General features: G+C 67.1%; 45 protein-coding genes and 3 tRNA genes (1 of these 48 running past the window's edge). 9 read left to right on the forward strand and 39 right to left on the reverse strand.

Annotated elements, in window-relative coordinates; translation table 11 throughout:
• Positions 1-1,043, reverse strand: the 5' portion of a protein-coding gene (gene glmS, locus IXW21_RS12605) for a glutamine--fructose-6-phosphate transaminase (isomerizing) (protein ID WP_194764604.1). The gene continues 805 nt to the left of window position 1, outside the view; the window shows 1,043 of its 1,848 coding nt (coding positions 1-1,043); its start codon is at positions 1,041-1,043; its stop codon lies off the left edge, out of view.
• A gap of 53 nt (positions 1,044-1,096) precedes the next feature.
• Positions 1,097-2,041, reverse strand: a complete 945-nt coding sequence (gene coaA, locus IXW21_RS12610) for a type I pantothenate kinase (RefSeq protein ID WP_194764605.1) — start codon at positions 2,039-2,041, stop codon at positions 1,097-1,099.
• Positions 2,042-2,077: 36 nt separating this feature from the next.
• Between coaA and IXW21_RS12615 the strand changes: the two genes are divergently transcribed.
• Positions 2,078-3,016, forward strand: a complete 939-nt coding sequence (locus tag IXW21_RS12615; protein WP_194764606.1) for a Ppx/GppA phosphatase family protein — start codon at positions 2,078-2,080, stop codon at positions 3,014-3,016.
• Between the two features lie 129 nt (positions 3,017-3,145).
• Here IXW21_RS12615 and glmM read toward each other — a convergent pair whose 3' ends face one another.
• From glmM to IXW21_RS12660, 9 genes are all read right to left on the reverse strand, one after another.
• Positions 3,146-4,504: a phosphoglucosamine mutase gene (gene glmM, locus IXW21_RS12620; protein WP_194764607.1), complete on the reverse strand. Its 1,359-nt coding sequence runs from the start codon at positions 4,502-4,504 to the stop codon at positions 3,146-3,148.
• Positions 4,505-4,518: 14 nt separating this feature from the next.
• Positions 4,519-5,004 carry a 30S ribosomal protein S9 gene (gene rpsI / locus IXW21_RS12625; RefSeq protein WP_194764608.1) on the reverse strand — a complete coding sequence of 162 codons (486 nt, stop codon included), beginning with the start codon at positions 5,002-5,004 and terminating at the stop codon, positions 4,519-4,521.
• A 27-nt stretch (positions 5,005-5,031) separates the two neighbouring features.
• Entirely contained in the window at positions 5,032-5,478 is a 447-nt protein-coding gene (gene rplM, locus IXW21_RS12630) for a 50S ribosomal protein L13 (RefSeq protein WP_167946044.1), read from the reverse strand.
• 177 nt (positions 5,479-5,655) lie between these two features.
• Positions 5,656-6,324: an endonuclease/exonuclease/phosphatase family protein gene (locus IXW21_RS12635; RefSeq protein WP_194764609.1), complete on the reverse strand. Its 669-nt coding sequence runs from the start codon at positions 6,322-6,324 to the stop codon at positions 5,656-5,658.
• Positions 6,325-6,436: 112 nt separating this feature from the next.
• Complete coding sequence (locus IXW21_RS12640) at positions 6,437-7,330, reverse strand: hypothetical protein (RefSeq protein WP_194764610.1); 894 nt, start codon at positions 7,328-7,330, stop codon at positions 6,437-6,439.
• Positions 7,331-7,343: 13 nt separating this feature from the next.
• Positions 7,344-8,609, reverse strand: a complete 1,266-nt coding sequence (locus IXW21_RS12645; RefSeq protein WP_194764611.1) for a hypothetical protein — start codon at positions 8,607-8,609, stop codon at positions 7,344-7,346.
• On the reverse strand, positions 8,606-9,454 hold the full coding sequence (gene truA / locus IXW21_RS12650; protein ID WP_194764612.1) for a tRNA pseudouridine(38-40) synthase TruA: 849 nt from the start codon (positions 9,452-9,454) through the stop codon (positions 8,606-8,608). The genes IXW21_RS12645 and truA overlap by 4 nt, the downstream gene beginning before the upstream one ends.
• Before the next feature lie 41 nt (positions 9,455-9,495).
• On the reverse strand, positions 9,496-11,037 hold the full coding sequence (locus IXW21_RS12655; RefSeq protein WP_194764613.1) for an APC family permease: 1,542 nt from the start codon (positions 11,035-11,037) through the stop codon (positions 9,496-9,498).
• A gap of 100 nt (positions 11,038-11,137) precedes the next feature.
• Positions 11,138-11,503, reverse strand: coding sequence for a winged helix-turn-helix transcriptional regulator (locus IXW21_RS12660; protein WP_194764614.1), 366 nt, complete (start codon positions 11,501-11,503; stop codon positions 11,138-11,140).
• A 94-nt stretch (positions 11,504-11,597) separates the two neighbouring features.
• Between IXW21_RS12660 and IXW21_RS12665 the strand changes: the two genes are divergently transcribed.
• The gene (locus tag IXW21_RS12665) at positions 11,598-12,443 is read left to right on the forward strand and encodes an SDR family oxidoreductase (protein ID WP_194764615.1); all 846 of its coding nucleotides are present in this window, start codon (positions 11,598-11,600) and stop codon (positions 12,441-12,443) included.
• 71 nt (positions 12,444-12,514) lie between these two features.
• Here IXW21_RS12665 and IXW21_RS12670 read toward each other — a convergent pair whose 3' ends face one another.
• From IXW21_RS12670 to IXW21_RS12680, 3 genes are read right to left on the reverse strand one after another with little or no spacing between them, the layout of a single operon-like run.
• The gene (locus IXW21_RS12670; protein ID WP_194764616.1) at positions 12,515-12,859 is read right to left on the reverse strand and encodes a hypothetical protein; all 345 of its coding nucleotides are present in this window, start codon (positions 12,857-12,859) and stop codon (positions 12,515-12,517) included.
• The gene (locus tag IXW21_RS12675; protein ID WP_194764617.1) at positions 12,856-13,479 is read right to left on the reverse strand and encodes an Asp23/Gls24 family envelope stress response protein; all 624 of its coding nucleotides are present in this window, start codon (positions 13,477-13,479) and stop codon (positions 12,856-12,858) included. Before IXW21_RS12675 ends, IXW21_RS12670 begins: the two co-directional genes overlap by 4 nt.
• Positions 13,476-14,042: an RNA polymerase sigma factor gene (locus IXW21_RS12680; protein WP_194764618.1), complete on the reverse strand. Its 567-nt coding sequence runs from the start codon at positions 14,040-14,042 to the stop codon at positions 13,476-13,478. The genes IXW21_RS12675 and IXW21_RS12680 overlap by 4 nt, the downstream gene beginning before the upstream one ends.
• A 564-nt stretch (positions 14,043-14,606) precedes the next feature.
• Between IXW21_RS12680 and IXW21_RS12685 the strand changes: the two genes are divergently transcribed.
• A complete protein-coding gene (locus tag IXW21_RS12685; protein ID WP_194764619.1) occupies positions 14,607-15,230 on the forward strand; it encodes a TetR/AcrR family transcriptional regulator in 624 nt (207 codons plus the stop codon).
• Positions 15,231-16,916 (forward strand): MDR family MFS transporter, encoded by a 1,686-nt coding sequence (locus tag IXW21_RS12690; protein ID WP_228528496.1) that lies wholly within the window; start codon positions 15,231-15,233, stop codon positions 16,914-16,916. It begins immediately after the preceding gene.
• Positions 16,917-16,974: 58 nt separating this feature from the next.
• On the opposite strand, the gene IXW21_RS12695 is transcribed toward IXW21_RS12690, so the two are convergent.
• From IXW21_RS12695 to IXW21_RS12730, 9 genes are all read right to left on the reverse strand, one after another.
• On the reverse strand, positions 16,975-17,148 hold the full coding sequence (locus tag IXW21_RS12695) for a hypothetical protein (protein WP_194764620.1): 174 nt from the start codon (positions 17,146-17,148) through the stop codon (positions 16,975-16,977).
• Between the two features lie 156 nt (positions 17,149-17,304).
• A tRNA-Met gene (locus tag IXW21_RS12700) sits at positions 17,305-17,378 on the reverse strand.
• 34 nt (positions 17,379-17,412) lie between these two features.
• A tRNA-Thr gene (locus tag IXW21_RS12705) sits at positions 17,413-17,484 on the reverse strand.
• 68 nt (positions 17,485-17,552) lie between these two features.
• Positions 17,553-18,866, reverse strand: a complete 1,314-nt coding sequence (locus IXW21_RS12710; protein ID WP_194764621.1) for a peptidoglycan DD-metalloendopeptidase family protein — start codon at positions 18,864-18,866, stop codon at positions 17,553-17,555.
• Positions 18,867-18,988: 122 nt separating this feature from the next.
• Positions 18,989-19,783 carry an inositol monophosphatase family protein gene (locus IXW21_RS18270; RefSeq protein ID WP_323742242.1) on the reverse strand — a complete coding sequence of 265 codons (795 nt, stop codon included), beginning with the start codon at positions 19,781-19,783 and terminating at the stop codon, positions 18,989-18,991.
• Entirely contained in the window at positions 19,780-20,766 is a 987-nt protein-coding gene (locus IXW21_RS18275) for a hypothetical protein (RefSeq protein WP_228528497.1), read from the reverse strand. Before IXW21_RS18275 ends, IXW21_RS18270 begins: the two co-directional genes overlap by 4 nt.
• A gap of 133 nt (positions 20,767-20,899) precedes the next feature.
• A complete protein-coding gene (locus tag IXW21_RS12720; protein WP_194764622.1) occupies positions 20,900-21,697 on the reverse strand; it encodes an enoyl-CoA hydratase/isomerase family protein in 798 nt (265 codons plus the stop codon).
• Positions 21,698-21,733: 36 nt separating this feature from the next.
• Positions 21,734-22,234 carry an FBP domain-containing protein gene (locus tag IXW21_RS12725; RefSeq protein ID WP_194764623.1) on the reverse strand — a complete coding sequence of 167 codons (501 nt, stop codon included), beginning with the start codon at positions 22,232-22,234 and terminating at the stop codon, positions 21,734-21,736.
• Between the two features lie 9 nt (positions 22,235-22,243).
• A complete protein-coding gene (locus IXW21_RS12730) occupies positions 22,244-22,951 on the reverse strand; it encodes a FadR/GntR family transcriptional regulator (protein ID WP_194764624.1) in 708 nt (235 codons plus the stop codon).
• A 136-nt stretch (positions 22,952-23,087) separates the two neighbouring features.
• On the opposite strand from IXW21_RS12730, the gene IXW21_RS12735 reads away from it, so the two are divergent.
• The 3 genes from IXW21_RS12735 to IXW21_RS12745 are packed head-to-tail and all read left to right on the forward strand — an operon-like array spanning position 23,088 to position 25,486.
• Positions 23,088-24,497, forward strand: coding sequence for a GntP family permease (locus IXW21_RS12735; RefSeq protein ID WP_194764625.1), 1,410 nt, complete (start codon positions 23,088-23,090; stop codon positions 24,495-24,497).
• A gap of 10 nt (positions 24,498-24,507) precedes the next feature.
• Positions 24,508-25,023, forward strand: a complete 516-nt coding sequence (locus IXW21_RS12740; RefSeq protein ID WP_194764626.1) for a gluconokinase — start codon at positions 24,508-24,510, stop codon at positions 25,021-25,023.
• 31 nt (positions 25,024-25,054) lie between these two features.
• Entirely contained in the window at positions 25,055-25,486 is a 432-nt protein-coding gene (locus tag IXW21_RS12745) for a hypothetical protein (RefSeq protein WP_194764627.1), read from the forward strand.
• A 13-nt stretch (positions 25,487-25,499) separates the two neighbouring features.
• On the opposite strand, the gene IXW21_RS12750 is transcribed toward IXW21_RS12745, so the two are convergent.
• The 5 genes from IXW21_RS12750 to IXW21_RS12770 form a co-directional block, all read right to left on the reverse strand.
• A complete protein-coding gene (locus tag IXW21_RS12750) occupies positions 25,500-25,883 on the reverse strand; it encodes a hypothetical protein (RefSeq protein WP_194764628.1) in 384 nt (127 codons plus the stop codon).
• Between the two features lie 139 nt (positions 25,884-26,022).
• Positions 26,023-26,886: an FHA domain-containing protein gene (locus IXW21_RS12755; protein WP_194764629.1), complete on the reverse strand. Its 864-nt coding sequence runs from the start codon at positions 26,884-26,886 to the stop codon at positions 26,023-26,025.
• A gap of 15 nt (positions 26,887-26,901) precedes the next feature.
• Complete coding sequence (locus IXW21_RS12760) at positions 26,902-27,168, reverse strand: hypothetical protein (protein ID WP_194764630.1); 267 nt, start codon at positions 27,166-27,168, stop codon at positions 26,902-26,904.
• Positions 27,169-27,329: 161 nt separating this feature from the next.
• A tRNA-Tyr gene (locus tag IXW21_RS12765) sits at positions 27,330-27,411 on the reverse strand.
• A gap of 86 nt (positions 27,412-27,497) precedes the next feature.
• Positions 27,498-28,430, reverse strand: coding sequence for a PfkB family carbohydrate kinase (locus IXW21_RS12770; protein ID WP_323742243.1), 933 nt, complete (start codon positions 28,428-28,430; stop codon positions 27,498-27,500).
• Between the two features lie 84 nt (positions 28,431-28,514).
• Here IXW21_RS12770 and IXW21_RS12775 point away from each other — a divergent pair, with 84 nt between their 5' ends.
• Entirely contained in the window at positions 28,515-29,102 is a 588-nt protein-coding gene (locus IXW21_RS12775; RefSeq protein WP_194764632.1) for a hypothetical protein, read from the forward strand.
• A 79-nt stretch (positions 29,103-29,181) separates the two neighbouring features.
• Here IXW21_RS12775 and rpoC read toward each other — a convergent pair whose 3' ends face one another.
• From rpoC to IXW21_RS12805, 6 genes are all read right to left on the reverse strand, one after another.
• A complete protein-coding gene (gene rpoC / locus IXW21_RS12780) occupies positions 29,182-33,057 on the reverse strand; it encodes a DNA-directed RNA polymerase subunit beta' (protein WP_194764633.1) in 3,876 nt (1,291 codons plus the stop codon).
• An 86-nt stretch (positions 33,058-33,143) separates the two neighbouring features.
• On the reverse strand, positions 33,144-36,644 hold the full coding sequence (locus IXW21_RS12785; protein WP_194764634.1) for a DNA-directed RNA polymerase subunit beta: 3,501 nt from the start codon (positions 36,642-36,644) through the stop codon (positions 33,144-33,146).
• A gap of 220 nt (positions 36,645-36,864) precedes the next feature.
• Positions 36,865-38,580 (reverse strand): ABC transporter ATP-binding protein, encoded by a 1,716-nt coding sequence (locus tag IXW21_RS12790; protein ID WP_228528498.1) that lies wholly within the window; start codon positions 38,578-38,580, stop codon positions 36,865-36,867.
• Complete coding sequence (locus tag IXW21_RS12795) at positions 38,577-39,542, reverse strand: ABC transporter permease (protein ID WP_194764635.1); 966 nt, start codon at positions 39,540-39,542, stop codon at positions 38,577-38,579. Before IXW21_RS12795 ends, IXW21_RS12790 begins: the two co-directional genes overlap by 4 nt.
• A 34-nt stretch (positions 39,543-39,576) precedes the next feature.
• The gene (locus tag IXW21_RS12800) at positions 39,577-40,581 is read right to left on the reverse strand and encodes an ABC transporter permease (RefSeq protein WP_194764636.1); all 1,005 of its coding nucleotides are present in this window, start codon (positions 40,579-40,581) and stop codon (positions 39,577-39,579) included.
• 84 nt (positions 40,582-40,665) lie between these two features.
• On the reverse strand, positions 40,666-42,339 hold the full coding sequence (locus IXW21_RS12805) for an ABC transporter substrate-binding protein (RefSeq protein ID WP_194764637.1): 1,674 nt from the start codon (positions 42,337-42,339) through the stop codon (positions 40,666-40,668).
• Between the two features lie 165 nt (positions 42,340-42,504).
• Here IXW21_RS12805 and IXW21_RS12810 point away from each other — a divergent pair, with 165 nt between their 5' ends.
• Entirely contained in the window at positions 42,505-43,425 is a 921-nt protein-coding gene (locus IXW21_RS12810) for a sugar kinase (RefSeq protein WP_194764638.1), read from the forward strand.
• 63 nt (positions 43,426-43,488) lie between these two features.
• On the opposite strand, the gene IXW21_RS12815 is transcribed toward IXW21_RS12810, so the two are convergent.
• From IXW21_RS12815 to IXW21_RS12840, 5 genes are all read right to left on the reverse strand, one after another.
• Positions 43,489-44,361 (reverse strand): MurR/RpiR family transcriptional regulator, encoded by an 873-nt coding sequence (locus IXW21_RS12815; RefSeq protein WP_194764639.1) that lies wholly within the window; start codon positions 44,359-44,361, stop codon positions 43,489-43,491.
• 14 nt (positions 44,362-44,375) lie between these two features.
• Positions 44,376-45,902: a glycoside hydrolase family 3 protein gene (locus IXW21_RS12820; RefSeq protein ID WP_194764640.1), complete on the reverse strand. Its 1,527-nt coding sequence runs from the start codon at positions 45,900-45,902 to the stop codon at positions 44,376-44,378.
• A complete protein-coding gene (locus IXW21_RS12825) occupies positions 45,899-46,732 on the reverse strand; it encodes a carbohydrate ABC transporter permease (protein WP_323742245.1) in 834 nt (277 codons plus the stop codon). The genes IXW21_RS12820 and IXW21_RS12825 overlap by 4 nt, the downstream gene beginning before the upstream one ends.
• Complete coding sequence (locus IXW21_RS12830; RefSeq protein WP_194764652.1) at positions 46,729-47,613, reverse strand: carbohydrate ABC transporter permease; 885 nt, start codon at positions 47,611-47,613, stop codon at positions 46,729-46,731. Before IXW21_RS12830 ends, IXW21_RS12825 begins: the two co-directional genes overlap by 4 nt.
• Positions 47,614-48,022: 409 nt before the next feature.
• Positions 48,023-48,361 carry a hypothetical protein gene (locus IXW21_RS12840; RefSeq protein ID WP_323742246.1) on the reverse strand — a complete coding sequence of 113 codons (339 nt, stop codon included), beginning with the start codon at positions 48,359-48,361 and terminating at the stop codon, positions 48,023-48,025.
• Positions 48,362-48,499: the final 138 nt, after the last annotated feature.

Genomic DNA, 48,499 nt, shown 5'->3' on the forward strand with positions numbered 1-48,499 from the left:
ACGACCAGCGTGTCGGCGCCGATCACGGGGTCGCGATAGCGGAACTCGTGCGCGAGCTCCACGTCGACCGGGATGCGCGCCCACTGCTCGATCGCGTACTTGCCGACGAGGGCCGAGTACGCGGCCGTACCGCAGGCGGTGATGATGATCCTGTTGATGCCGAGGAAGAGCTCGTCCAGACCGTCGAGCTCGGGGATCACGACCTGATCGCCCTGGATCCGACCGCGCAGGGTGTTGGCGACCGCCTCGGGCTGCTCGGCGACCTCCTTGGCCATGAAGCTGGACCATCCGCCCTTCTCGGCGGCTCCGGCGTCCCACGAGACCTCGAACGGCTCGGCTTCGACCGGCGTGCCCGCGAAGTCGGTGACGGTCACAGCGTCGGGGGTGATCGAGACGATCTGGTCCTGTCCGATGGCGAGCGCCTTGCGCGTGTGCTCGACGAAGGCCGCGACGTCGGAGCCGAGGAAGTTCTCGCCCTCACCGAGTCCGATCACGAGCGGCGAGTTGCGGCGAGCACCGACGACGAGTCCCGGGTGGTCCTGGTGCAGCGCGAGGAGCGTGAAAGCACCTTCGAGGCGGTTGACCACGTTGCGGAAGGCGAGCTGCAGATCTCCTCCGTTGTCGCGGTACTCGCGACCGAGGAGCGCCGCAGCGACCTCGGTGTCGGTCTCGCTGCGGAACACGACGCCCTCGGCGAGCAGCTCGTCGCGCAACGCCGAGAAGTTCTCGATGATCCCGTTGTGGATCAGCGCCAGCCTGTCGTCGTCGGCCAGATGGGGGTGGGCGTTGACATCGGTCGGCCCGCCGTGAGTCGCCCAGCGCGTGTGCCCGATGCCGGTATTGCCGTCGGCGAGCGCCGAATCGGCGAGCGAGTCGCGCAGCGCGGCGAGCTTGCCGGCCTTCTTGCGCATCCCCAGCGAGCCCTCGCCGTCGATGACGGCGACACCCGCGGAGTCGTAGCCGCGATACTCGAGACGAGCGAGGCCCGCGAGCAGGATGTCCTGGCTGGGCCGAGGGCCCACGTATCCGACGATTCCACACATGTCGACAAGAGTAAGCGCGGATATTTGCGAAGGTTCCGAACGAATCCGTCGCCTCAGAGTTTGCGCAGCAGCACGCTCTCGACGCTGTGGTCGATGCCCTTGTTGAGCACCAGGCGGGCACGGTGCTTGGTCGGCATCACGTTCTCGACGAGGTTCGGCATGTTGATCTCGTTCCAATAGCCGAGCGCGGTCGTGATCGCCTCCTCATCGGTGAGGTGGGCGAAGACGTTGAAGTACGACCACGGGTTGGAGAACGCTCCCTCCCGGAGCGCGAGGAACCGATCGACGTACCACTTCTCGATGAGCGCGGTGTCGGCGTCGACGAAGATCGAGAAGTCGAAGAGGTCGCTCACGGCGACGTCGTTGGGTGCTGGCGGCGGCTGCAGGACGTTGAGCCCCTCGACGATCACGACATCGGGACGGCGCACCACCACGTGCGCATCCGGGACGATGTCGTACCGCATGTGCGAGTAGAACGGCGCCCGCACCTCGGCGGCCCCGCTCTTGACTTCGGTCAGGAACTCGATGAGGGCGCGGCGGTCGTAGGACTCCGGGAACCCCTTGCGGTCCATGAGTCCGCGTCGCTCGAGCTCGGCGTTGGAGTGCAGGAAGCCGTCTGTCGTGACGAGCTCGACCCGGGGGGTGCCGGGCCAGCGGCTCATGAGCTCGCGCAGCAGTCGCGCGATCGTGGACTTGCCCACCGCGACGGATCCCGCCACGCCCACCACGAACGGAGTGGTCGTGTCGTCCTCCTGCAGGAACGAGCTCGTCGCTGCGCCGAGACGCTTCGTGGCCGTGGCATAGAGGCTGAGCAGCCGGCTCAGCGGCAGGTAGACCTCGCGCACCTCGGTGAGGTCGAGACGATCTCCGATGCCCCGAAGCTCGACGACCTCGGTCTCGGTGAGCGGCTGATCGAGTCCCGCGGCGAGCCGCGCCCATTCATCACGGCCGATCTCCCGGTACGGCGACAGGGGCAGCGTGGAGTCGGCGGTGGTCACGGATACATCGTAACGGGGCGGCGGTAGTGTCTATCCGTGCGCCTCGGAGTTCTCGACATCGGTTCCAACACCGTCCACATGCTCGCCGCCGACGTCCGCCCCGGCGGTCGCCCTCTGGCGACGACGAGTGACCGCAGCGTCCTGCGGCTGATGCGCTATCTCACCGACGACGGATCGATCTCCGAAGAGGGCGTGCGCGCTCTCGAGGCCGCCGTCGCGCAGGCCCGTCGCGTCGCGGAGGAGGAGCGGGTCGATGCGCTGCTCGCGACGGCGACCAGCGCGGTGCGTGATGCCAGGAACGGCGCCGAGGTCATCGCGCGCATCGAGGCCGCACTCGGCCAGCCTTTGCAGGTGCTCGACGGCGAGACCGAAGCCCAGCTCACCTTCCTCGCCGTACGCCGCTGGTTCGGGTGGTCAGCCGGCCAGCTGCTGCTCCTCGACATCGGCGGCGGATCGCTCGAGATCGCCGCGGGCGGCGACGAGCTCCCGGATGCTGCGGCTTCCGTCCCTCTGGGCGCCGGCCGGATGACCGTGCAGTTCCTTCCGAACGATCCTCCCGGCGAAGACGACGTGGACCGTCTGCGAGCGCACGCGACGTCCACCCTCGCCGACGTCCTGCCGCGGTTCGGGGATCTGCCCCGACCCGATCACGTCGTCGGGTCGTCGAAGGCCATCCGCTCTCTCGCACGACTGGCGGGCTATCCGATGCCCGGCTGGTCGGGCATTCAGCGCATGGTGCTGCCGCGTGAGACTCTCGGATCGTGGATCCCCCGCCTCGCCCGCATCCCGGCATCCGCTCGCCAGGAACTGCCGGGCATCACCGCCGACCGCACGTTCCAGATCGTCGCGGCCGCCGTCTCGCTGCACACGGCCATGACCGCCCTGAAGGTCGACGAGCTCGAGGTCTCGCCGTGGGCGCTGCGCGAGGGAGTGCTGCTCCGCTACATCGAGCAGCTCGGACAGCCGCAGGGCTGATCCCGCAGGAGCGAGCGCCGGTGGCGCGCGCCGCCGCCGATGACGCAGAAGGCTCCCGTCACCGCCCTGCTCTCCAGCGACAGTGCGCGGGGAGAGGAGGACGGCAGACGGGAGCGTTCAGGAACGGCGTCAGAGGGCGAGGCGCTCGCGCACCACGTCGACCAGACGGTCGGCGTAGGTCTGCACGGAATCGGCATCCGCCGCTTCGACCATCACCCGCACGAGCGGCTCGGTGCCGGACTTGCGCAGCAGCACGCGACCGGTGTCGCCGAGCTCAGCTTCGACGGCACGCACCGCATCCTGCACGACAGGATCGGCGTCGACCGCATCCTTGTCGACGTCGCGGACGTTGATGAGCACCTGCGGGTACACGGTCATGACACTCGCGAGCTCGGCGATCGTCTTGTTCTGACGAGCCATCTCGGCGACGAGGTGCAAGCCCGTGAGCAGCCCGTCCCCCGTCGTCGCGTACTCGCTCATGATCACGTGACCGGATTGCTCGCCGCCGAGGGCGTAGCCGCCCTCGTTCATGTCCTCGAGCACATAGCGATCGCCGACGGCGGTCTGCCGCACGGTGATCCCCTGCTCGCGCATCGCGACGTGCAGGCCGAGGTTGCTCATGACGGTGGCGACGAGTGTGTCGTCGGTGAGGTGTCCGCGCTCTTTCATCGAGACCGCGAGGATCGCCATGATCTGGTCGCCGTCGATGACGTTGCCCTGAGCGTCGACCGCGAGGCAGCGATCGGCGTCGCCGTCGTGCGCGATGCCGATGTCGGCGCCGAGACGCACGACCGCCTCGGCCAGGTTGTCGAGGTGCGTCGAACCGACGCCGTCATTGATGTTCCATCCGTCGGGCTCGGCACCGATCACGGTCACATCGGCCCCCGCATCACGGAAGGTCTCGGGAGACACGCCGGATGCCGCGCCGTGGGCGCAGTCGAGCACGACCTTGATGCCGTTGAGACGGTTGGGCAGCGATCCGAGCAGATGCACGACGTAGCGGTCCTCTGCATCGGAGAACCGGATGATCCGGCCCACTCCTGCACCGGTCGGGCGCAGCTTCTCCCCCGCCATCGCCTCTTCGATGCGCTGCTCGACGATGTCGGGAAGCTTGACCCCGCCGCGTGCGAAGATCTTGATCCCGTTGTCGGGCGCCGCGTTGTGCGAGGCCGAGATCATGACGCCGAAGTCGGCATCACGGTCGGCGACGAGGAAGGCGAGTGCCGGAGTCGGGATGACCCCTGCCTCGAGCACGTCGACTCCCGACGATGCCAGACCGGCCGAGACGGCAGCGGTGAGGAAATGGCCGGAGACGCGCGGGTCTCGTGCCACGACTGCGGTGAGTCTCTTGCCCTCGGCCTTGCGAGCCTCCGCAGTACGGCCCTGGCCCAGGACGACAGCAGTCGCCTGGGCCAGGGTGAGCGCCAGGTCGGCGGTGAGGATGCCGTTGGCAAGTCCTCGCACGCCGTCCGTGCCAAAGATCGGCATCGGAGCAGTGGACCTTAACGCTTGGAGTACTGAGGCGCCTTGCGGGCCTTCTTGAGTCCAGCCTTCTTGCGCTCCTTGACGCGAGCGTCACGGGAGAGGAAGCCGGCCTTCTTCAGGGTCGCGCGGTTGTTCTCCTCGTCGATGCCGTTGAGCGAACGAGCGATTCCGAGACGCAGCGCGCCGGCCTGACCCGAGGGGCCACCACCGGAGATGCGCGCGATGACGTCGTAGCCACCCGCGAGGTTCAGGATGGTGAACGGGTCGTTGATCAGCTGCTGGTGCAGCTTGTTCGGGAAGTAGTCCTCGAGCGTGCGGCCGTTGACCGTGATCGTTCCCGAGCCGGGGACGAGACGCACGCGGGCGATGGCCTGCTTGCGACGGCCGACAGCGGCACCCGGAACGCTCAGCACGGGGCGGGGAGCCGCCTCGACTGCTTCGGTCTCGGGAGTCGACGTCGAGAAGTTCTGGAGGTTTTCGGTGGTGTCCTGGATGTCAGCCACGAGTATGTCCTTTAAGTCTTACGGCGCTTACTGGGCGACCTGGTCGAGGGTGTACGTCTGCGGCTGCTGCGCGGCGTGCGGGTGCTCGGCACCGACGTACACCTTGAGCTTCGACAGCTGCTGACGGCCCAGGCTGTTCTTGGGGAGCATGCCACGGATGGCCTTCTCGACAGCGCGGACGGGGTTCTTCTCGAGGAGCTCGGCGTAGGTGACCGACTTCAGGCCGCCCGGGTAACCCGAGTGGCGGTAAGCCAGCTTCTTCTGGAGCTTCTGACCCGTGAGCGCGACCTTGTCGGCGTTCACGATGATGACGAAGTCACCCGAGTCGATGTGGTTGGCGAAGGTGGGCTTGTGCTTGCCACGCAGGAGCGTAGCGGCGTGCGAAGCCAGGCGGCCGAGAACGACGTCAGTGGCGTCGATGACGACCCAGTCACGCTGGACCTCGCCGGCCTTCGGGGTGTAAGTGCGCGTCACGATAGTGCTGCTTTCTTGTTCGAACGGAGAAGTTCGTGAATCCCACTCCGGGGTGGTTCTTCCCTACAGGGATGAACACGCCAGTGGAGGGCTCACGTTCGTGGCACTCGGCAGTCGAGTACCAAAGAGACAGCTTACGTCATGCAGGGCACGAACCCCAAACCGGACGGATGCCCCTCAGTCGAAGCGCGTCGTCACCAGGATCGGGCGATGATCGCTCAAGCCCTGCGGGAGGGTCGTCACCCGCTGGATCTCGAAGCCGACCGAGGTCGCGAAGTCGTAGTGTCCGCGGAACACCCGGTACCGCGTGTAGGTGTGATCGTCGCTCATGGTGAGGGCGTAGCCGTGCTCACGGACCGTCTTGCCGAGGTTCTCCTTGAAGACCGGGTAGTTGTAGTCCCCCACCATCAGCTGGGGCAGCCCTTCGCCGAGGGTCGCGAGCTCGGTGAGCGCGGCGCGGATCTGATGCCGCCGCAGCGAGTTGAGCGCGGTCAGCGGCGCGGCATGGAACGAGGCGGCGATGAAATCCCGACCCGTGTCGATGTCACGCAGGCGCGCGCCGAGCACACGCTCGTGTGCGGGTTTGGCGATGCGATCGTGCAGCGACTTCTTCAGTCCGATAGTGCGGACATCCTGCAGATGGAACTCGCTCTCCCGGTAGAACAGGGCGAGGCCGAGGCGGTTCCCCTGGGTCGCGTCGGCGAGCACGAGGTCGCTGACGCGGTCGGGCAGATCGGCGACATCGCATTCCTGCAGGCACAGGATGTCGGGATCGTGCGCGTCGACGAGTGCCGCGAGCTCGCTCGCGGCACGATGCTTCTGGAGGTTGTAGGAGATGACCTTCATCGGACCTCACGCTAGTCCGTTCGCCTTGGATTCCGGTGTCAAACGCCCGTCACCTCGGTGAACGGTAGCCCTCTCGCCTCGGTCAGCCGCTCCGCGCGCGGCTGAAGCCGACTCACTCGTCGTATCCCCAGCGGATCCCCAGGATGCCGGGGCCGAAGCCGTGCCGCACGAGATGCACCGCCCCGTTGCGAACCGTTCGCAGCGCCGAGACGTACTCGTCCTCCGTCTCGAGGTACTCCTCGCACCAGCTCGGCGGGGCGTCGGGATGGAAGCGCACCCAGATCAGACTCTCTTTCGCCGGCCGTGACGTGGCATGCCACGCGGACTGGCGTGGTGGATAGCCGGGCGGAAAGGTCTCGGTGAACTCGAACAGGGTCGTGCTCCCCGCGGTGATCGGCTCGTCGAGCGCGATCACGACCCCCGACACCAGCCGGCCCGGATGCAGGTGCTCGCGATCGATCCGTCCACCCACGACATCCGAGATCGTCGACATCACATCGGTCTCGTCGGGCGCGACGTCGATCAGCGGGAGCTCGCGGATCGTGCCCTTCGTCGCCTGCACGAGCGAGCGCATCACGATCCTCTCGACCGCTCCGTCCCGTCCGACGAAGACCGTCATGTGCGTCGAGAGGTCACGCAGAGAATCCTGCGGCGCCGCGCGCAGTGCGGCGAGCGTCTCCTCGGTCTCGCGCTGTTCGCGCTCCTCATCGAACGGCAGCCGCGGCGGCGCCACCGTTCCGAGTCGGCTCGACGGGAGGAGCAGCCTGCTCAGATGGCCGTGTTCCAGACCGAGGCGATCCTCGATGCCGTCCACGACGCTGAGCGACTGCGGCCCCTCCGGTTGACGGTCGCCCGATCGCCAGTAGCTCAGCGTCGCCATCGAGACCGGATTGCCGTCGTCTTTCAGCTGACTCTGCAGTCGTGCGAGCGTGATTCCCCGCTCGGAGATCGCAGCGCGCAGCGCCACGGCGAAGGCCGCCCCGCCCTCTCTCGTACGATCCGTCACAGTGCCTCCGTCATCACTGCGCCTTCAGGGTTCCCTCGACGTCCGGATCTCCGGGGAACATCGTGTCGCGCACCCTCTGCCGCTCGCGTCGACTGCGTGGCGCGTCGGTCCACCCGACCAGCAGTCCGAGGATGAGCAGCGCCACTGCGGCTCCGAGCACGACCTGCGTGTCCATGGCAGCCCAGTCCGCCCAGATCGCCCCCACTCCGAAGACGATGCCCGCCGCCCCCAGAGCCGACAGCCCCAGCTGTAGACGCACCATCGCCCGATTGCCCGTGAGCAGAGGCTGAATGAGGCCGGTGTCGACGCGACGGGGGTCGCCGTCCGCCACCCAGCGCGCAAGCGCGATCTCACGGGAGAACTGCAACACGAGTCCGGCGATCCACGCGATGAGACCGAGCGCTGCGCACAGCGCGATGGCCGCCCCGCTTCCGAGACTCAGCACGTCGATACCGTTCTCGATCGGCTCATCCCAGTACACCGGATCGCAGGTGCGGCACTGCTGACGCATGAACACCGACAGCATGAAGGCGCCCAGCGAGACGATGAGCGCGGTCACGAGGACACCGGCCACGCGGCGAATGCTGCGCGCGCTCGGTGTGACGAGCCATGACGGCACGACGGCGGGCGCCGCCACGTCGCGACGCTCGGCATCCGCAGCGTTCGCGCGGGGCACTGCGTGCGTCCATCGCGCCTCGAGCCCCGCCATGACCGCCGCATCACGCTCGCTCATGCGGGAGCCGAGTCCCTGCACCAGCACCGCGGCGACAGCGAGCACGACGAACACGGCGAGCGCGATCCAGTTCACCGGGTCGTCGCGAAGGTCCTCGGTGAAGAACACCGCGAGAGCCCAGATGCCTCCGAGACCCGCGAAGCACCAGAACATCACGGTGCCGGTCTTCTGCAGGTGCGCGGCGGGAGCCGACCTCAACTCGGCCCTCAGTGAGCTCTGCGCCACGCCCTCGGGGGTGTCGCGAGCACTCGCCTCCACCGCTCGGAGCGCAGCGTATCGTTCGGCGACGACGACGAACGGGACGGTGAGTCCGAGCACGGCGCCGACCAGCAGGATGACACCCATGCTCGCCCGGAACAGCGGATCGAGATCGACCTGCCAGTAGAGGGAGGACAGCGCCTCCTCTCCCACGATGCCGATCACGAGGATCGCGGCGAAGGCGAAGACCGTGCCGACGATCGCTCCGACGCAGGTGTCGAGGAGCGCCCGCCAGAACGACCACGCCGGGGAGGACACCTCGACGAACGACGCGTCCCGTGGGGTCATGCGCTCGTGCCGTCCCGTCGGGCTCGTGTCTGCTCGGCGCGGGTCGACAGAAGATCGTCGGCCGGATAGCCCACCTCGATCAGGGTGAGCCCGCGCGCGGCGAGCACCTTGAACTCGCTCGTGCGAGTCAGGGCGTCGCGCAGCACGACCAGATCGTCGATGCCGAGGCGCCCCTCGCCCACTGCCGCGCACGCGCCGACCAGCGCGCGCACCATGCTGTGGCAGAAGGCGTCGGCCTTCACCTCCGCGACCAGCACACCCTCGGCGTCGCGTGTCCAGCGGTAGTCGAGCAGCGTCCGGATCGTCGTGGCCTCTTCACGCGGTTTGCAGTAGGCGGCGAAGTCGTGGAGCCCGATGAGCGTCCGAGCGGCCGCATCCATCGCCTGCTCGTCGAGGACTCCCCGGTGGCTCGTGGTGTCGTGGCGCCGCACCGGGTCATAGCCCGTCGACTCGTCCGCCAGACGATAGCGGTAGCGTCGCCAGACGGCCGAGAACCGCGCATCGAATCCGTCGGGTGCGATCGACGACCGGGTCACGGTCGCGTCGGGATAGGCGCCGAGCACCCCGCGCATGCGCCGCGCGATCGATGCAGCGGGGTCGTGCGGAGCCCGCCCGTTGCGCGACTCGATCCGCGCCCACTGCTCGTCGTCGAGATCGACATGCGCGACCTGCCCTGCGGCATGCACTCCTGCATCCGTGCGTCCGGCGACGACGAACTGCACATCCGAGCCGACGATGCGGGCGAGCGCATCTTCGAGCGTCCCCTGCACGGTCCGCAGGGTGGGCTGCTTGGCCCACCCTCGGAAGTGGGTGCCGTCGTAGGCGATGTCGAGCCGGATGCGCACGGATAAAGCCTAGGGCGTCACCGCGCGCAGTCCGAGCCCGATCAGATGCCGCCGTCGATCGAGCGGATGAACTCGCCCGGCTCGTCGGGAACCATCACCTGCGTGTCGCGGTTGAGGCTTTCGCCGCGGAAGAACCGCTTCGACCGCGGGAACAGATACCAGAGGAACATCAGCACGAGGCCGAACGCCAGCGAGCCGATGCCGATCACGAACGTGCCGCCGATGCCGAAGAGCACCGTGTAGCCGTAGTCGACATCCCACATGTCGATCGCCGACTGCACGAACGCGCCCGTCAGCATGAGGCCGCCGAGCAGCGGGAAGAGACCCTTGAAGAAGAAGTCCCGTGCCGAGGTCGTGAGGTCCTTGCGGAAGTACCAGACGCACGCGAAGCCCGTGATGGCGTAGTAGAACGCGATCGCCAGACCGAGCGACAGGATCGAGTCCTGCAGGATGTTGTCGCTGATCAGCGTCATGCCGACGTAGTAGGCGGAGGCGACGACGCCCATGACGATCGTCGAGAACGACGGCGTCTTGTACGTGGGGTGCACGTCCTTGAACTTGGCGGGAAGAGCGCGGTAGACGCCCATCGCGAGCGTGCCGCGGGCGGTCGGGAGGATCGTCGTCTGCGTCGAGGAGACGGCCGAGATGATCACGGCGACGACCAGCACCCATCCGAACGGACCGAGCAGGCCGTCTTTGATGGCGAGGAAGAAGTCGTCCGCGTTGGCCTCGTTGCCGAGCCCGGTTCCGGTGTCACCGAGTCCGGCGTACATCATGGCCGCGATCGTGACGCCCACGTAGGTGAACAGGAGGATGACCGTGGTGAGCAGAGCCGCACGACCGGGGATCCGCTTCGGATCCTTGGTCTCCTCATTCAGGGCGAGGCACGTGTCCCAGCCCCAGTAGATGAACAGCGCGAGCAGGATCGACTCGGTGAAACCCGACCAGGAGGTGAACCCGAACGGGTTGAGCCATTCCACGTCGAAGGGTGTCGGATTCGGCGCGGTGCCGCCGAAGAACTGCCAGAGGGCGGCGACCACGAAAATCGCCAGAGCCAGATACTGGATGCCGAGCAGGATGTTCTGGATGCGCTCGCCGATCTCCACGCCGCGCCAGCTGACCCACGTCATCGAGGCGATGAACAGAACTGCGACCAGGATGATGCGCCAGTCGTTGTTCTCGAGGTCGAAGCCGATCAGCGACCAGAAGTACACCGAGGCGATCTGGGCGAGGTTCGCGAGGACGACCATGCCGGCGACCGCGACTCCCCACCCGCCCATCCAGCCGACCCACGGTCCGAACGCCTTGGTGCCCCACGTGAACGTCGTGCCGCAGTCGGGCACCGCATTGTTCAGCTCGCGGTAGGCGAAGGCGATCAGGAGCATCGGCACGAACGCGATGATGAACGCGATCGGAGCCTGGGCGCCGACCGCCAGCACCACGAACCCGAGCGTCGCGACCAGCGAGTACACGGGAGCGGTGGATGCGAGCCCGATGACCGTGGATCCCCACAGCCCCAGCGAACCCGTTGCGAGCCCCTTGCCGTCGGGGCGTTCCAGATGGATCGGCGTCGTAGCTGACATGTTCAGAACATAGGGCTACTGCGGTTATCGCGTCAATCCTTTTCTTTCCACAACGGAATTCGTGGAGACAACCGCAACTCGACGACGGATTTCGTCGGAGTCAATCCCGGCCGATCATCCCGTCCGCATGATCGGCCACCCACTCGACGAGCGGCAGCATCCGCGCCATCAGATCGCGCCCGAGCGGGGTCAGACTGTACTCGACGTGCGGCGGCACGGACGGGAAGGACTCCCGGCGCACGAGACCGTCGTCGGCGAGGGTGCGCAGCGTCGATGCCAGCATCTTCTCGCTGATGCCGCCGACCTCTCGACGCAGCTCACCCCAGCGGCGGGTGCCGTCGGAGAGCGACGACAGGACGAGCACTCCCCATTTGCTCATCACGTGGTCGAGGACCACCCTGGTGCTGCATCCGGGCTCGAAGATCTGCGGCGTCGACTCCCGGATCTGCGCATAACTAACCGTCATGTAGGTACCTTACGTCAAAGTGGGTACCGATGGATCGGAATGTAGACGAGGCAGTGGACGGTTGTGGCTCATGTCACCTACGAAAGGACACCTCATGACCATCCTCGTCACCGGCGCGACCGGCAACCTCGGACGCCTCGTCATCGCCAGCCTGCTCGAGCGCGGCGCGGACCCGCAGTCGATCGTCGCCGGCGCCCGCGACGTCGCGAAGGCACAGGACCTCGGCGTGCGGGTCGCTCACCTCGACTACTCCGACCCGTCGTCGATCAGCACGGCGCTCGACGGCGTCGACTCCGTTCTGCTGATCTCCGGCTCCGAGGTCGGGCAGCGTGTCGCCCAGCACCAGGCAGTGATCGACGCCGCGAAGGCCGCGGGGGTGTCGAAGTTCGTCTACACCAGCGCACCCAAGGCCACCACGAGCGACCTCGTGCTCGCTCCCGAGCACAAGGCGACGGAGGAGCTGATCCAGGCGTCCGGACTGCCCGCGGTGATCCTGCGCAACAATTGGTACACCGAGAACTATGCCGCCGACCTCAGCCGTGGCGCCGAGACGGGCGTACTCGCCTCGGGCGCGGGCGACGGACGCGTCGCGTCCGCCAGCCGCAAGGACTTCGCCGAGGCCGCCGCAGTGGTCCTCCTCGACGAGGGCCACATCGGCGAGGTCTACGAACTCGGCGGCGACGTCGCGTGGAACTACGGCGAGCTGGCCGCAGCGATCGGCGAGGTCTCGGGCCGCGAGGTCGAGTATCACGCCCTGACGTCCGACGAGCAGCTCGCCGCGCTCCAGGCCGCGGGTCTCGATGAGGGAACGGCCGGGTTCGTCGTCGCCCTGGATGCAGGCATCGCGGGCGGGGCGCTCGCCGACAGCGATGGAACGCTCTCCCGCCTCATCGGCCGTCCCACCACTCCCCTGGTCGACGGACTCCGCGCGATCGCCTGATCACGACGACGAGTTCGAGGCGCCGGCTCCCCGAGCGGGGAATCGGCGCCTCGTCCGCGGTCACCCTGGGATCAGGAGGTCTCGCGCGGATGCACGTAGGCGATCGTGAGTCCGATCCGCGTCGCGGTCAGGTTCGCATCGGCCAGCGCCGCCGCGACCGACGCCCGCACGAGCCGGAGCGTCTCGACAGCCGGCGAGGTGTACTCGATGCCGAGCGCACCGTCGACCGTCGTCTCGTCGTCGATCACGGTGACCGCGACGACCGGCTCGGCGCGTGAGACGATCCCCACCGCGGCCGCGCCCGCACCGACGAGATTGGCGATCAGCGAACCGGGCCGGTAGACGCTGCGGACGCCCCGGGTGGCGAGGATCGCGTCTTCGACCTTGCGCGCGATATCGCTGCGGTCCGTGTTCATCGTGTGCCCTTCGTCCAGGTTCCCACCAGCTGGATGTCGCGCACGGCGATGTCGATCGCGACCACATTCAGTTCCGTATGGCGTCTCAGTCGTTCATCGATCTCAGCTCGCAGCCGCTCGACCGCCTGCGGGATGCTCGTCCCGTAGAAGGCGTTGACCTCGATCTCGAGTCGGATCGGCGCATCGATCACCGATACGTCACCACGCAGATGCGTTCCCCCGACGAGCAGCCCGTCGACGGCGTTCTCGGCGGATCGCACGAGACCTCGCACGGCGCCCTCGGTGATCGCGAAGTCGTCGCCGTGCTCGTCGGGGGCGAAGGGGATCCGCCGACCCGCGCGGGCATCCAGAGCGATGCCGTCGAGGATGCGGTCGACCCAGCTGTCGTCGACCTCCGGCATCGCGGCCGCGTCGGCGTCCACCAGCTGTCCACCCAACCCACGCAGCCGCTCGAGAGCGTCGAGGGCGAGCTGGCATCCCGCCGACCCCTCGATCGAAGGATCTTCGGGCTGGCGTCCCGACTCGAGGTAGTCGGTCAGTTCGTCGAGCGTGTGCCCATCGAGGTCGTCAGGCTCGAGCCCGAGCCGTCGAATCTCGCCGGATTCGTATCCGTCCGTCATCGCCAGGCCTCCATTCGAACGATCATGTACTTTCGCGCACGGGCGAGAAGTCCTCGCGCCGTGGACACCGAGATGTCGAGTTCCTGGGCGATCTCATCGTACGAGTAGCCACCCATCTCCCGAAGCACCCAGCATTCGCGCTGTGCGGCGGGCAGCTCCTGTAGGGCGAGGCCGAGAGCCTCGAGCCCGGCGCGAGATTCGACGACCCGGTCGGGCGACGACTGCGCAGGCGCGGACTGCTCGACGTCGTCGATGTCGACGGTCGGCCGCAGCGCACGGATCCGGTCGACCGCCTTCCTGCTCACGATCCGCATGAGCCAGCTCTTGACCTTGGCCGGATCGTCCAGATCCGAGAATCGCTGCCATGCGGTGACGAACGTCTCCTGCACGATGTCGTCGACCTCTGATGAGGCATTCAGCATTCGCTGCGTGTACGCGCGCATCATCGGCGTATACCGACGGACGAGCACCGCGAATGCCGCGACGTCACCGTCCATCGCGCGGCCGGCGACAATCCGATCATCGGCCTGCTCGAGAGCGCTGCGATAGCGTTCCCCACCCATGCGGCCACCCTTTCGTCGTCATCCTTCGAGTGAAGTTCGGAATCGAATCGAGATCGGATCTCTCCGTCTTTCTGCTCGCACGCCATTCCCGCAGGAAAGGAGTCCGCTGGGCAGGGGGTTGCGCTGGGGGCCGTCGTCCCCACGACGTCCCCCAGCTCCGACCCCGTGCCGGCCCGAGTCGTCGTGACGACGACTGACAGACCGGAGGAATGAGCGGGCGAATGCGCCCACTCGGGGCCGGCCGTCGACGCTCACGGCACGGCGCTCCCGTCACGCATCGCCGGTCCGGCGGGCACGAATGCCTGCTGCGGAGGGCGATTCTGGTGAGGGCCAGCGCGACGGTGCTGCCGGCGGAGATCGTCGAGGTCTCTTCACGGCAGACGGCGGGCGTCGAGACTGATGCCTCGCGTGTCATCGTGACCTCCTTCGCACTTGCGTCTGCCATCGGCACGCTCACACGGCGGTGACACCACTAAGACGTGGGCCACGGAGAAAATGTCACAGATTCATCGAGAAAAGATCTTCACAGTGCACTCCTATGTTCAGAGTGCAATATTGCACTTCATGAGCGAGAGTGCAGATTCGCTGCGAGATCAGCGCAAGCGCGAGACGTCGCGCGCCCTGACCGACGTCGCCCGGCGCCTGACGTCCGAGCACGGGTTCGCGGGCTTCACCGTCGAAGAACTCTGTGCTGACGTCGGCGTCTCGCGACGGACCTTCTTCAACTACTTCGAGAGCAAGGAGAACGCGGTCTTCGGCTTCGCCGTGATCGACTCCCGGCAGCACGCTCTCGAAGAGGAGTTCGTGGCCGGTCGCGGCGATCTGCTCGACGACTTCGTCCGACTGACCTTGGCTCGATTCGAGCTGTTCAACCCGCTCGATGACGCTCCCGCGGTGTTCGCGATCATCGAGCAGGAACCCCGACTCATCAAGGCCGCGTTCGAGCAGATCGCCAAGAACGAGCGGCGCGACATGGAGCTCATCGTCCGACGGACGGGCACGGGCGCCGACACCGATGCCGACGAGCAGCTGCGCGCCGAGGTGCTCGTCCAGTCGGTGAGTGCCCTCGTGCGCCTGAGCATGGACCAGCTGCTGCACCACCACTCCGCAGAATCCTTCAGCGACCTCGTCAGCCGTCGGCTCGCGGTCGCTCGCACCATGTACGCACAATCACAGAAAGCCGACTGAATGTCCGCCACAGCCACCAAGGATGCGCCCTTCCTGCTCACGAAGCGGCGCATCTGGATCATCTTCAGCGCCCTGATCGCGGGCATGCTGCTCTCGAGTCTCGACCAGACGATCGTCTCGACCGCCATGCCGACGATCGTCGGCCAGCTCGGCGGCGTCGACCACCAGGTGTGGATCACCACCGCCTATCTGCTGGCGACCACGATCGTCATGCCGATCTACGGCAAGTTCGGTGACGTCCTCGGTCGCCGCAACCTGTTCCTCGTCGCGATCGCCCTCTTCACCCTCGCCTCGGTCGGATGCGCCTTCGCCACCGACTTCTGGATGTTCGTCACCTTCCGCGCTCTGCAGGGCCTCGGCGGCGGCGGCCTGATGATCCTGTCGCAGGCGATCATCGCGGACATCGTTCCCGCCAACGAGCGCGGCAAGTACATGGGTCCGCTCGGCGCCGTCTTCGGTCTGTCCGCCGTGGCCGGCCCGCTCCTCGGCGGCTTCTTCGTCGATCACATGACGTGGCAGTGGGCGTTCTACATCAACATCCCGGTGGGGATCGCGGCGTTCATCATCGCGCTCGTCGCACTCAAGCTGCCGAGCAAGAAGGCAGAGAAGCCGATCGACATCTTCGGCGTGATCTTCCTCTCCATCGCCACCACGTGCCTGATCTTCTTCACCGACTTCGGCGGCGACAAGGAGTTCGGCTGGGATTCGCTCGCCACCTGGGCGTGGGGCGCAGGGCTCGTCGTCGCGGCGACCGCCTTCGTCATCACCGAGTCGAAGGTGCAGGATCCGATCATCCCGCTGAGCCTGTTCCGCAACCCGATCTTCGTGAACGCGACCGCGATCGGACTCGTGCTCGGCATCGGCATGTTCGCCGCGATCGGCTTCGTCCCGACGTTCCTGCAGATGTCGTCGGGCACCTCGGCTGCGGCCTCCGGTCTGCTCATGATCCCGATGATGGTGGGCCTGATCGGAACCTCGATCTTCTCTGGCATCGCGATCTCGAAGACCGGTAAGTACAAGATCTACCCGATCGTCGGAACGATCCTCACCGGAATCGCGATGGTCGCGATGACCACCCTCTCGGCGACCACACCGATCTGGTTGATCTGCGCCTTCCTGTTCGTCTTCGGCGCGGGACTCGGGCTGATCATGCAGGTCGTCGTCCTGGTCGTGCAGAACGCGGTCCCCGCCGGCGAGATCGGCACCGCCACCAGCACGAACAACTACTTCCGCGAAGTGGGAGCCTCGCTCGGCACCGCCGTATTCGGCACGATCTTCACCACCCGACTCACCGAGAACCTGCTCGGGGTGTTCGCGGACGCAGGAGCGTCGCCGGATGCCGCATCGCAGGCCGCATCGACGATCGACCCGGCCACGCTCAACGCGCTTCCCGACGAGGTGCGAGACGGCATCGTCACGGCGTACGCGGATGCTCTCGCGCCGGTGTTCTGGTTCCTGGTGCCGTTCATCGTGCTGGCACTCGTGCTGTCGCTGTTCCTGAAGCAGATCCCGCTCTCGGATCAGGCCGGACTCGTCGCCCGCGGCGAGGCCATCAGCGGCGACGAGGCAGAGCGCCTCGAAGCGGAGATGCGGGGCGACACGCGGGGCGGCGCCACGAACCGATCGCATTCTCCTGCCGGCGAGGCGGGCTCGCCGCACGAGGGCGATACGCCGCTCACCCGCTGACGAAACACATGCGAAAGGGCTCGTTCCTCTTCGCGAGGAACGGGCCCTTTCTGATGCCTCAGGGGAGGTCGGACACGTCGACGGAGTCCTCGTCGGAGCGCTCCGCGGTCTGCTCCTCCCCCGGCGTCGCGTCGTCGGGTTCCGGGGCCGGGTCGTTGGTCACGAAATCCGCGTCGACGCCGATCGCGTCGATCCCTTCGACTCCGTCGGGGGTGCTCTTCTGGTCAGACATGCGTCGCTCCGATCGTCGGGGTGCTGAGGTGACAGTCTGCGCGACCCGCGCCCGGCGCGGGATCCCCTTGACTCTGCGCGGATCTGTTTCGTCTGCGACGCGCGGGGATGCGTCGAGGCACGAAAAACCCCCGGAAGAACCGGGGGTTTCATGCTGTAGCAGGAGCGGGGCTTGAACCCGCGACCTCACGATTATGAGTCGTGCGCTCTGACCAGCTGAGCTACCCTGCCGCACTGTATCCGCATCGCAGATACGAACACTGTGAGCCCCGAGTCAGGATTGAACTGACGACCCCTTCCTTACCATGGAAGTGCTCTGCCACTGAGCTATCGGGGCGTGCTACCCCTCGCGGGGCAACCACACGAGAATACCATCTCCATGGCGTCCTCATGAAATCGAGCCGATCAGTACGAGTACCGACCCGCATTCTCACGCAACCACGGCAGCGGATCGATCGTGCTGCCGTTGACGATCAGCTCGAAGTGCAGGTGCGCACCGTACGAGCGACCGGTGTTGCCGGTGTGCCCCACGATGTCGCCGACCTTGACCGTCTGACCGGCCTTGACCTGCAGCGAGCCGTACTGCATGTGCGAGTAGTGGCTCGTGATGACCTGTCCGTCGATCACGTGATCGATGTACACGGTGACACCGTAGGCGTTGCCCTGCTCGGTCGCGATGCGCACGACGCCGTCGGCGATCGCCTGGATCGGAGCGCCTTCGCCGGGCACGAAGTCGATGCCCTCGTGCAGACGACCCCAGCGCATGCCGTACCCCGAGCTCATGCCGACGCCGACCTTGAACGGCCACTGGATGGCGGCCTCGGTGTCGTTGGTGAAGAGCTCGTTCGAGTAGTTGATGCCCTCTTCGGACGCGACCTGGACGAGCGAGACCGTCGAGAAGCTGTCGGAACGAGCCAGCGACTCGTTCTGCACATCAGACGAGGTGACGAACGCCTGGATCTCGTCGTCGGACGATGCCTTGGACGCGGAACCTGACGCGGCGACCAGCGAGGTCGACGCGAGGGTCTGACCGCCCTGGACGGCAGCGACCGCTTCTGCGGGAAGGGTCATGCCGACGGCGAGGAGTCCGGCGAGGCTCATGACGCCGACGGTCGCTCCGAGCGCGAGGAACCGGCGAGGAGACCGACGCCCCACGGCGACATGAGCCGTGGACGGCGTCGACGGCTCGGATGTCTGGGAGTCGGCGGAAGCTTTCGGCCGGTCGGCGACCGGGGTGCTGCCCGTCGCGACAGAACGGAACGCGCGAGCTGCGGTCTCGAACGCGTCTTCTTCGGCGGTGTCGGGGCGAGCCGAGGCCGAGCCGGCCGACGACGATGCAGAACGGCGCGGAGCCGATGCGAACGCGGCCGGGCCCGGCGCCTGCGGTGCAGACACGGGATCGACGTCGATGGACGCGACGGCCGACTCGGCCTGACCAGCCGGCACGACGGAATCGGCTGCGGAATCGGCTGTCGCAGCGGCGACGGCCGTGGCGGCGACGAAGATCTCTGCCGTGCTCAGACGGTGGCGGGCGGCACGACGCGAAAGCGGGGCGGCGCCGGGGGCTTCGGTGGCAGTGCTGGTGGCGTCGGAGACAGTGTCGATGTCTTCGGAGGTGGTCGCCGTTGCTCCTGCCGCGGAGGCCTCTGAGGCCGCGATGCGGGGACGACTGGATCGGCGTGTGGGCGCAGAGGCAGTCTGGGGATTCTCGAAGGGCAAAACAGATTCTCTCGGGTTAAACGTCAAGCTCGGGGGCGCTTGCGACTCTCATCGATTCGGGCCGGTGAAAGTAACGATCGGATAAACCCTAGCCTGATAGACCTGGGAATGCCATGAATTGATCACGTTTCATCTCCGAGAATATCGCGAAGTCGCGCGTGGACCTCGATCCCGCCTGAGATGAGCATGGGTCTCGTCGACTCGGTGTCGAGTCTGGTGACACGCCCGCCGGCCTCGCTCACGAGCAGAGCTCCCGCTGCGAAGTCCCAGGGCTTGAGGCCCCGCTCGAAGTATCCGTCGAGCCGCCCTGCGGCCACATACGCGAGGTCGAGAGAAGCCGCTCCCGCCCGACGCAGGTCCCGCGCGATCGGCATGATGCTGCGCACCGTGGCGAGGTCACCGTCGTGAGTGGCCGGGTCGTAGCCGAAGCCGGTCGCGAGCAGCGCACCCGCGGGGGTGTCGACCGTGACCGCCAGGCGTCGATCGCCGAGCCATGCGCCCTTCCCCCTGCCCGCGGTGAACAGCTCTCCGGAGGCCGGCGCGTACACGACCCCGGCGAGTGCCTCCCACGCCTCCGGTTCGGCGACGCCCTCGACCGCAGCGATGCCGACGGCGTAGGAGGGGATGCCGTAGGCATAGTTGACCGTGCCGTCGATGGGGTCGACGACCCAGGTGATCCCGGTGGAGCCGGGATCCGCGTCAGACTCCTCACCCAGGAACCCGTCTCCGGGCCGTGCTGCGCGCAGACGCGCACGGATGAGTTCTTCGACTTCGCGATCGGCATCCGTCACGATGTCGGCGATGGACGACTTGGTGGCGGCGAGATGCACGCCCTCTTCACGTCTGGCCCTGGCCAGGTCGCCGGCCTCGCGCGCCACCGTCGCGGCGAGCTCGACCAGCTCGGTCACGACACTCACTGCGGGGGACGCGGCGGAGCCGGCGGGTAGTCGGTGTACGTCGGCGGCGCGGGCGGAGCAGGCGGAGCTTGAGGAGCAGGCGGAGCTTGAGGAGCAGACGGCGCGGCGGGAGCGGGGTGCTGCCCTGTCGGCTGCGCTGCGGGATCGGGCGCGACCGGGAAAGGGATCGCCGGGGGCGAGGACAGTGCGGCCTGATACGGCGGCTGCGGCGTCGACGGTCGGCCCGTGTAATAGGCGTTCCAGTCCGGCGATCCGTCGGGCAGCACCGGCAGCGGCGTGACGGCATCGGCATACGTGGGCCAGGCTTGCACCGCAGGCGCGCTGTGCACGATCGGAGCCTGCTTCTTGGGAGCGAACAGAGCATTGAGCAACGGGATCAGCGTCGTGCCGACGGCGGCGAGGATCGTGAGCGCCACGACGATGCGCCAGTACAGATCGCCGTACTCGAACGTGTGCGGGAACGTCAGGAAGAACACGAGCATCCCCACGAGACCGCCGAGGAACACGATCGTCGCGATGTAGATGATGCGCGTGAACGTGGTCACGTGACGCTGCGCCGCCGGGGTGAACAGACGCACGTGCAGAAGCGCGAGCTGGAGGATTCCCACGACCACCAGCAGCTGGAAGAAGCGTTCCCCCGCGGTGAAGGAGAAGGAGTCCTCCGGAAGCCAGATCTTGACCGCGCCGACCAGCAGCGCGACGATCCAACTCACCATGCTGGCGAGAGACAGCCAGTCCGGACGATTCGGCGCGAGACCCGCTTCGAGGATGGCGATCCCCGCGAACGCGGCGAGCAGGAGGATCGTCAGGAACGCCCTGCCGATGAGTCCGTCCTGATCCCCGATGAGCACCCACACGACGCAGACCAGAGCGGCGGCGATCAGTGCTCCGATGGCGATCCAGATCGCCCCTCGGATCAGGAGGGACAGGTTCTTCTTCTCGACCAGAGCACTCGGCTGCTGGGCGATCTCCGGCTGGGACATCGCGTTCCTCTCGTGAAGCGGCGTTGCGTTCATCCTTGCATGCGAGCATGCCGATGCGGAGTCGTCCACACCCGCTGTGCACACCGCCCCAGGCGTCGATCGTGTCGAGCGATGCGTCAGCGCGGGTCCGCCCTCACCTGCCCGCGCGAGCCGCAGAGGACGCGAACGCTGCGATCCGGGCCTGCGCCTCAGGCGTCTCCAACGACGCGCCGATCGAGCGGGCCTCCTCACTGAGCTGCTCGACGAACGTCCTCTCGGGCTGCGAACGCACGAGACGCTTCGCGTGGCCGTAGGCGTCCGCCGCTCCCGCCAGCCAGAAACGGGCGATCTCCTCGGCCCGTGCCCGCACGGCATCGGCCTCGACGGCCGCGTCCGCTCCGGGGACCGCTTCGGCCACCAGCCCCCACTCGACGGCTTCCTCGGCGGTGAGCAGTCGGTCCTGCAGCACGAGCTGCAGCGCACGACGCTGCCCCACAGCCCGCGCGAGCTGTGCAGAGACAGACAGATCAGGGGTCAGGCCGATGTTCGCGTAGAGACTGCCCAGGCGCGAACGCGACCCGACGACGGCGTAGTCGCTGCTGAGCAGGATTCCGAGACCGCCGCCCGCGGTCGTCCCGTGCGCCGCGGCGACCACCGGCACCGCGGACTCGGTGAGAGAGCGGATGCCGGAGTTGATGACCTCGGCGAGCGCCGTGATCTCGGCTCCGGAGCCCATGGTGGTGGACATGTCGATCACGTCGCCGCCCGCACAGAACGCGGGACCGACCGCATCGATCAGGATCGCCTTGACGTCGGACCGTGACGTCGCCTCGTGGGTGACGTCTCTCCATGCATGTGCGAGTTCGGCGTTGAAGGCGTTGAGACGCGCGGGACGATTGAGCGTGAGTCGCGCCATCCCCTCCTCGACATGGAACAGGATGACATCACTCACGGCTTCTCCTTCGAGCGCAGGGCGTAGTCCTCCAGGCTAGTCGTGATCCTCCGACGCCCACACCCGTCCGACGAACGCCTCCATGCGCCGGCGGGTGCCGTCGAGGCGGAAGTCGACCTGACCGGGCGAGCGGATCTCGTTGGGAGCCAGTGGATGCGCGAGCCGCACGTTCTCGTGGCAGGACAGGTCGGCGCACATGTAGGTGCCGACCGAGTCGCCACGAGCCCCGGCTTCACCGACCCTGCGGGCGCCGAACAGTGCCACCTGATTGCCCGGCTGCATCGTGTGGCAGATGTTGCACATGCCCGACCGGCCGCGGCCCGGGTCGCTCGCCCTGAGCACGACCCCCGAGATGCGACCCTCGTGCTGGATCAGCACGTATCCACGCCGGCCCGCACCCGGGTCACGCCAGGCGAAGAAATCGAGGTAGTCCCAGTCGGTCAGGACGAAATCGTGCGGCATCTCCATGATGCGCAATTCGTCGGCATCCGCGTTGATGAAGGACGCGCGGACCTCCGCTTCGGTGAGAGCTCGCATCTCTCCAGTCTATGAAGCGGCCCGCTGCATGGCTTCATCCGCCTCGGAGACGATGTTGCGCATCGCGGCCGCAGCCGCCTCCGCGTCGCCGCTGGCGACCGCGAACGCGACGTCCCGATGCCACTGCACGGCGCTCTGGTTCGCGACGTGCGGCATGAGGGCGTGCACGGTGCGACCGCGCAGCACCGCCTCGACCGTGCCACCGAGCGCGGCGAGCATGCCGTTGCCTGACGCGTCGAGCAGGAGTCGATGGAATCTGACATCGGCGGTCAGATAGCGGTCCCGATCAGCCTCGTGATCTTCCTGCCCCATCTCCACGACGAGCGAGACGAGTTCGACCTTCTGCTCCGACGACGCGGCACCCGCTGCGAGGTGCGCGGCGAGCGGCTCGATGACCGATCGCAACTGGCTGAGCTCGCGCAGCTGCTCGTCACGCCCCGGCCCCGCCAGACGCCACGCGATCACCTCGGGCGCATAGACGTTCCAGTCCGCGCGCGGCCGCACCTCGACACCGGACTTGCGTCGCACCCACACGAGCCCGAAGGACTCCAACACCCGCACAGCCTCACGTGCGGCCGAGCGGGAGACGCCGCGCTGCTGCGCGAGCTCGACCGTCAGCATCCGCGAGCCGGGCCGGTGGTGGCCGTCCACGATCGCGCGGCCGAGCTCGTCGACGAGAGACTCGTGCACGCTGCCTGCGACGGTGGGGGCGGTCATATCTCGAGTATGCCCGCATCAGCACGATGTGGCGGTGCATCACAACGCTCCGCCGCCTTTATGTTGCACATGTATGGCGTGCCGTGCTTATTATGTACGACATAAGGCAGAAACACCGCCTGGATCAAGGAAGCTCATGGCACTCTTCACCCCCGCCGCGTCCGCTCTCGTGACGGCAGTCGGCGACACCCCCGTCGTCGATCGCCCGGCCGGTCAGCTGATCGCCGCCGCCGTCATCGGCATCGCGGTGATCATCGTCCTCATCACCTGGGTCAAGCTGCACCCGTTCCTGTCGCTCACGATCGGCGCACTCGCGACCGGCGCGATCGCCGGCATGGACATCGCGGCGTCGGTCACCAGCTTCTCCGCCGGGTTCGGATCGACCATGGGAGGCGTCGGCATCCTGATCGCGCTCGGTGCGATCTACGGCAAGCTCCTCGCCGACTCCGGCGGCGCTGACCGCATCGTCGACACCCTCGTGAGCCGGGCGAGCGCCCGCTCGCTGCCCTGGGTCATGGGTCTCATCGGCGCGGTGATCGGACTCCCGATGTTCTTCGAGGTCGGCCTCGTGCTCCTCGTGCCCGTGATCATCCTCGTGGCGCGCCGCTCGGGCCAGCCACTGATGCGCATCGCGATTCCCACGCTCGCAGGCCTCTCGGCGATGCACGGACTCGTCCCGCCGCATCCCGGCCCGCTCGCCGCCATCAGCGCCCTCGGCGCGAACCTCGGCCTCACCCTCGCCTTCGGCGTGCTCGTCGCGATTCCCGCAGTCATCATCTCGGGGCCGCTGTTCGCCCGCTTCGCCGCCCGCTGGGTGGACGTGCCCGTTCCCGAGCTGTTCGTGACCGAGGAGGATGAGGGAGAAGAGCAGAAGCGCCGCCCGTCGTTCATCGCGACCCTGATCAGCATCCTGCTGCCCGTCTTCCTGATGCTCGCCAAGGCGATCGCCGACATCTCGGCTGCCGGGTCGGACGCTCCGTGGAAGCTCGCGCTGGATTTCCTCGGCACCCCTGTCATCGCGCTGCTCATCGCCGTGCTCGCCGGGTTCTTCATCCTCGGCCGTGGCGCCGGGTTCGACCGCACCAAGATCAACGACATCGTGGGCTCGTCCCTCGGCCCGATCGCCGGAATCCTCCTGATCGTCGGCGCCGGCGGAGGTTTCAAGCAGGTGCTCGTCGACACGGGCATCGGCGACGTGATCGCCGAGTTCGTCGCTGGTTCGTCGGTGTCGGTACTGATCCTCGCGTGGCTCGTGGCCGTCGTCATCCGCGTCGCCACCGGATCCGCGACCGTCGCCACCATCACCGCGGCCGGCATCCTCCAGCCCCTCACCGAGACGCTCGACTCCCCCATGGTCGCGCTGCTCGTGCTCGCGATCGGCTCGGGCTCGGTGTTCCTCTCGCACGTCAACGACGCCGGGTTCTGGCTCATCAAGGAGTACTTCGGCCTGAGCATCCCCCAGACCCTGAAGTCCTGGACCGTGCTCGAATGTCTGATCTCGGTGACCGGCCTCGCCGGCGTCCTCGTCCTGAGCATCTTCGTGTGAGGCCGTGATGATGACCACCACCGCACCCGTACTCGTCTTCATGGGCGTCGCCAGCACCGGCAAGTCCACCGTCGCGGCGATGCTCGCCGGCCGGCTGGGCTGGAGCTTCGAAGAGGGCGACGACCTGCATCCCGAGGCGAACGTCGCCAAGATGGCGGCAGGGCACGCACTGAACGACGACGACCGCTGGCCCTGGCTCGACCGCATCGCGGAGTGGATCGACGAGCGCATCGCCGCCGGCGAGCCCGGGATCGTGACCTGCTCGGCGCTCAAGCGCAGCTACCGCGACGTGCTCCGGCGCGAGAGCGTCACCTTCGTGCACTTCACGGGCGAGCGCGAGCTGATCCTCGAGCGGATGCTCCGCCGCCAGGGGCACTTCATGCCGACGACGCTTCTCGACTCGCAGTTCGCGACGCTCGAGCCGCTGGAGCACGACGAGCGGGCGATCGAGATCGACATCGCACTCTCACCCCAGGAGCAGGCGGCCGAGATCGCTTCACGCCTGCGGCTTCATCCCGACTACTGAGACGACTGGGCGACTCGCGACACCCGTAGTCATGAGACGTTCATCGGGATACTCGATCGGCACCGCAGCGCTGATGGTGATCTCGCTGTGCGCGGCACTCGTCGGATGCTCCGCACCGGCCTCCGCCCCTTCCTCGTCGCCACGAGCCTGCGACGGGATCGCGCCGATGCTGACGAGCGACGACGTCCTCCCCCACGCCGGCCAGGCCGTCTCCGTTGCGCTCACCCCTGCCGGATGCGCCGTCGACGACGAGTGGGCCGGAGAGCTGATCGTCCGCACCGATGACGGCGACGCGAGAACCGGCTCCCGCCTCGAGGTCGGCGAGAGCACGGTGTCGGTGGACCTCCCACCCCACGTCACCGGAGCGGCGATGCTGATGCTCATGCCCGACGACGACTGCGAGCCGGTCGCTGCGACCGCCGACTGCCACTTCCCGTACGTGGAGGTACGGATACATCCGTGACCCGGAGCGCGGATCACTCCCGGAGCGCGCGCCGAACCCGGAGCACTCCGAGCCCGATCAGCAGAACGGCCGTCAGGATCGCGGCCACGATCGCACTGTTCGCGGCGAAGAGCCACAGGTTGTACGAGGTGTCGATCGGATCGTGCCACGCACGCTGATACTCGAATTCGATCGTCGCCGGGTAAGCGATCGGTTCGTACCTCGAGAGGTCCTGCGTGACCCATCCGAACGGCCATCCGAAGGTCGCCTGACCGAGTTCGTCGCGCGAGGCGACCCTGACGCTGCCGGCGATGAGGAAGAAGACAGCACCCACGGCGCCGAGAGGCAGCAGGCACACGTAAGAGACCAGGACGCTGCGCAGCCCCTTGCGCACTGCTGTCCGTTCCTCGTCGTCCACCCGGCCCCGCTCCCGCATCACCACCCGCTCCATACTGCCCGCTCGACGCGGAAACGGCGAAGTCCCCGGACGCTTTGCGTCTGGGGACTTCTCGACGGCGGGATCTCAGATGACCCCGCGTCTCCTGTTGCGGGATCCGTCAGCCGAGCTCGCCGGAACCGTACGGTCGGATGGGCTGCTGCTTCTGGAACTCGTACTCTCCGCCCTGACGCCCGCCGAACGGGCGTCCGTGATCCGCGAACTCCTCGCGGTAGTACGCAAGGCGCCAGGGGCCGATCTCGATCCGCGAGCCCGTCCGCAGGATCCTCGCGTTCTCGGAGCTGTGCGGAAGGTTCGGGCGACCGCCGCCGGTCGGCGCGAAGGAGTACAGCACGTACTCGTCGTCGTCGTTGTGTCTGATCTCGGCGTGACGCGCCTCCACTCCCTCCAGACGCAGATCGGCGTCAGGGCTCGAGCCGATCACCGTCCTGCCGGGGAGCAGATCGAACTCGCGCGGCCTGCTGCGGTCCCAATCGCCGGAACCGACGGCGAAGATCAACCGAGGGCGACCGGACCCGGGGATGTAGTGCGTCGTCGTCACACGGCGACGCACTCTCCTCGCGATGGTCGGGACGAGCGGGAACGGGGTGGGCGGAGGTGCGGGAAGGCGGAAGCCACGCCCCTGTCTGCCGTGCTGCATCTCGGACAGGAGCGTGGCGAGATGCCCGAGCCTGATGTGGGGAGAGCCGGCGATGACGCGCCCGACGGGTCCGGACTTCACGTCTCCCAACTCCACGAGGGTGCCTTTCGGCCCCTCGACGCGCACACGGATGCCGCGTCGCGCGAGTCCGTCGGCGAGCGGAATGAGATTCGCGAGGTCGTTCCGGCCCATACCCGCAAGGCCGGCGCTGTTCTCCAGTGTGACGACGACCTCGCTACCGCCGGCTTTCACGGCGAAACGCGTCGGGGGGCCGCCGTCCGGTGCGACCTGCTCGACCTGCAGATCGATGTCGAGGCGGATCATCGGAGTCGGCCTCGCCTAGACCGCGTGCGCGTCGCCCGACGCGCTGTCGCTGGTCGTCACGCGCAGTGTGCCGTTGAACTTCCAGGTCGCACGCGGAGCATCGGGGCCGATGTCGCGCGGGACTTCGACGGTCATGTCGTCGAAGGTGTAGTTCACCGCCGCCCCACGTCCGGTGAGATACGCCCACATCTCCCGCCCGAGGTCCGTCCAGTCGGTGATCGATGCGCCGTCGGGTCCGGAGGGCGAGGAGAAGAGCTCGGCGGGTTCGTTCGAGTCGCTCATGGTGTGCTCCTTTGCTGAAACCATGTCCTGTGCGTGTAAGTATGCGCTCGAATGGACTCAGTGTCCATGGGTATCTGCACTCGGTCCAAGAAACACAGAGGTGGTGAGCGCAGGACGCAGAAACGCCCCCGGATATCGGGGGCGTTCTCTGTCGTAGCCGGTGGCGAGTGAGGGATTCGAACCCCCGAAGTCTAAGACGGCTGATTTACAGTCAGATCCCTTTGGCCGCTTGGGTAACTCGCCAGAGCGCACCCGTCCGACTTCGACAGCCAACCGGGGGCACGAGTATCAATCATACCTGTCGGAGGCAGGCACGAGAAATCGAGACGTCAGCTGCCGTACACGCCACGATCGGCATCCGCCAACGACTCCGGCGTCCGCAGCAGACCGCCCTCCGCGCGACAGGTCGAGGCGGCCACATCCATCGCTCGCTCGAGCAGAGAACGCCATCCTTCGAGGTCTCGCGGAGGGTCGAGAACGAGACCGGCGGCGACGGCCGCGAGTGTGGCATCTCCCGCACCGACCGTGTCGACGATGCGCCCGGGAAGCGTCGCGATCGGCGCCGAGACCAGGCCCGCATCCGACTCCAGGACCGCCCCCGCCGCACCAGCCGTCGCGAGCACAGCCTCACCGCCCGCATCGCGGAGACGCACACGCAGAGCATCGAGGTCGCCGTCGTAGAGCAGGGCGGCGTCGTCGGCCCCCACCTTCACGATCGCCGAGTGCGGCGCGAGCATCTCGAAGCCGCGGACGAACTCCTCGCGATCGCTGAGCATGCCGGACCGCGGGTTGGGGTCGACGGCAAGGCGCGTTCCGTGCGTCGCCTCGATCAGCGCGGAGACCTCGCTGGGCACGTCGAACGGGAAGCAGCTGACGACCACGAGACCGGCATCGGCGATCGCCCGGACTGCGTCGCCGGAGAAACGGATGCTGCGCCGCTGCGCCGCCTCATTGAACTCGTACGTCGGTTCGCCGTCGGCTCCACGCTGCACGATCGCGCGAGATGACCCGTGCGGCGCCGGCGTGCCGATGAGCGTGACACCCTGATCGCCGAGGTACTCACGGATATGATCGCCGGCCTCATCGTCGCCGACCATCGCGATCAGCGTCGTGGCCACACCGAGACGCCGTAGCCCGACGGCCACGTTCAGCGCCGCTCCCCCGACCAGCTCGCGCACCCCTGCGCTGTCGCGGATCTCATCGATCAGGGCATCTCCGATGACGACGACGGACGGGGCTTCGTGCACGCTTTCACCACTCACCCTGCCGACACTACTCGCGGTCGGTGCGCACGGCATCCGGCCCGCCTCTGTCGCCCCGTCGCCGCGGAGCGCTACGGTGAGCGCATGAACGCTCGTCTCGTCTCGGGAGCCGCGGCTCTCGCCCTGATCACCCTGCTCGCAGGCTGCGGCGGTTCTACCGGTGACGGCGACGCGAGCTCGACACCCGCCGCGTCGTCGAGTGCCACCCCGGAGCAGACCGACGAGCCGACGGCATCTCCGACCGCCACCTCGACCCCGGTGGCGCTGCCCACCGACTGTCGTGCGATCCTGTCGGAGGACGTGCTGTCGCAACTGGGAGAGACTCCGCTGAACGATGCGGCGTTCGGCCCGTCAGGGGTGGGAGACGACGGCACCCTCACCTGCATCTGGCGTGACCCGCGGGCGGACACCACCGGGCTCGTGACCACGATCTCGGCGATGAATCGCGGCCCGGCACTCGACATGCTGAACGCCCTGGTGACGGATGAGGGCTTCACCTGCTTCACGCCCGACAAGGGCACCCGCTGCGAGAAGACCTGGCCGGATCCGCAGTACCCCGTCACCGACGGACGCACCCTGTTCTGGCGCGACGACATCCTGATCGACACCGTCTACTCCAACCTCGCGCCGACAGGCTACACCTCGAGCATCATCTCGAACCTGTTCGACTGAGCTGCTGCTCCCCCGCTCGCGCGGCGCACGAAGAAGGCACCGGGCGAATCGCCCGGTGCCTTCTCACTCACTCAGTACGTCAGTTGTACGTACCCGGCGTGATGTCGTCCGTCGAGAACGCGTCGAAGTCGACGTAACCGAAGTCACCGTCGGCGTACGCACCGTCGGATGCGAAGATCCGGTTCGGGTAGCGCTCGCTCTTGGCTTCTTCCGTCGCCTCGACCGTGACGTCGCGGTACTTCGAGAGACCGGTTCCGGCGGGGATGAGCTTACCGATGATGACGTTCTCCTTGAGACCGACCAGCGGGTCGCGCTTGCCCTGCATGGCAGCCTCGGTGAGCACACGCGTCGTCTCCTGGAAGGAGGCGGCCGACAGCCACGATTCGGTCGCGAGCGACGCCTTCGTGATACCCATCAGCTCCGAACGGCCCGACGCGGGGCGCTTGCCCTCTGCCACAGCCTCGCGGTTGATCGCCTGGTAGCGCTTGAGGTCGACCATCTCACCCGGGAGCAGGGTCGTGTCGGCGTGATCGACGACGGTGACCTTGCGGAGCATCTGACGGACGATGACCTCGATGTGCTTGTCGTGGATCGGCACACCCTGCGAGCGGTACACGCCCTGGACGCCGCCGACGAGGTAACGCTGCACCTCGCGGGCACCCATGACACGCATGACCTCCTTGGGGTCGAGCGTTCCGACGAGCAGAGGCTGACCCACGTTGACGTGCTGACCGTCCTCGACCAGAAGCGTCGCACGCTTCAGGACCGGGTAGATCACCTCTTCGTCACCGTTGTCGGGCGTGAGGATGAGCCTCTTCGCCTTGTCGGTCTCGTCGATCGTGATGCGGCCGTCGGCCTCGGCGATCGGCGATGCCGCCTTCGGGGTACGAGCCTCGAAGAGCTCCTGCACACGGGGCAGACCCTGCGTGATGTCGTCAGCCGACGCGGAACCACCGGTGTGGAAGGTACGCATCGTCAGCTGGGTACCGGGCTCACCGATCGACTGGGCCGCGATGATGCCGACGGCCTCGCCGATGTCGACGGTCTTACCCGTCGCGAGCGAACGACCGTAGCACTGCGCGCAGACACCGACGGCGGAGTCGCAGGTCAGGACCGAGCGCACCTTGATGGTCTCGACACCCGCCTCGACCAGCTTGTCGATGAGAACGTCGCCCACGTCGTCTCCGGCAGAGGCGAGGACCTCGCCCTTGCTGTCGACCACGTCGGAGGCGAGGGTACGAGCGAACACCGAGTTCTCGACGTTCGCGTCGCGCACCAGCTCACCCTGCGAGTTCGGAGCGGCGATCGGGAGCTCGAGGCCCTTCGACGTGCCACAGTCCTCTTCGCGGATGATGACGTCCTGCGACACGTCCACCAGACGACGGGTCAGGTAACCCGAGTCGGCGGTACGCAGAGCGGTGTCGGCGAGACCCTTACGGGTACCGTGCGTCGCGATGAAGTACTCCGCGACCGACAGACCCTCGCGGTACGAGGAGATGATCGGACGCGGGATGATCTCACCCTTGGGGTTGTTCACCAGACCACGCATACCGGCGATGTTCCGGATCTGCAGCCAGTTACCACGAGCACCCGACGACACCATGCGGTTGATGGTGTTGTCCTCGGGGAAGTGCGCCTTCATCGCGGCCTGGACCTCGTCGGTCGCCTCGGTCCAGATCTTGATGAGCTCCTGACGACGCTCGGCGTCGGTCGTGAGGCCCTTCTCGTACTGGGACTGGACCTTCGCGGCCTGCTTCTCGTAGCCCGCGACGATCTCAGCCTTGTTCGGCGGCGTGAGGATGTCGCTCAGAGCGACGGTCACACCCGAGCGCGTGGCCCAGTAGAAGCCGGCGTCCTTGATGCGGTCCAGCGACGCAGCCGTCTCGACCTTGGGGTACTCCTCGGCCAGCTTGTTGACGATCTGCGACAGCTTGTTCTTGTCTGCCTGCTCGCGGACGAACGGGTAGCCCTTGGGCAGCGTGTCGTTGAAGATCGCCTGTCCGAGCGACGCGTCGACGAGGCCGTGACGCTCGTACCCCTCGGGCGCTTCGCCCTCGAGGAACGTCAGGCCCGGGATGCGGATGCGGACCTTGGCCTGCAGGTCGAGGGAGCCCTCGTCCTTCGCCAGGATCGCTTCGCCCACCGAACCGAATGCACGGCCCTCACCGGCTGCGCCCGCCTTGACCGTGGTCAGGTGGTGCAGACCGATGATCATGTCCTGCGAGGGCAGGGTGACCGGACGTCCGTCGGACGGCTTCAGGATGTTGTTCGACGCGAGCATGAGCACGCGGGCCTCGGCCTGAGCCTCGACCGACAGCGGCAGGTGGACAGCCATCTGGTCACCGTCGAAGTCGGCGTTGAACGCCGCGCAGACGAGCGGGTGCAGCTGGATGGCCTTGCCCTCGACGAGCTGAGGCTCGAACGCCTGGATGCCCAGACGGTGCAGCGTGGGTGCACGGTTGAGCAGCACCGGACGCTCGCGGATGATCTCCTCGAGCACGTCCCAGACCTCGGGACGCGTGCGCTCGACGGCGCGCTTGGCCGCCTTGATGTTCTGCGAGTGACCGAGGTCGATCAGGCGCTTGATGACGAACGGCTTGAAGAGCTCCAGGGCCATCTGCTTGGGCAGACCGCACTGGTGCAGCTTCAGCTGCGGGCCGACGATGATGACCGAACGGCCCGAGTAGTCGACGCGCTTGCCGAGCAGGTTCTGGCGGAAACGACCCTGCTTACCCTTCAGCATGTCGCTGAGGGACTTCAGGGCGCGGTTTCCGGTACCGGTGACCGGGCGACCACGGCGACCGTTGTCGAACAGTGCGTCGACGGCCTCCTGCAGCATCCGCTTCTCGTTGTTGACGATGATCTCGGGGGCACCGAGGTCGATCAGACGACGAAGACGGTTGTTGCGGTTGATCACACGACGGTAGAGGTCGTTGAGGTCGGAGGTCGCGAAGCGGCCACCGTCGAGCTGCACCATCGGGCGCAGCTCCGGCGGGATCACCGGAACGACGTCGAGGACCATGGCGGCCGGGCTCATGCCGGTCTCCAGGAACGAGTTGACGACCTTCAGACGCTTGATCGCACGGATCTTGCGCTGGCCCTTGCCCTCGGAGATCTGCAGGTGCAGGCTCTCCGCCTCGGCGGCCAGGTCGAACGCCGCGAGACGACGCTGGATCGACTCGGCGCCCATGTAGGCCTCGAAGTACTGACCGAAACGGTCCTGCAGCTCGTGGAAGACGTCGTCCTCGGGACGCAGTGCGCCGACCTCGAGCGTGCGGAAGTCCTCCCACACGCGCTCGAGCTTGGCGATCGCCTCGTCGGCACCCTTGCGGATGAGCGACATCTCCTTCTCGGCGGCGTCCTTGACCTTCTTCTTCGCGTCGGCCTTGGCGCCCTCGGCCTCGAGAGAAGCGAGCTCCTCCTCCAGGCGAGCCAGGCGCTCGGCGATCTTCGCGTCGCGACGGTCTCCGAGCGTCTTCAGCTCGAGACGGATGTTGTTCTCCTGCGTGCCCAGGTCACGGTGACGAGCATCCTCGTCGACCGAGATGACCATGTAGGCGGCGAAGTAGATGACCTTCTCGAGATCCTTCGGCGCCATGTCGAGCAGGTAGCCCAGACGCGAGGGAACACCCTTGAAGTACCAGATGTGGGTGACGGGAGCGGCGAGCTCGATGTGACCCATGCGCTCGCGACGGACCGAGGACTTGGTGACCTCGACGCCACAGCGCTCGCAGACGATGCCCTTGAAGCGGACACGCTTGTACTTGCCGCAGGCGCACTCCCAGTCGCGGGACGGTCCGAAGATCTGCTCTCCGAAGAGACCGTCCTTCTCCGGCTTCAGGGTGCGGTAGTTGATGGTTTCAGGCTTCTTGACCTCGCCGTACGACCAGGCGCGGATGTGATCCGCGGTCGCGAGACCGATGCGAAGCTCATCGAAAGTGTTTGACTCGAGCACAAATTCTCCTGTGTAGGAATTCTTCTGAAGAAATCGGGGGCTTCGACAGGCTCAGCACCCCAGGGGTTCCTGAGCCTGTCGAAGGGTTAGATCTCGTCGATCGAGGCGGCCTCGAAGCGGCTGGAGATGTTGATGCCGAGCTCCTCCGCAGCGCGGAAGGCCTCGTCGTCGGTGTCACGCAGGTTGACGAGCGTGCCGTCTGCCGAGAGGACCTCGACGTTCAGGCAGAGCGACTGCATCTCCTTCATGAGCACCTTGAAGGACTCGGGGATGCCGGGCTCCTGGATGTTCTCGCCCTTGACGATCGCCTCGTACACCTTGACGCGGCCGAGGATGTCGTCGGACTTGATCGTGAGGAGCTCCTGGAGCGCGTATGCGGCGCCGTAGGCCTCGAGGGCCCACACCTCCATCTCACCGAATCGCTGGCCACCGAACTGCGCCTTACCACCGAGCGGCTGCTGGGTGATCATCGAGTACGGACCCGTCGAACGCGCGTGGATCTTGTCGTCGACCAGGTGGTGCAGCTTCAGGATGTACATGTAGCCCACCGAGATCGGCGCCGGGAACGGCTCGCCGGAGCGGCCGTCGAACAGCTGCGTCTTTCCGCTCGAGTCGATCAGGCGGACGCCGTCACGGGTCGGGGTGGTCGCGTCGAGGAGACCGGAGATCTCCTCCTCGCTCGCACCGTCGAACACCGGAGTGGCGACCTTGGTGCCGGGGGCGGCCTCGAAGGCGTCCTTCGGGAGCTTCGCGGCCCACTCCGGGGTTCCCTCGACCTTCCAGCCCTGCTTCGCGATCCACCCGAGGTGGGTCTCGAGCACCTGACCGAAGTTCATTCGACCCGGGATACCCAGCGGGTTGAGCACGATGTCGACCGGGGTTCCGTCCGCAAGGAACGGCATGTCCTCGATCGGGAGGATCTTGGCGATGACACCCTTGTTGCCGTGACGACCGGCGAGCTTGTCGCCCTCGGTGATCTTGCGCTTCTGGGCGATGTAGACCACGACGCGACGGTTCACGCCGGAGCCGAGCTCGTCGTCGCCGTCCTCGGCGTTGAACTCCTTGACGGCGATGATCGTGCCCTGCTCGCCGTGGGGCACCTTCAGAGAGGTGTCACGGACCTCGCGGCTCTTCTCGTTGAAGATCGCGCGGAGCAGACGCTCTTCCGCCGACAGCTCGGTCTCGCCCTTCGGCGTGACCTTGCCGACGAGGATGTCGCCGGGGCGGACCTCGGCGCCGATGCGGATGATGCCGCGCTCGTCGAGGTCCTTCAGCAGCTCGGGGCTGACGTTGGGGAGGTCACGGGTGATCTCCTCCTTGCCGAGCTTCGTGTCGCGGGCGTCGACCTCGTACTCCTCGATGTGGATCGACGAGAGGGTGTCGTCCTTCACCAGGTCCTGGCTCAGGATGATGGCGTCCTCGAAGTTGTAGCCCTCCCACGTCATGAATGCGACGAGGAGGTTCTTTCCGAGTGCCAGCTCGCCGTTCTCGGTGGCGGGGCCATCGGCGATGACCTCTCCGACCTCGACGCGCTCGCCTTCGCTGACGACGACCTTCTGGTTGTACGACGTGCCCTGGTTCGAGCGGTCGAACTTACGCAGGTGGTAGTCCTGCGTTCCACCCTCGTCGAGCATGACGGTGACGCGGTCTGCGGAGACCTCGGTGACGACACCGGCCTTCTCGGCGGTGAGCACGTCACCCGCGTCGATGGCGGTGTAGCCCTCCATACCGGTTCCGACGAGCGGCGAGTCACTGCGGAGCAGCGGCACAGCCTGACGCTGCATGTTGGCACCCATGAGTGCGCGCTGCGCGTCGTCGTGCTCGAGGAAGGGCACGAGCGAGGTCGCGACCGACACCATCTGACGCGGTGAGACGTCGATGTAGCCGATCTCCTCGGGGAGGAAGAGGTCGACCTCACCGCTGCCGCCCTTCGGACGGGCGAGGACGTGGCTCTCGCGGAAGCGACCCTTGGCATCGAGCGGCGCGTTGGCCTGCGCTATGTTGAAGTCGACCTCTTCGGAAGCCGTCAGGTAATCGATGTGCTCGGTGACGACGCCACCCTCGACCTTGCGATACGGGGTCTCGATGAAACCGAACGAGTTGATGCGCGCGAAGGTCGCGAGAGCACCGATCAGACCGATGTTCGGGCCTTCAGGGGTCTCGATGGGGCACATGCGGCCGTAGTGCGACGGGTGGACGTCACGGACCTCGACACCGGCGCGGTCACGGCTCAGACCACCGGGGCCGAGAGCCGAGAGACGGCGCTTGTTGGTCAGACCCGCGAGCGGGTTGTTCTGATCCATGAACTGCGACAGCTGCGAGGTTCCGAAGAACTCCTTGATCGCGGCGACGACGGGGCGCACGTTGATCAGGGTCTGCGGCGTGATCGCCTCGATGTCCTGCGTGGTCATGCGCTCGCGGACGACGCGCTCCATGCGGGACAGACCGGTGCGGACCTGGTTCTGGATGAGCTCACCCACGGCGCGGATGCGACGGTTGCCGAAGTTGTCGATGTCGTCGGTCGCGATGCGGATCTCGGCCTGCTTGCCCGAGCGGATGCCGTCGAACGTGTCGACACCGGCGTGCAGACGGACGAGGTACTTGATCGTCGCGACGATGTCGTCGACGGTCAGCACCGAGTCGGTCAGCGGCGCGTCGAGACCCAGCTTGTGGTTGATCTTGTAACGACCGACCTTCGCCAGGTCGTAGCGCTTCGGGTTGAAGTAGAAGTTGTCGAGGAGCGCGCGTGCGGCCTCGGCGGCCACCTGCTCGCCCGGACGCAGCTTGCGGTAGATGTCGCGGAGCGCGTCTTCCTTCGTGACGATGGTGTCCTTCGCCAGGGTCTCCTCGATCGAGGGGAAGCCCGAGAACTCGGCGAGGATCTGCTCGCTCGACAGACCGAGCGCCTTGAGGAAGACGGTGACGGACTGCTTGCGCTTGCGGTCGATGCGCACGCCGACCTGGTCGCGCTTGTCGATCTCGAACTCGAGCCATGCACCACGGCTCGGGATGACGCGTGCCGAGACGATGTCCTTGTCGGACGTCTTGTCGGGCGTCTTGTCGAAGTAGACACCGGGCGAACGCACGAGCTGAGAGACGACGACGCGCTCGGAGCCGTTGATGATGAACGTTCCCTTGTCGGTCTGCAGCGGGAAGTCGCCCATGAAGACCGTCTGGGTTTTGATCTCACCCGTGAGGTGGTTCATGAACTCGGCCTCGACGTACAGCGGAGCGGCGTAGGTCTTGCCACGCTCCTTGCACTCCTCGATCGAGTACTTCTCCGGCTCGAGGTACGGGTTCGTGAACGAGAGCTGCATGGTCTCGCCGAGGTCCTCGATCGGGGAGATCTCCTCGAAGATCTCACCGAGTCCGGAGACCTGGTTCACGTCGGTCCGGCCGGCGGCGTTCGCCTCGGCGACCCGTGCCTTCCAGGCGTCGTTTCCGACGAGCCAACCGAAGGACTCGGTCTGCAGAGCGAGAAGGTCGGGGACCGTCAGCGTGTCGGAGATCTTCGCGAACGAGAGGCGGGAAGCTCCGCGTCCGTTCTTGGTGGTGGTGGATGTGGATGCGTTGGGAGCAGCAGCCAAGGGAATAACCTCCGTGAGCCCCGCAGGGCTTCTCGATTCCTTTGTCGTCAGGTGGAGTGTGCGCCCGAATGCTCAACGAGATGCCGACCACCATATGAGGGCACGGAGAAGCGAGCGCAACTACCAACTATAGACGCGATATTGCGACATGGCAAGTTCAATCCTTGACCTTCTTCGAACGCTGCGGTATTGGCGCCCGAAGAAGGCCAGGATCGAATCGTCAGGACGCGATGTTCAGCTCGTTTCCCGGGATCGATGCGAGCAGGCGTCGCGTGTACGGGTCTCGTGGATTCGTGAAGATCTCTTCCGACGATGCCGCTTCGACGAGAGATCCGTCCTTCATCACGCACACGTAGTCGCTGATCAGTCGCACCACCGCGAGGTCGTGCGAGATGAACAGATAGCTGAGACCGTACTCGCGCTGCAGGTCGCCGAGCAGGGTCAGGATCTGGTCCTGCACGAGCACGTCGAGCGCCGACACGGGCTCGTCGCACACGATCAGCTCGGGCGAGAGCGCGAGGGCGCGAGCGATCGCGACGCGCTGCCGCTGGCCCCCCGACAGCTCGGACGGATACCGGCGCAGCATCGACTGCGGCAGCGCCACGTCGTCGAGCAGCTGGCGGACGCGCGTGCGCCGATCGGAGCTGCTCCCCCGCTTGTAGAAGTCGAGCGGTTCGGAGATCAGTCGCTCGATCGTGAACATCGGGTTCAGGCTCGAGTACGGATCCTGGAAGATCGGCTGCACCTTCTGACGGAAGTCCTTGGTCTCGGCCCGGCTGAGCGAGGCGACGTCCTTGCCCTCGTACCGGATCAGCCCGCTGGTCGGCTCGATGATCTTCAGCAGCATGCGCGCCGTCGTCGTCTTGCCGGAACCGGACTCGCCGACGATCGCGACCGTCTCGCCGCGCGGGATCGCCAGGGAGACGTCGTTGACGGCGACGAAGTCTTCCTTCTGCCCGCGCACCGGATACACCTTCGTCAGGTTCTCGATCTCGACGATGTTGCCCTTCGACGAGCTCAGGGACCCATCCGTGCCTGCGGACACGGAGCCCGGGCCCTGGGTCGCTGAGCCTGTCGAAGCGTCCCCCGTGTGGAAGGCCTCGGGCCGTAGGCGTGCCGCGGCCACCGACGGAGCCGCCTGCACGAGCGACTGCGTGTACGGATGCTGCGGCGCCTCGAGGATCTGCTTCGCGGGCCCCTGCTCGACGACCTTGCCACGGTGCATCACGATGACCCGCTCCGCCCGCTCGGCCGCGAGGCCGAGGTCGTGCGTGATGAGCAGCACGGCGGTGCCGAGCTCGCGCGTCATCGCTCCGATCTGATCGAGGATCGTCTGCTGCACCGTGACGTCGAGCGCGCTCGTCGGCTCGTCGGCGATCAGCAGTCGAGGCTTGCAGGCGAGGCCGATCGCGATCAGCGCGCGCTGGCGCATGCCGCCCGAGAACTCGTGCGGATACTGCTTCGCGCGCCGCTCAGGATCGGGCAGCCCCGCGGCGGTGAGCGCCTCGACGACCTTCTGCTGCACGTTCTGCCGGTTGGCGAGTCCGTGCGCGAGGAGGGTCTCGGCCACCTGCGTGCCGATCTTGGCGACCGGATTCAGGTTCGACATCGGGTCCTGCGGGACGAGACCGATGTCGCGCCCCCGGATCATGCGCAGCTCGTGCTCGGGAGCGTGGCCGATCTCACGTCCGTCGAGGCGGATGCTGCCGGCGGCCACGCGCCCGCCGCCGGCGAGCAGTCCGATGATGGCCATCGCTGTCGTCGATTTGCCCGACCCCGACTCCCCCACGATCGCGACGGTCTGCCCCGGCGCGATCTCGAGGTCGACGCCCTCGACGGCGTGCACGACGCCGTCCATGGTGGCGAAGTCGACCGCGAGTCCTTCGACCGACAGCAGCGGTGCATCCGACATCTGATTCTCTTTCGCAGCGCTCATCGTGCTCTCGTCCTCGGGTCCATGGCCTCGCGCAGTGCCTCACCGAACAGAGTGAAACCGAGCGCGGTGACCGCGATGCAGATACCGGGCAGGAAGGCCAGCCACGGCGCGATGGCCAGTTCCGCCTGTGCGTACGTGAGCATGCGCCCCCACTCGGCCGTCTCGGGACGACCGCCGCCGAGACCGAGGAACGACAGCGCCGCGGCATCGATCACGGCGGTCGCGAGCGTCAGCGTGCCCTGCACGATGACCGGTCCGATCGCGTTCGGGAGCACGTGCGACATCGTGATCTGCCCACGACCCAGACCCAGGGTCTGCGCCGACAGCACGTAGTCGCTGGATCGCTGCTGCAGCATCGAGGCGCGCAGCAGGCGGGCGAAGATCGGCACCTGCGAGGCACCGATCGCGATCATCACCGCGAACGGCGTCTGACCGAGGATGGCCGCGATCGACACGGCGAGCAGCAGGTTCGGCACCGACAGGATGATGTCGACGACCCGCATGATGAGCGTGTCGACCCAGCCGCCGAACGTCCCGGCGAGGAGCCCGAGGATCATGCCGCCCACCAGGCCCATCGCGGTCGAGATGACGCCGATCAGCAGCGACGCCTGCGCACCCCAGATGAGCTTGGAGAGCACGTCGCCGCCGAAGCGGTCGAGTCCGAGGGGGAACTCCGGCAGCTCGCCGGGCCCCGGGATGTTCGTCGGTGTGATGTACTTCGCGCCCGGGAGTGCCGTCTCGGGGTACGGGGCGAGCACCGGGGCGAGCACGGCCACGACGAGGAACGCCAGGACGATGCCTGCGCCGATCCAGGCGGTGGGGTTGCGACGCAGGCGGCGGAACACGTCGCGCCAGAACCCGCCGGGTCCTTCCTTGAGGCCGGCCTGGCCGACGGCGACGGTGTCGACGACCTCGCCGATCGCGGCCGACGGACCCTGTGCGGGTGGGAGCGAGATGGTCATGACGCCATCCCCTTTCGGAGAACGAGACGGGACATCACTGCACCCGCACTCTCGGGTCGATGAAGCTGTAGGACACATCGACCGCGAGGTTGATCAGCGCATAGGCGATCGCGATGAAGATGATGAAGCCCTGCAGCACCGGGAAGTCCCTCGTGAAGATCGCTCTCGCGAGGAACGAGCCGATCCCGGGGAAGGCGAACACGGTCTCGGTGAGCACGGCTCCCGAGATCAGGAGCCCCGTCTGCAGGCCGATGGTCGTGATGACGGGCAGCATCGCGTTGCGCAGGATGAATCGGCTCCGCAGCGTCGAGGCGCCGACGCCCTTCGCGCGGCCGGTGCGCACGTAATCCGCGTTCTGCACCTCGAGGACGCTGGCCCTGGTGATGCGGACGATGATCGCGAGCGGGATGGTGCCGAGCGCGAGAGCCGGCAGCACCAGGTGCAGGAAGGCGTCCCACGCGGCGTCGAACTCGCCGGTGATGATGCCGTCCCACACATAGAACCCGGTCACGTGGGTCGCGTCGATGCGGGGATTCTGCCGACCGTCCGAGGGCAGCCAACCCAGCTGCACCGCGAACACGTACTTGAGGATGAAGGCGAGGAAGAACACCGGGATCGTGATGCCGATCAGGCTCATGACCACCGACGCGTGATCGGTGAACTTGCCGTGACGGCGGGCCGCCCAGTATCCGAGCGGGATGCCGACGCCGACCGCGAAGATGAGCGCCACGACGCTCAGCTCGATGGTCGCGGGGAAGCGCCGGAAGAACTCCTCCACCACGGGCCGGTTCGTCTGGATCGACGTTCCGAAGTCGCCCTGCAGCAGGCGACTCACCCAGATGAAGTACTGCTCGATGATCGGCTTGTTGAAGCCGTAGAGCTCGTTGACCCTGGCGATGGCGTCAGGAGTCGCCTTCTCACCGAGAAGGGCGACGGCGGGGCCGCCGGGCAGGGCCCTGACCCAGGCGAACAGCAGGATGCTGAGGCCGAGCAGGGTGGGAATGAGGAACAGCAGTCGTCTGCCGATGGTGCGCAGCAAGAAGGTCTCCGTTGATCAGGGCGACACCGGTCCGGGTCCCCGCGCGTGCGCGAGGACCCGGGTGGGCATCTCAGTCGGTCGGACCTACTCGGTCAGGACGATGTCCGTGAAGACCTCGTCGTTCACCGGGCTGGCGGGGTAGCTCTCGACGCGCGGGTCGAATGCCAGGGTCGGTGCCGGGTGCGCGAGCGGCACGCCGGGGATGAACTGCGCGACCATCTCGTTGATCTCCTCGTAGAGGGCCGTCTGGTCCTCGAGGCTCGAGACGCCGCGTGCCTCGTTCAGCTTCTGGAAGAGCTCCGGGTTGTCGAATCCCCACTCCGAGCTCTGCTGGCCGAAGAAGACGCCGACGAAGTTGTCGGTGTCGTTGTAGTCACCGGTCCACCCGAGCAGGTGGATGCCGTGGTCCGCGGTGCCGGTGGTGCGGTCGAGGTACTCGACCCACTCCTCCGAGACCGGGGTGGTCTCGACGCCGACCTCGGCGAGCTGCGAGGACAGCACGGTGAAGATCTGCTCGGGGTCCGGCATGTACGGACGCGACACGTTGACCGGGTAGTTGAAGTCGAGCTTCAGCGGGTTGGCCTCGGTGTAGCCGGCCTCTGCGAGCAGAGACTTGGCCTTCTCGGGGTCGTAGTCGTACGTCGTCACGTCGGGGTTGTAGCCGTTGACCGTGTCGGGCACGAACTCGATCGCCTTCTCCGTGCCCTCGGGCAGGACCTGGCTGATCAGCGCATCCTTGTCGACCGCGTACGACAGCGCCTCGCGGACCTTGGGGTCCTGCAGCTCGGGCACGGCCTGGTTGAACGCGAGGTAGAGGATCGTGAACGGAGGGCGCGACACCATCGTGAAGCCGTCGTCCTCGAGCGCCTGGGTGTCGGCGGGACCGACGAGGTCGTACCCGTCGATCGAGCCGGACTCGAGCGCCTGGCGACGAGCGGTCGGGTCGTCGATCGTGCGGAAGATGATCTCGTCGACCTGGCCGGCCTCACCCCAGTAGCCGTCGTAGGCCTTGAGGGTGACCTGCTCGCCCGGTGCCCACTCCTCGAACTGGAACGGACCGGTGCCGACCGGGTGACCCATCGCGTATTCGGAGAGCACGGGAGCCTCGGCGGAGCCGCTGACGTCGTCTGCACCGAACTCGGAGAGCGCGGACGGGCTCTGCATGCCGAACGAGGGCAGCGAGAGCGAGGCGATGAAGCCGGCGAACGGCTTGTTCAGCTCGACGGTGACCGAGTAGTCGCCGTCGGGCGTGCAGGACTTGTAGACGGCATCCGCGGGGTTCTCGGCATAGCCCTTGAAGAGCTTGTTGTAGTAGTAGCCGAAGGCCTCGGAGGCCGCGAGGCCCGTCCAGTTGTACCAGCGGTCGAAGTTGGCGCACACGGCCTCGGCGTTGAACGGGGTGCCGTCATGGAAGGTGACGTCCTCCTTCAGCGCGAAGGTGTGGCTCATGCCGTCTTCCGACGACTCCCACGACTCGGCGAGCAGCGGCGCCGGGTCGGCCGTTCCGGGCTCCGTGCCCACGAGCCCCTCGAAGATCTGCCGCGAGACGCGGAAGCTCTCACCGTCCTGCGCGAAAGCCGGGTCGAGGCTGGCCGGGTCGGAGGAGGCGGCGAACACGAACGTGCCGTCGACGTCGCCCGAACCCTCGGCGCCGTCGTCGCCGCGCTCGCTGGCGACGCATCCTGAGAGGACCAGCGCGGCGAGTGCCGCCCCGGATACGGCGAGGAGACCTCGCCGACGCATGACTGTGTGGTGCATTGTGTGACCTTCCTGTCGAGCGCTGCTGTGCGCGATCCGGAGACGTCGTCGGGTCCGGACGGTGATTCCTCGAAACTACCCAGTGAACGTACAGATTCGGAACATCTTCAGGTTGCATTCCGGTATCGGATGATTCACCGAAGCCGATCCGGTAGTGTCCAGAACGTGCCCGACACCTCCCCTCTCGCCGTGTGCGTCGGCGAGGGTCTGGTCTCCCTCGTCCCCGCGGTCGCCGGTCCCCTCGAGGACTGCCGCACCTTCCACCGCTCCCTCGCCGGAGCCGAATGGAACACGGCGATCGCCCTGGCTTCCGCGGGCATCCCGACGGCGGTGGTGTCGCGCGTCGGCGACGATGGATTCGGGCGATTCCTGCGGGCGGAGCTTCGCCGACACGGCGTGGACGACTCGGCCGTCGAGGTCGATCCGGATGCGCCGACGGGTCTCTACGTCAAGGAGCTCACGCCGCTCCCCGACGGTTCCGTCGACGGCACGATGTACTACCACCGGCGCGGATCGGCAGGGTCGGCGATGTCTCCCGCGACGATCGCCGCCCCTGCGGCCGCGCGGCTGATCGACGAAGCCTCGCTCGTGCACACCTCGGGTATCACCCCGGCACTGTCGGCGACGGCGCGCGCTGCGCAGGTGGCACTGTTCTCGGCTCCCCGCGACGGGCGACTCCTCAGCTTCGACGTGAACTGGCGTCCGGCGCTCTGGCGCGGGCGCGAAGACGAGGGTCGTGCCGTCATCGTCGACTGCGCACGACGCGCCGACGTGGTGTTCTGCACCGCTCCCGACGCCGAGGCCGTGTTCGGCACCGCGGATGCCGATCGGGTGCGCGCGCTCGTGCCCGAGCCTCGCCGTCTGGTCGTGACGCGTGCGAACGGGGCGACCGCATTCGAGGATGGGGAGCGGACCGACAGCTCAGCACTGGATGCGCCCGTCGTCGAGACGATCGGCGCCGGCGACGCGTTCGCCGCGGGATTCCTGGCGGGGATCCTCAGCGGGCTGTCGCTGACGGGCAGCCTCGCCCGCGCACATCGGATCGCGACGCGAGCGCTCGCCAGCACGCGCGACCACGTCGGCTGAGCGCTCCCCTCCGCGTCAGCATCCCGGCGACGCCTCGCACCGACTCAGCGCGGGGGCACCGGCTCAGCGCGGGGGACGTCGGCGTGGCGCGGCCGCGTCGTGGGTGAGCCGCAGCGGTATCGACACCGGCTCCCCGCGGTGCTGCACGACCCGCACGAACAGGATGTCGACGAGCGCCAGCTGGGCGATGCGGCTCGACATCGCCGCCATGCGGAACGGCGACTCGTGCGCGTGTGTGAGCAGCGCGATGTCGGCGGCCAGCGCCAGCGTGGAGTCTCCCGCGCTCGTGATGGCGACCGACAGGGCTCCCGCGTCGCGCGCGACCTCGAGCGCCTGCACCACCTCAGCTGTCTCACCCCCGTGCGAGAAGCCGATGACCACGTCCTTCGACGAGCGCAGCGACGCGGTCGTGACCGCGAGGTGCGGGTCGGCGGAATGCGCGACCGAGCATCCGATACGCGCGAGCTTCTGCTGCAGGTCCTGCGCGGTGAGCGACGAGGCCGCCTGCCCGAACAGGTCGATGTGCCGCGCCTCGACCAGTGCGAGGGCCACGCGGTCGAGAGCCGCGGCGTCGAGGCCGCGGGCTGTCTTCTCTATCGCGTCGATCTCCTGGGCCGCGAGCTTCGCGGCGATCGCCGACGGTTCGTCGTCCGGGCTGATCGCGGTGGTGTCGAGTCCGAAACGCGCCTGCTGTGCCTGAGCCAACGTGACGGTTCGTGCGACGGCCACACGGAGTTCGCGATAGCCGCTGAAGCCGAGCGACTGGGCGAAGCGGGCGACGGTCGAGAGCGACGTGCTGCACAGCCGCGCCAGATCGTTGATCGCGAGATCAACGACGAGGGTGGGGTCGCCGAGTATCGTCTCGGCGACCTTGGCCTCCGCGGCGCTCAGGCGAGGTACGGCTCGGCGTACCAGTGCAAGAACATCAGCGTCCACGGTGCCATCCTGCCTCAGTCGTCTTCTTCGACGTCACCCGGTGACGAGGCGCCGACGCGCGCGTATGCTCTGCGCAGCCGATCTCTGGCCGCCTGTGCTCCGATGCGGCTCGCGGCGCCCACCTCGACCACGGGGAGAGCGAGCGGGCGCTGCGATGGCAGCCCGACGTTCACGACCACCGCGTCGGGGTCGCGGTCGGCCGCGCGCTCGATCAGCGACCGCTGGGCGTCGTCGGCGTCGGGGCGATCGATGAGCACGACCGTCAGTCCTTCGGCGGCGATCACCTCGTCGAGCACGGCATCCTGTTCGTCGACCGAGGTCCGCGCGACATCGAGTCGTGAGACGTGCCCACCACCCGAGAGAGTCTCAGCGACATACGCAGCCACGCTGTCGACAGCGAGTGATGCCCGACGGCGGGCATCGAGCACCACGAGCTCCGCGGCGTCGCCGTGCGCACCGCGGACGGCACGGCGCACGATGTCATCGCCCGCATAGGCGGCATCGGACCGCGCGGCGTGCTCAGCCGCCTCGGAGCGCGTGCGCCGCGTCTGCGCCAGCGCTGCGATGCGTCGCACGGCGTCCTCGACCCGTGCGCGCGGGAGGGAGCCGTCGCGCAGTGCTGCGACGATGCCGTCGCGCGCGGCGAGGTAGTCGCGGTGATCCTGATCCGGGTGGGTCTCGCGCCCGGGATTCGTGGGGTTCCCGATGCAGAGCAGGTCGGCACCCGCGGCGAGCGCGCGGGCCGCACCCGCACCGATACCGACGGTCTCGCGGATGGCCGCCATGTCGAGCGCATCCGTGATGATGACGCCTTCGAAGCCCCAGTCCCTCAACATTCCGAGAACGCGCGGGTTCAGCGTGGCGGGTTCCTCGCCCCACGCCGGGACGACGATGTGCGCCGTCATGATGGTGTCGACGCCGGCCGCGACCGCAGCGCGGAAGGGCTCGAGGTGCACGCGCTCGAGCTCGTCGACGTCGAGGGAGATCTCCGGCAGCGCGTGGTGCGAGTCCACGTGCGTGTCGCCGTGCCCCGGGAAGTGCTTCACGCAGGCGGCGACGCCCGCGCGCTGCAGCCCCGTGACCTCGGCGACCACGTGCCGGGACACGAGATGCTCGTCGCTCCCGAAGGAGCGCACCCCGATCACGGGGTTTCGCGGGTCGGTGTTCACGTCGGCGACCGGACCGAGCACGACGTCGCCGCCGATCGCGCGGACGCGTCGTGCGAGCTCGACACCGGTCGCCTCGGTCGCTGCGACGTCGTCGACCAGACCCAGTTGCGCGGCACCGGGCAGTGTCGAGCCCGTGTCGGACTCGAGACGCGTGACGCTGCCACCCTCCTCGTCGATGCCGATGAGGGCTGCGGGGTTGGCCGTGCGGATCTGCGCGCTCAGCGCCTGCAGACCGTCACCGACGTTCTGCCCGAAGTACACGACCCCGGGGAGCCCGTCGCGCAGCGCGTCGAGCAACCACTCCGGCGCTTCGGTGCCGTAGAAGCCCGGCCAGAGAACGCCGTTCGCGAGACGCTCGAGATCGTCGGTCATCCCTTCACCGCTCCGGCGACCATGCCTGCAGACAGGCGTCGCTGCACGATCACGAAGAAGATCATCACCGGGATCGTGATGATCGTGGACGCCGCCATGATGCTGCCCCAGTCATTGGAGTGCAGGCCGAAGAACGACTTCAGACCGATCGACACCGTGTACTGGTCGGTCGCGCTGCCGAGGATCGTCATGGCGAAGATGAACTCGTTCCACGCCGTGATGAAGCTGAAGATGCTCGTCGCGACCAGGCCGGGCATCACGAGCGGCAGCAGGATCGAGCGGAACATCCGCCACCAGCTGGCACCGTCGATGTACGCGGCCTCTTCGAGCTCCACCGGGACGGCGGCGACGAATCCGCGCAGCATCCAGATTCCGAACGCGAGCGAGAGCGCGACGTAGACCACCATCAGCCCCAGGATGCTGTTGAGCAGTCCGAGGCTCTTCACCTGGAGGAACAGCGGGATCACGAGAGCTTCGAGCGGCACCATCTGCACGACGAGGATCATCATGAGGATCGTGGTGCGGAACGTGAACTTGAAGCGCGCGACCGCGACCGCGGCCAGCAGGCAGACCAGGGCGCTGACGAGCACCGTCACCAGGGCGACGATGGCCGAGTTGCGCAGATACGTGCCGAAGCCACCGTCGGTGAGGACGAAGGCGAAGTTGTCGAACGTGAACTCCTGAGGCAGCAGTGACTGCCCGCCGCTCGACGCCTTGGCATCGAAGGCGCTGGAGACCATCCAGTACACGGGGAAGAGCGTGAAGATCAGCACGGCCGCGATCGCGATACCGGTGCCGACCCGCGACATGACAGACGGGCGGGGATTCACAGCTCGTCCTCCTTCATGAGGGAGCGGATGTACACGATCGTGATGCCGATCAGCACGAGGGTGAGCAGTACGGCGAGCGCGGCACCGAATCCGTACCGGTTCTGGCCGAAGGACTCGACATACGACCAGACGCCGAGGTTGAGCACCGATCGGTTGCCGCCACCGCCGCCGGGCATGAGGTACACCTGCGCGAAGACCTTGAAGTCCCAGATGGTCGACAGGATGATCACGACGGAGAAGACGGGCTTCAGGGTCGGGAAGATGATCTTCCAGAAACGCATCCAGGCGTTCGCGCCGTCGAGGGCGGCCGCCTCGAGCATCTCCTTCGAGACGCCGAGCAGGCCGGCGAGCACCGTGATGGCCACGAACGGAAAGCCGTGGTGCACGACATTGAGCAGCACGATCGCGTAGAACGACCACTGGTTCGTGAACCAGTTGACCGGGTCGTCCATCAGACCGAGGTCGGTCAGGACGCTGTTGAAGATGCCGCGGTCGGCATCGAAGATGAAGGTCCAGACGTAGGTGCCGGTCACCGCGGGCATCGCCCAGGCGACCATGATGCAGCTCGACACGATGGTGCGCCAGACCGTGCCGAGCTTTGCGAGCAGCAGGGCGACGAGCGTGCCGACCGCGACCGTGACGAACACGGCGACGGCAGCGAAGCCGACGGTGTTCGGCAGCACGACGGTCCAGAGAGTCGGATTGGTGAGCGCCTCTACGTAGTTGTCGACGCCGATCCAGTTGCTCTCTCCGGTGTTGATCTCACGCAGGCCGTAGTCCTGCAGCGAATAGATGACGACCTGGACGAGAGGCCACAGCATGAGCACCGCGAGGATGACCAGGCCCGGAGCGAGGAGGAGCCACGGACGGGCCGTGATCAGCGAGAGTCCCCGCTTGTTCTGCGGCCGGCNGCGACGAGCGTGCCGACCGCGACCGTGACGAACACGGCGACGGCAGCGAAGCCGACGGTGTTCGGCAGCACGACGGTCCAGAGAGTCGGATTGGTGAGCGCCTCTACGTAGTTGTCGACGCCGATCCAGTTGCTCTCTCCGGTGTTGATCTCACGCAGGCCGTAGTCCTGCAGCGAATAGATGACGACCTGGACGAGAGGCCACAGCATGAGCACCGCGAGGATGACCAGGCCCGGAGCGAGGAGGAGCCACGGACGGGCCGTGATCAGCGAGAGTCCCCGCTTGTTCTGCGGCCGGCCGCCGGCCACGGAGGCGGAGGTGGACTCCGCCTTCGTGGCCGGCAGTGGCGCTTGCACCATCGACATGGAGGGATACAGCCTTACTGGTTGAGCAGGTCGGTCATCTCAGCAGCGGCATCCTTCGTCGCGGTGGCGACGTCCTTCTGTCCGCTGAGGATCGCCTGGATCATCGAGTTGGTCGTCTTCTTCGCCTGCACGGCGCCGAAGTTCGGGGTCACCGGCACGGATGCGCCGCCCTCCACCATCTGCTGCGCGAACGGAGCGACGAGCGGGTCGGTCGAGGCCAGGGCCTCTTCCATCGCCGACTGAACTCCCGGGAAGTATCCGGTCTCATCTGCCCACTTCTCGGCGAACTCGCCCGTGGTCATGAGCTTGACGAACTCCCATGCGAGCTCGGGGTTCTCCGTGGTGTTGAACACGGACAGGTGCGAGCCACCGAGCACGGCTTCTCGTCGGCCGGCGCCACCACGTGGAAGGAGACCGATCTCCGTGACTCGTTCACGCAGGGCAACGTCGCCATGATGCTCTCGGGCTCGTGGACTCCCAAGGCTCTCATC

The sequence above is a fragment of the Microbacterium sp. UFMG61 genome, assembly GCF_015354505.1.
GTDB lineage: Bacteria > Actinomycetota > Actinomycetes > Actinomycetales > Microbacteriaceae > Microbacterium.

Bases quoted from the DNA above. Each gene is read 5' to 3' on its own strand.
- IXW21_RS12760 (WP_194764630.1), bottom strand. From the start codon at position 27,168: ATGAGCGACTCGAACGAACCCGCCGAGCTCTTCTCCTCGCCCTCCGGA.
- IXW21_RS18275 (WP_228528497.1), bottom strand. From the start codon at position 20,766: ATGTCCCAGCCGGAGATCGCCCAGCAGCCGAGTGCTCTGGTCGAGAAG.
- IXW21_RS12795 (WP_194764635.1), bottom strand. From the start codon at position 39,542: ATGACCATCTCGCTCCCACCCGCACAGGGTCCGTCGGCCGCGATCGGC.
- IXW21_RS12730 (WP_194764624.1), bottom strand. From the start codon at position 22,951: ATGACCGCCCCCACCGTCGCAGGCAGCGTGCACGAGTCTCTCGTCGAC.
- IXW21_RS12655 (WP_194764613.1), bottom strand. From the start codon at position 11,037: ATGTCAGCTACGACGCCGATCCATCTGGAACGCCCCGACGGCAAGGGG.
- IXW21_RS12725 (WP_194764623.1), bottom strand. From the start codon at position 22,234: ATGCGAGCTCTCACCGAAGCGGAGGTCCGCGCGTCCTTCATCAACGCG.
- IXW21_RS12680 (WP_194764618.1), bottom strand. From the start codon at position 14,042: ATGGGTGGGGAACGCTATCGCAGCGCTCTCGAGCAGGCCGATGATCGG.
- IXW21_RS12665 (WP_194764615.1), top strand. From the start codon at position 11,598: ATGACCATCCTCGTCACCGGCGCGACCGGCAACCTCGGACGCCTCGTC.
- glmM (WP_194764607.1), bottom strand. From the start codon at position 4,504: ATGCCGATCTTTGGCACGGACGGCGTGCGAGGACTTGCCAACGGCATC.
- IXW21_RS12790 (WP_228528498.1), bottom strand. From the start codon at position 38,580: ATGAGCGCTGCGAAAGAGAATCAGATGTCGGATGCACCGCTGCTGTCG.
- IXW21_RS12675 (WP_194764617.1), bottom strand. From the start codon at position 13,479: ATGACGGACGGATACGAATCCGGCGAGATTCGACGGCTCGGGCTCGAG.
- IXW21_RS12685 (WP_194764619.1), top strand. From the start codon at position 14,607: ATGAGCGAGAGTGCAGATTCGCTGCGAGATCAGCGCAAGCGCGAGACG.
- IXW21_RS12695 (WP_194764620.1), bottom strand. From the start codon at position 17,148: ATGTCTGACCAGAAGAGCACCCCCGACGGAGTCGAAGGGATCGACGCG.
- IXW21_RS12745 (WP_194764627.1), top strand. From the start codon at position 25,055: ATGAGACGTTCATCGGGATACTCGATCGGCACCGCAGCGCTGATGGTG.
- IXW21_RS12740 (WP_194764626.1), top strand. From the start codon at position 24,508: ATGACCACCACCGCACCCGTACTCGTCTTCATGGGCGTCGCCAGCACC.
- IXW21_RS12690 (WP_228528496.1), top strand. From the start codon at position 15,231: ATGTCCGCCACAGCCACCAAGGATGCGCCCTTCCTGCTCACGAAGCGG.
- IXW21_RS12775 (WP_194764632.1), top strand. From the start codon at position 28,515: ATGAACGCTCGTCTCGTCTCGGGAGCCGCGGCTCTCGCCCTGATCACC.
- IXW21_RS12670 (WP_194764616.1), bottom strand. From the start codon at position 12,859: ATGAACACGGACCGCAGCGATATCGCGCGCAAGGTCGAAGACGCGATC.
- IXW21_RS12755 (WP_194764629.1), bottom strand. From the start codon at position 26,886: ATGATCCGCCTCGACATCGATCTGCAGGTCGAGCAGGTCGCACCGGAC.
- IXW21_RS12660 (WP_194764614.1), bottom strand. From the start codon at position 11,503: ATGACGGTTAGTTATGCGCAGATCCGGGAGTCGACGCCGCAGATCTTC.
- IXW21_RS12645 (WP_194764611.1), bottom strand. From the start codon at position 8,609: ATGACCCCACGGGACGCGTCGTTCGTCGAGGTGTCCTCCCCGGCGTGG.
- IXW21_RS12635 (WP_194764609.1), bottom strand. From the start codon at position 6,324: ATGAAGGTCATCTCCTACAACCTCCAGAAGCATCGTGCCGCGAGCGAG.
- IXW21_RS12820 (WP_194764640.1), bottom strand. From the start codon at position 45,902: ATGACCGACGATCTCGAGCGTCTCGCGAACGGCGTTCTCTGGCCGGGC.
- IXW21_RS12805 (WP_194764637.1), bottom strand. From the start codon at position 42,339: ATGCACCACACAGTCATGCGTCGGCGAGGTCTCCTCGCCGTATCCGGG.
- IXW21_RS12735 (WP_194764625.1), top strand. From the start codon at position 23,088: ATGGCACTCTTCACCCCCGCCGCGTCCGCTCTCGTGACGGCAGTCGGC.